Origin of the sequence: Paenarthrobacter sp. YAF11_1, assembly GCF_052113445.1 — a bacterium.
Classification (GTDB): domain Bacteria; phylum Actinomycetota; class Actinomycetes; order Actinomycetales; family Micrococcaceae; genus Arthrobacter.
Map to the genome: position 1 here is coordinate 345,292 of NZ_JBFRDF010000003.1, position 57,671 is coordinate 402,962.

A 57,671-nucleotide genomic window follows, 5' to 3' on the forward strand; every position below is an offset into this window, starting at 1 on the left:
AGGACCAAGGTAAACTCACCTTCAGCGTGGACGGTGACCTGCCCGGCGGATTCGACGCGCGGGTGGAGGGCACGGTCCTGAAAATCACCCCTGGCGGTTCACTCAATCCCGGAGCCCGAGGCACCGTCCCGCTCAAGGTCACCGACGGCCGCTCCGAGCCGGTGAAGGCAGCCGTCACAGTCTCGGTGGTCTCCTCCAACCGGCCGAAACCGGCAGCCAACGACGACGTGGTGGACAAAGCAAACGCCGGCAAGCCCGAAACCATCAACGTGTTGGGCAACGACTTCAATCCCTTCAGCGAACCCTTGACCGTGGTGTCTGCCGTGGTCGAAACAGGTTCCGCGTCAGGTGAGCCGGCCATTGGCGGCGACTCCATTACGGTGACGCCCGCCGACGGCTTCAAGGGGGTCCTGGTAGTCAGATACACCATCAAGGACAAGACCGATGATCCCAGCCGCCAAGCCGTGGGCCGCGTCCGGATCACCGTGCGGGACAAGCCCGACGCTCCTTCGGCGCCAGTGGCTACCGACGTCCGCAGCAAGACAGCCGTGCTCAAGTGGGCGCCGCCGTCGGACAATGGCGCGGCCATCACCAAGTACACCGTGAAGGCTGCCGGGTTCCAGCAGGAATGCCCCACCACCACCTGCACCCTCACCGGGCTCACCAACAACGTCAAGTACGTTTTCACCGTGGTTGCCACCAACGAGGTAGGCGAATCCCAGCCCTCCGTGCCCTCCAATGAGATCACTCCGGATGAAAAGCCGTCGCCCCCTGACGTCCCGACGGTCAAGGCCGGCGACAAGGACCTGGCGATCACGTGGACCCCTGCCAAAACCGAGGGTTCACCGGTGAAGCACTACAACCTGGAGATCTCCCCGCCGCCGGCCAACGGAATCGCGGTCAAGAACGAGGTCACTGGCCTCAACTACACCTGGCCCGGCCTGACCAACGGTGTGAAGTACAAGGTCCGCGCCCAAGCCGTCAATGACCTTGGCCCTTCAGATTGGGGGCTGTATTCAGCCGAGGACCACCCTGCCGGTATCCCCGCAACACCGGCGCCGCCGAGCACCACTGTGGTGTCAGCTGTTGGTTCGCAGAACCAGCTCCGCATCGACTGGGCAGAGCCGGACATCAATGGCGACCCCATCAAGAATTACTACGTCACCATGAGCGGCGGCAGCGGGGCTACCCAGACGCAAACCATTCCCGGGAACGTCCGGACGGCCACCTTCAAGGTGTCCACCAACGAATCGGCGTACACGTTCACCGTCCAGGCCGAGAACAAAGCAGGCAAGGGCCTGGTCAGCGCGGCTTCACCGCCGCGCAGGGCCACGGGAAAGCTGGGTACCGTCCAAAACGTCAGCGCGACGCCGGCCAATACCGGCGCCGCTGGTGGCCAGCTCACCATTAACTTCAGTGCGCTCGGCGACACCCAGCGCAACGGTTCCAAGGCCAACGAAGTCAGCTACACCTACTCCGCAGGTGGACGCTCCGGTGCCATCCAGCCCGGGCAGACGGTAGGAGGCTTCGCCAACGGCCAGGCCACAAGCGTTACGGTCACGGCGCACTCCACAGTGGCGCCCAGTTCTGATGCCAGTGCCGCCGCTACCGCGACGCCGTTCGGGTCACCGGGGACGCCGTCGGCGTCGGGGTCCAACGGTGCCGTGAACCAGAAATCGGTGACCTTCAATTGGTCGTCACCATCGGCAACCACCAATGACGTCAAGACAACGAAGATCAGTATCGACAACGGTGGCTGGGAGACCGTGGGTGCCTCCGGCAGCCGGACCATCAATACGGCCGGCTGGGAAGAGACGCACAGCATCGCCGTGCAGACCTTCAACTCGCTGGGAACCGGGGGCCCCGTGGCGTCGGCCAGCGCTAAGTCGGGACGCCAGGGGGAGTGGACCACCACTATGAACCCTGGAGCGGTTGTGCGGTCGTGCAGTTATGCCTTGGGCAGCGCGAGTTACAGGGAATCGGACAGAACCTGCGACGGCAAGGGTGGCAACCAGCCACCTTGGTTCTACTCGGCTGATCAAGGACCGCTGGTTGTGCGTTGTTACATTGACCAGTCGGATCATGTCGTTGGCATGTTCCGTTGGTGGCGGATCGAATCGGGTTCTTACCGCAACGTTGGCCGGTACATCATCGCAGGTCACACCAGCCTTCCAGACCCCGCGGGCATCGGAGCGCCCCCGTGCTGACCGTTGCAAAGGTTAAGCGCGGGGCACTTCTCCCCATCGCGCGGGCAGTGCTTAAGGCCGTAGTCTGTCAAAGCCAATGGATAGCCCGGTCTCGGGTTTCCTCGATTGGACGTGGGGTGCGTGGGATAGTCTTAGGGACTGAAAATTCCGCCGCCGTATGGGGGTACTGCGGAATGCACGGCTGCCGGCATGTGTCGGTCGGCCCGGACGCCGCTGGGGGGCGGCTGACTATCAAGGGAATTTTGGGGCTGTGAGAAATTTCTTCGGCAAGATGAGGCTGACAAGGCGTCAAAACAAAAAGTTCATAGCGGGAACTGCTGCCACCGCAGCGGGTGCGTTGCTGATCACCGGGGCTGTGCTGTACCCGGGATTCAAGACCACCGAGGTGGACTTGAACGACGGCGGCGTCTGGGTTGTGAGCAAAACCAAGAACGCCGTGGGCCGGTTAAACTACCCGTCGCGTGTTCTCGATGGTGCTGTGACTCCGGCAACCACCACCTTTGATGTCCTGCAGCATGACGGCAACGTCTTTGTCGACGACGAATCCGGTTCCACCATCAACCAGGTCTCTGCAGCGAACCTGAAGCTCGGCGGCGATAAGCAACTGCCGTCGTCGTCGCAAGTCAGCTATGGTTCCACCGTCCTTTCGGTGACCGACCCCGCCCGCGGCAAGGTGTGGGCGTTGTCGCCCTCCACGGTCAACGGTTTCGATGAAGAAGGTACCGAGCCTGTCCTCACAGGGGACCAAGGCATGGTCTCCGCAGTAGGCGCCGACAACCGCATCTACACAGCGGATCCGGGCAAGGGCGAGATCACCGTCACAACGGTGGACGCCAATGGTGAGCGGACAGACTCCCAGGTCACCAAGGTGGATGAGCTCAAAGGCGCCGGCGACCTTCAGATCGCCGTCGTGGGGGACAAGCCTGTTGTCCTTGATGCGGGTTCCGGCAACCTGTTCCTGCCCGGCGGACGCAAGCTCCAGTTGCAGGACGCCCGTGAAGCCAAGCTCCAGCAGAGCGGCGAGGACAGCAGCTTTGTTGCCATCGCCACCCGCAAGGCCCTCCTGAAGCAGCCCCTGGACGGATCCACCGCCGCAACAGTCAATGCCGACGGCGAAGGCGTCCCCGCCGCACCTGTGCAGGTCAGCAAGTGCGTCCACGCTGCCTGGTCCGGTGCCAACAAGTACGTCCGCGACTGCGAGAACGACGCGGACGACAAGAAGAACGACGTCCCCAAAGCCAGTGCCTCGCCCAGTTATGTCTTCCGCGTCAACCGCGACCTCGTAGTCCTCAACGACGTGAACTCGGGAAGCGTGTGGCTGGTCAACCAGAACATGCAGCTTGTCAACAACTGGGACGATGTTGTCCCGCCCAAGAACCAGTCCGATGACCAAGACCAGGAGTCCGCGGACAATAACACCATCAATGTCCTTCCGGACCGCACCAAGCCCAACCGTGCGCCGGAAACCAAGCCCGACGAGTTCGGTGTCCGGCCGGGCCGGACCTCCATCCTCAGCATCCTGGACAATGATTCAGACCCCGACGGCGATGTCCTCACCGCTGCGGTAGGCGCCAACGGACCCAAATCCGGGGCGCTGGAGAACATCTACGGTGGTTCAGCGTTCCAGATCAAGGTCCCCGCTGACGCCAAGCCGGGCACGGAAACCTTCGACTACAACGCCTCGGACGGACGCGGCTTGTCCGCCGGCGGACAGGTCACGCTGCGCGTCGTGGCTCCGGAGGAAAACAAGCCTCCCTTCTTCAAACGCGGCGAGCCCACCACCATGCTGGTGGAGCAGGGCAAGTCCGTCAGCCAGAACATCCTGACCGACTGGATGGATCCTGACGGCGACGACCTCGTCCTCCTGGACGCCAAGACGGACAACGACCAGGACCAGGTCAAGGTCCGTCGCGATGGCCTGCTCACGTACCAGGACTCTGGTGCAGCACCGGGCAAGAAAAACGTCACCATCACGGTGTGGGATGGCCGTGCCACCACCACAGGCCGGATCGTGGTCAACGTCCAGCCGCCCGGAGCGCTTGCCCCCGTAGTCAACGCAGACCATGTCACAGCGGTGGTTGGCCAGGACCTGGTCATCGCACCGTTGAAGAACGACGTCGACCCCAATGGCGGTGCCCTGCGGGTAGCGCACGTCGAGGCCGCAGGACCGGCGGAGCTGGGTCCAGTGACCGACGGCGGTACGTTCACCTTCCGGAGCACCACACCGGGCCCGATCTACTTGACATACATCGCCAGCAACGGCCCGCAAAGCAGCCAGGGCCTCATCCGCGTGGACGTGGAATCCGGCAAGGACGCTGGAGCGCCCGTTGCGGTCCACGACGTCGCACTGCTCCCTGTGGGTGGCAGCGTGCTGGTTGATCCCTTGGCAAACGACTCCGATCCTTCCGGCGGCGTGCTGGTCCTCCAGTCCGTCACCGTCCCGGACGGCTCGTCCGCTTCGGTCAGCGTGATCGACCACAGCGTACTGCGCGTTACCGACGTGCTCGGTGCGAAAGAGCCGTTCGTTTTCAGCTACACCATGTCCAACGGCCGCGGCTCGGCCACAGGCACCGTGGGCGTCGTCCCGGTGCCGGCCCCCGCCGTCGTCGAGGCCCCCCAGCCGAAACCCGACGAAGTTAATGTCCGCGTCAACGACGTCGTGACCATTCCGGTCCTTGACAACGACACGCACCCGCAGGGTGAAGAACTGTCTGTGGATCCCGTTTTGGCGCAGAGCATCCCTGAAGAAGACGGCAAGGCCTTCGTCTCCGAGAAGACCCTGCGCTTCATCGCCGGCCCCACACCCAAGACCGTCCGTGCCATCTACAACGCGGTGGACCCGCAGGGCCAGAAGAGCGCCGCGGCCGTCACCATCCACATCCTGCCGCTGGAAGGCGCGCAGAACTCACGTCCGCAGCCGCAGAACCTGACCGCACGCGTGGTGGCCGGCGGCAGTGTCCGGATCCCGGTGCCGCTGGACGGCATCGACCCCGACGGCGACTCGGTCCAGCTCACCGGCATCGACAGCACACCCACCATGGGAACCGCGACGGCGGGCAGCAGCTTCATCGATTTCGTCGCCGCTGGTGATGGTGCGGGAACCGACACGTTCCGCTACAAGGTGATCGACCGTCAAGGTGCGGTCAACACCGGAACGGTGACTGTCGGCGTCGCGCCCCGTGGTGAAGACAACCAGAAGCCTGCCCCGGTGGACGACGAAGTGCAGGTCCGTCCTGGACGTCAGATCGCCGTGGATGCTACCGCCAATGACACCGATCCCGACGGCGACATCATCCGCATCCTGACGGACAGCATCGAAGCCGACGCAGGCCTCGAAGCCCAGGTCAGCAAGACCAGCGGACGCGTCCTGGTCACCGCTCCGGCCGCCGAGGGTACGGTCAACGTCCGTTACTCCGTGGCTGACGACAGGGACGCCGTGGGCCAAGCCAGCATCAGGGTGAACGTCAAGAACGACATTCCCCTGCAAGCTCCCATCGCCCGCGATGACCGCGTTACGTCAGCCCAAACGCTGGGCAAGACCGCCGTGGACGTTCCAGTCCTCAAAAACGACGAGGATCCTGACGGCGTGGGGGAGAACCTCAAGGTCACCACGGGCCTGGAAACGGCCCGTCCGGGCTCTGAAGGCAACGTCGTGGTGGACCTCACCGAGCAGCCGCAACTTGTGTCCTACACCGTTGAGGATGTGGACGGCCAGAAGTCCACGGCCATCATCTGGGTTCCGGGCATCGGGCAGCAGGTTCCGACGCTCGCCAAGGATGAAGTGGTGGAGATGGTTTCAGGCCAGTCCGTCACCGTTAACCTGGCCGAATGGGTCAAGGTCCGCGAGGGTAAGTCGCCGCGGCTGACCCAGGCGGACCGCATCAAACTCATCGGTGCCGGCGGCAGCGACCCCGTAGCCGGCAATGGAACGGCCCTGAAATACACGGCCGGCGCTGAATACGTTGGTCCCGGTTCCATCAGCTTCGAAGTCACTGACGGAAGCGGACCCGACGACCCCAACGGACTGAAGTCGACACTGAGCATCCGGACCAAGGTGCTGCCGGATCCGAACAAGAACAACCCGCCGGTGCTGCTGGGCAGCGACGTGGACGTTCCCAAGGGTGACTCGGCCAGCCTGGACTTGGAAAAGCTCGCGTCCGATCCCGATTCCGATGACGTCCAGAACATGAAGTACGAGTTGGCCGGCGCAGCACCTGGTGGATTCAAGGTGAGCATCGACGGCAAGACCCTGAAGGTCTCCGCCGAGGACTCGGTGCAGATCGGACAAGGCGGCACGGTCCAAGTGAAGGCGAAGGATCCCCGTGGACTTGAAGCGGTTGCGACCTACAAACTCTCACTGACCGCCTCCAACCGACCCAAACCGGTGGCCAACGACGACCTTGAACCGGATGCCGAATCAGGGAAGCCGGTCACCGTCAATGCGTTGGCGAACGACTCCAACCCGTTCCCGGATACGCCGCTGAAGATCATCTCAGCGGTAACAGAGACGGGCGAAGGCACGGCAGAGGCAAGCGGCGGAAACGTGACCGTCACGCCGTCGTCGGGCTTCACCGGGACCATGGTTGTCGCCTACGTCGTAGGCGATAAGACGGGCGAAACCTCCCGCTACGCCACGGCCCGCATCCGCCTCACCGTCAAGGACAAGCCCGCCGCGCCCACCACGCCTCTGGCTCAAAGCGTGGGCGACCAGACAGCGTTGCTGACGTGGAACGCGCCGGCTGATCGTGGCTCACCCATCACCAAGTACACGGTGTACGGGGAGAACGGCTTCAAGCAGGACTGCCCCGCGAATACGTGTACGTTGACCGGGCTGACCAACAATGTGAAGTACCACTTTGCCGTCACCGCCACCAATGCGATCAATGAATCCGAGCGTTCTCCGGTGTCCGCCGAGGTTCGTCCGGACGTCAAGCCTGATACCCCGATTGCTCCCACACTGAAGTTTGGTGACAAGCAACTTTCGGTTGCCTGGGTTCCCCCGGCCAGCAAGGGCTCGCCCATCAAGTCCTACGATCTTGAGATCTCGCCGGCTCCGGCCGGGCAGAATCCCCAGATCCAGAACCTGACGGGGAACAGCCACGTGTGGACCGGGCTTACGAACGGCGTGGCCTACAAGGTCCGCGTCCTGGCCCGGAACGACGCCAAGGAACCGTCCGAATGGAGCCCCTACTCTGCGGCGGAAACTCCCGCTGGTGTGCCGGCGACGCCTGCCGCGCCTTCGGTGTCCGGCGCTGGGTCGGTTGGTGACCAAAGCCAACTCCAGGTCAGCTGGGCCGCGCCGAACAACAACGGCGACGCCGTGTCCGCCTACACGTTGACCACATACCGGGGCGGGGCCGTGGTGACCACGCAGTCAGTGGGGGCAACCTCGCAAAACGTCACGGTTGCCAACAGTGAAGCTGACTACACCTTTACTGTCTCGGCAACGAACAAGGCCGGCGTCAGCGGTGTCAGCCAGCAGTCAGCGGCCATCCGCGCGGCAGGAAAGCCAGGCATCGTAGCTGCGCCCACGGCAGCACTGCTGGAGACCAACGCGGCCGGTGGCAAGATCCGGGTGGCCTTCAACCCGCTGTCGCAGAAGGAACGCAACGGGGCCAACGCCAACGAGATCAGCTACCGGTATGCCCTGACGTCCGGCGCCAGCAGCGGAGCGATCCCCGCCGGCGGTGGCGTTATCGCGGCACCGAACGGCCAGGACACGGCCGTGGTGGTGTGGGCGGTATCTTCACGAAACCCCACACCTGGCGACAGGAGTGCCGCATCAAACACCGTGAACCCCTATGGGCTTGCGGCGGCGCCGACTGTTACCGGCAGCAAGAGCAGCGGCGTCGGCGACAAGACGGTGTCCTGGACGTGGAACCAGCCCAGCGGCAACGGCAGGCCGATTACCGGCTACCAGTACAGCTTCGAGGGCGGTGCGTGGACTGACACCGGGCAGCGGAGTTTCTCCACGACCGTGGGCTTCAGCGAAACAAAAACGCTGAGAGTCCGCGCCATCAGCGGTGGCCAGGCGGGGAACGTCGGAAGCGACACGTCCCGGAGCGGATCTGCGCCACCGCCGCCGGAGCCGACGTCACAGATACAGGTGGATGCCGGCAGCGTGCGGACATGCCCCGGTAAGCCCGGTCAGACGGACAGCTACACACCCGGCAGCCCTGCGAAATGTGGTGTGGGCTGGGTGGAACGCTCCTGGGGCAAGATCACCGTCAACTGCACCAAGGACATCTACGGTAACGGCACCCCGTGGTACAGGCTCCAGGGTTCGGCCAAGGATGGCTGGTACGTGAAGTCCACCACTGTGGATCTCTACGGACCGCGTCCCGGAGGCTGCTAGGCCCATGCCAACAACAACGTCAAACCACTACCGATACATAAGGAACAGGATCAACCGATGACCATGACAAACGAGCAGGCCGCGTGGTTTGCAGAAACGTTCGAGAAGCTCGTGGCCAATGTGGGCAAGGCGGTGCTCGGCAAGGAGCACGTCATCCGGCTGACCTTCACGGCGATGCTGGCCGAGGGCCACATCCTGTTTGAAGATGCACCGGGCACGGGTAAGACCTCGTTGGCCCGCGCCCTGGCTGCAACAGTCCAGGGTTCGCACAACCGTATCCAGTTCACGCCTGACCTCCTGCCGTCCGACGTGACAGGTGTGACCATCTACGACCAAAAGACCCAGAAGTTTGAATTCCACAAGGGCCCGGTGTTCAACAACATCGTCCTTGCTGATGAAATCAACCGTGCGTCGCCGAAGACCCAGTCTGCGCTGCTGGAAGTCATGGAAGAATCCCGGGTGACCGTGGATGGAACCACCTACGAGGCGGGCCGTCCGTTCATGGTGCTGGCAACCCAGAACCCGATCGAGCAGGCAGGCACCTATCGCCTGCCGGAAGCACAGCTGGACCGCTTCCTGATTAAGACGTCCATCGGCTACCCGGACCACGCCTCCACGGTGCGGTTGCTGGGCGGGGCCAACCTGAAGGACCGGTCCAAGGAGCTCACCCCGCTCATCACCACCCAGGCCGTGGCCGATATGGCAGACCTTGCGGCCACCACCCACGTGGACACGGCCGTGCTGGAGTACATTTCCCGCCTGTGCGAGGAGACCCGCAACGCCTCCGAGACCCGCCTTGGTGTTTCGGTGCGTGGTGCACTTGCCATGGTTCGTGCCGCCAAGGTGTGGGCCGCGGGCCAGGGCCGCAACTTCGTGCTTCCGGATGACATCAAGGAACTGGCACCCGTGGTGTGGACCCACCGTTTGGTGATGGATCCTGAGGCGGAATTCTCCGGTGCAACGCCTGACGTGGTCCTCACCCGCGTTCTCGCCGACGTCGCCGCCCCGCAGCAACGCGCCACCGCTTAGCCAGGCCGCAGCTAACCCGCTTCCCCCCCACCTGCACCCCAGTTCAAACAAAGGCCTCCACATGTCCTCCAGCACACCCCTGACCAGGGCTGCTGACTCGTTCAAGCGCGCAACGGCCGCTGTGAGCGGCAAGATTCGCGGCGCCCGCACATCCCGCAACGAACCAGGCAGCCGCCCTGGCCGTCCCGGGAAAGCGCGCAAACCCAGTTCCCTGCACCCGGCCGCCGTGTGGGCCGAAGCCGCGGGAACAGCCGGCGAGTTCCTCTCGCCTGCTTGGCGCAACGTCCGGGCACTGTGGCTGAAGTTCGTGTGGCCGGTCCTCGCCGTGGTGAGCCTGCTGGGCTGGGTGGTCCTGGCTGCTGCGATCGGGCTCTGGTGGGCAGGACAGGCCTGGGGCTGGCAGGAAGCGAAGTCCGCGGCGATGGTGGCTTTCCTGTTGTTTGTCCTGGCCATCGCGTTCATTGTGGGCCGCTCCGCGTACGGCGTGGTCCTGGACCTCGCCCGCACCCGCGTCGCTGTGGGTGACGACGCCGTGGGCAGCATTGCCGTGTCCAACGTCTCCACCAGGCCGTTGTTGCCCGCAGCACTGGAGCTTCCGGTGGGATCCAACACCGCGGTGTTCCACCTGCCGCGCATGAAGCCGGCGCAGGTGCATGAGGACCTGTTCACCATCCCCACGGCCCGGCGCGCAGTGATCGTGGTTGGTCCGGTTCGCTCGGTCCGCGCCGACCCCCTCCACCTTCTCCGCCGACGCGTGATGTGGACGGAACCTGTGGACCTGTTTGTCCATCCCCGCACGGTGTCCTTGGGCAGCTCGGCCGCGGGCTTCATCCGCGACCTCGAAGGCATGCCCACCACGGAGCTGTCCAGCGCCGATGTCTCTTTCCATGCCCTGCGTGATTATGTGCCCGGCGATGATCGGCGCCACATCCATTGGAAGACCACAGCGCGGACCAACAAGCTCATGGTCCGCCAATTTGAAGAAACCCGACGTGCACACCTCGCCATTGCACTCTCCATCAACACTGACGAATACGACTCCGAACCGGAGTTCGAAATGGCCATCTCAGTGGCGGCATCCATTGGCCGCCAGGCCATCAGTGAACAGCGCGATTTGGACGTCCTGACCCAAAAGGGACCGCTCCGCTGCGAAACCGGCCGCAACCTGCTGGACGATGCCACCCGGATTGTCGGGGCGCCGATGCGGAAGACCGCCGTCGACCTCGCCCGGAACCTGTCCGACGCCGTCCCGAACGCCTCCGTGGTGTTCTTCGTCGTGGGCAGTCACGTCACTGCCACCCAGCTCCGCACCTGTGCGGCGTCGGTGCCTCCCGGGGTCCGCAGCCTGGCGGTGCGTGTCCAACCCGGCGCGGCGCCGACGAGAGCCAACATCGCAGACCTGACGGTCCTCACTGTCGGCGACCTGGACGATCTGGCCATTGTTCTTCGAAAGGCGGCAGCATGAGCACCGCACCGAACCTCCGCGTGCGTCCCCGTGCCGCCAAAGGATCAAGGTCGACAGGCCGCGTCAACCGAGCGGGCGGAGGGTCGATCTTTGCCGATGGCCGCCCGCTGTGGCACTTCGCCGTGGACTGCGGTGCCTTGGTGGTGTTGCTGTTCCTGGGAGTCCTCGGATTCAGCCTGAGTTTCGGGGGAGACCCCCACTATCTGATGGCCGGCCTGGGCGGTGTGCTGCTTGGACTGGGCATCGCGGTCCTGAACGCCCATCTTCGCCTGGGCCTGCTGATTACTGCCGCCGTGACCTTCGGCGCCTACATGCTGTTTGGTTCCGCCCTGGCCGTCCCCGATTCAGCGGTCTTCGGCGTCCTCCCCAGCCTCGATTCGTTGCGGACACTGCTGCTGGGCGTGGTGTTTGCCTGGAAGGACATGCTGACGGTCGGCGTTCCAGTGGGCACGGCCAACGGCATGCTCATAGTGCCGTTCCTCAGTTCGCTGCTGACCGCCTTGGCCGCCGGCCTGCTGACCTGGCGGCTGAAGAGCCCGTACTGGCCTTTGCTGCCTGTGCTGGCATTGTTCGTGACGGGTATCGCCTTCAGCACCAGCGCCGGCTTCCTCAACGTGGAGCGCGGCGTCTCCCTGACCATTGTCTCGATCGTGTGGGCGACGTTCCGCCGCGACGTCCTTCGTCAGCGGAGCACCAAGACGGTTTCGGCCAACAGGCCGGATTCCGACGCCGGCACAGCGCGCCGCGGCCAGCTCCGCCGGTTGGGGACTGCTGCAGCCGTGATCGCCGTCGCCGTCGGCGTCACCGCCATCGCGTCGCCGATTGTCACCGCCAGCGACGACCGGAAAGTGCTGCGCAACACGATCGTCCCGCCGTTCGATCCCCGCGACTACATCACTCCTTTGGCGAGCTTCCGGAACTTCGTCAAGGACGAGAAGGACAGCACGCTGTTCACGGTTAAGGGCTTGCCCAAGGATGCTCGTGTGCGCCTGGCCGCACTGGATGCCTTCAACGGCCTGAACTACACCATGGATCCCAACAGCTCCGGCAACTTCAGCAAGGTGGGAGACGCCCGCTCGCTCAATACGCTGGCTGACACCGGGAGCCCGGTGAAAGGCACCAACTACACGTTGGACATCACTGTTGAGGACTACCAGGGCTATTTCGTTCCGGGCGGCCGGCACACCACCGGCATGAGTTTCGCGGATACGTCCGGAGCGGCATCGGGTCTTTATTTCAACGCCGGCACAGACACCGCGGTCACCACCAAGGGCCTGGCCAAGGGCGAGAACTACACAGTCCAGGTCTCCGACCCCGGCACCCTGGAGCACGGCCAGTTGACGCAGTACGACTTCGCGAAGCTGACGCTGCCCGAGGCGCAGGAAGTGCCGCCGATTATTGCCTCGCAGGCCAATGAACTGTCCGCCGATGCGCCGACAGCCATTGACCGCGTGCGGCAGATCGAAGCGCATTTCCAGAAGAGCGGTGCGTTCAGCAATGGCCTGGTGACTGAGGGACAGCTTCCGAGCCTCCCCGGCCACAGCGCCGCACGTGTTCGCAACATGCTCTCCGCCAAGCAGATGCTGGGCGACGACGAACAGTACGCCGTCTCCATGTCCCTCATGCTCCGGCACCTCGGCATCCCGTCGCGGGTGGTCATGGGCTTCTACCCGGATCCCAAGAGCCCCGAAAACGGTGCCGGCGATATCAAGATCACCGGCAAGGACGTCCACGCCTGGGTCGAGGTGGCCTTTGACCGCGTCGGTTGGGTTGCCTTCGATCCCACCCCGCCCAAGGACAACGTGCCCATCCCGCCGGACCCGGAGAACAAGTCCAAGCCCAAGCCGCAGGTGCTGCAACCGCCGCCCCCGCCGCAGGAACCCGCCGACCTGCCGCCGGACTCCACACCGGACGCCTTGGACGCTGACGAGAAGAAGAACAACCCCTGGCTGTTCTGGGGACCGCTGTTGGCAGCCATTGGTGTTGCGCTGATCCCCTTGGGGATACTAGCCTTGCCGCTGCTGCTCATCCTCCTGTTGAAGGCACGACGCCGGAAGGCACGTTTCCGCGATGGCCACCCTGCCCAGCGGGTCGGCGGTGGGTGGAATGAAGTGATCAGCCTGGCCACCGACATGGGCGCCTCGATCGACACGAAGTCAACGCGGCGTGAATCGGCCACCGTCATCTCGGAGGCGTTCCCGAACGCCGGCGGCACCACCACGATGCTGGCCCACCGCGCCGACGCCGCAGTCTTTGGCGCTGGCCAACCGAGCGAGGACGAGGTCAAGAACTATTGGGAGATTGTCGATTCGTCCTTGACCGACATCACGGGAAGCGTCGGTTTCTGGAAGCGGCAGCAGGCCCGGTTCTCGCCACGGTCCTTGCTGTCGGATGGGCGGGCTGCCCTCCGGCGCCAGAACCAGGCAACCTCCGCCCCCTCGACGCGCCGCCGCTTCACCTTGCCGTTCAAGAAGGACACCACGAATGAATAATGAGGCCGAACTTTGCCCGGCCTGCAGGCATGCGGTCCTTCCCGGGGCGACGTTCTGCACGCAGTGCGGATCCCCGCTGAGCAACCGTGGAGCCCGCAAGGAGGGGAACATCAACCACGCCCAAAGGGCGGCTTTGGAGTTCGCGACCCGGCAGGGCCTGCCCGATCCCGGTAGTATCGCGGTAGTGTCGGCCCCGGCGTCGCCGGCGCACCCGGCGCCTCCGGGAACCACCACGGCGCCGGACCGTATCACTGGGCCAGGGGGAGGGACCACCATGACCACCAAGCTCCACTTGGTGCCCGCATCTGCAGGCAAGAGGCTGGGCGCTGCCGTGCTGGACTGGCTTGGTCCCATTGCAGTCCTGGCCACCACCTTTGCCATTGGCATCGCGGGGATCACGCAAACCCGCAGGAACGGCTTCATTGTCTATGACACGGGCCTGCTGGTCCTCCTGGGCAGCATCGGCCTCGGCGTGACGGTGGTCTACATCTTCCTGCTGCTGGCGCTCGAGGCCAAGTCCGGCAACACCGTTGGCAACCAACTCATGGGAATCCGCAGCTCAGACGCTGAGGGGTACGCTCCCGGTGCCGGTGCCGTTTTTGTGCGGGGCATCATCACCGGCGGCGTCCTGCTCCTCGGCGGGATCACCTCGGTGGTTCTTTCTGCCCTTGGCCTGATCACCCTGGTGCTGTGGATCGGGCTTCCACTGATGCTCCTGGGTGTTGTGTGGGCCATCCTCGTGGTGGTCTCCAATGCCTGGGACAAGGACGGCAAGCTGCGCGGCTGGCACGACAAAGCCGCGAAGTCATTGGTGTTCGACGTCCACGCAGGCCGCAACCCTGTGGCCACGGGTGGCATCCAGGGCCCCTACAGTTTCGCGCCCATGGATCTGCCGCCCGTGCAGCCGGTGGCTTCTCCAGTGCCCACCGGCGCAACGACTGGTGCCACGGCATCCGGTGTCACTCCTTCTGTTGCCGCTTCCCCTGCTGTCACTCCTGCCGGCCTTGGACAGTCCGCACCCGCGAAGATGACCCCTGAGGTGCCCGCAGCCCAGCAGCCCTCCCATGACCCCAACCAGTGGCGTCCGCCATCGGCACCACGGCCAACGACCAATGCACAACAATTGGCTCCCGTGACGCCGCAGCCGCAGGTCATCCAGCAACCGTCCGCGCCGGCTGCCGGCTTTGCCGGCCACCCCGACGACGACGTGGAGCGCACCCAGATGCGCCCCGGCACCGCGCGGGCACAAGCGGTCCTCCGGATCCGGATCGATGACGGCCAGGACGTCCAACTCGGCGGTTCGGTCCTGCTTGGAAGGAACCCGGATGCGCAGCCCGGGGAAGCGGTGGAACAACTGTTGCCGGTTGCCGATCCCGGCCGGTCCATCTCCAAAACCCACCTGCATTTGCGGGTGGATGGCGATGGCGTCTGGGTCACTGACCGAAACTCCACCAACGGCACCGCCATCACCACGCCCGACGGTCTCCAGACGCGGCTCCATCCGGGCCAGGCAGTATTGGTCCGTCCCGGTTCCACCGTTCACTTTGGGGACCGTTCCTTCCACCTAGGACAAGCATGAATTCACAACCGGCCACCCCTGCCAATGCCGAAGCCGGTGCCCCTTCAGGCGGGTCATCCTTTGGCCTGAGCTACGGCTACGGCACGGACCGCGGCCTGCGCCGTGAATTAAATGAGGATTCGTTCATCGCTGCAGACCCCGTCTTTGCGGTAGCAGACGGCATGGGCGGACATGAGGCCGGTGAAATTGCCAGCGGCATGTGCGTCCGGGCCTTGGGCAGTGCGCCCGAACTTGCTGCTGGTGTACGAACCGCATCCGCAGCGGATTTGCAGGCCTGCCTGTTGAGGGCTGACGCAGCCATCCGCAACGCCACGGGAGCGCGCGCCGGAACCACATTGTCCGGCGCGGTGGTGGTGGAACAGATGGGGCTGCCCTATTGGCTGGTGATGAACATCGGTGATTCCAGGACCTACCGCCTCAGCCAAGGGGAGTTCACGCAGGTCAGCGTGGACCACTCCGAGGTGCAGGAACTGGTGGATTCCGGGGACATCACCGCGGAGCAGGCAACCGTTCATCCCCGCCGCCACGTAGTGACCCGTGCCCTGGGCACCGGCGATGAGACCGAGGCCGATTTCTGGTTGCTTCCCATCCAGGAAGGTGACCGGATCATGATCTGCTCCGACGGCCTCAATGGCGAACTGGGCGATGACCACATGTTCCGCATCCTCAGCACCGTCGCCCATCCGCAGGATGCCGTGGATGCCCTGATCCAGGCCGCCCTGCGAAGCGGTGGCCGGGACAACGTCACTGTCATCGTGGTGGACGCCAAGAACGTCTTGAACGATGCCGGCATCGCCACCACTGCGCCCCGGCCCGAGGTTGTCTCCGAGGTTGAAGAGGACACCCTCCCGCGGGCGTGGGTGAACGGCACGGACGTTGTCTCCGGGGCGGACCAGGAGGAAGGCGCCGATGGTAAGCAGTAACCTTTCGCTGACCCGCTACCAGCAAGGCGACTGGTTCGGCGTTGTGCGGAACGGAACCGTGGTTCTCCTCGGACCGGATACACCGCACGCGCTGATCGATACCGTCTGGGAGTTGCTCGCATCCGCTCCCGAGGCCCACGAGGTCCTTCACGAGGTGACGGACGCCTTCGGTGTTTCGCTGAGCCGCATCCCGCCGTTCGGGATCATCGACGCCAAGGATGCGCTCCGCGTCTTCCTCCGTGGAGATCTCGAATTGCTGGTCGAGTTGGAATCGGGCGCCGAACAGCTCACCGGCCGTGACGTCACCACCTGGACGGAGCGCAGGATCGCAGGCGCAACTTCCTACAGCCTCCGGATCGGGGGCGGTTCCGCCTCCGGCATGCCGTTGAACAGTCTGCCCCTGACGGAGGGCGTGGTGCTGTTGTCAGTACTCGAAGCCGCTCCCGGCGAACCCGGCCCCGCCGCGGGTCCCGTGATCCATGCAGCAGTCGTTCCGTTGGAAGAGCCGGCCAACGACGGAAACCAGCATGCCGTCCCGGACAAGGTTTCCGACGAAACCATGATCGGTTATACGGAGACGGACCTTGGCCTGACCATCGCTCCGGGCCACTTGGGGCTGGGGACGGAGTCAGCTCCCGGCGATGAACCTTCCGGTGAACCTGCGGCTTCTGGGAGTGCCGGAGAACCTGATTTCGGAGAAGAGTCCTCAGCCGAGTCCGCCGCTGACGAGCCCGCCGCCGGCCTGCCTTCGGCGGATGGAGATGCTTCACCGGCGCCTGCTTCGGCGGGAGAGACCTCTGCAGATCCAGGCGAGCAGAATGCAATCGCGACGGAGGCTCTCGAAGAGTCCGGGGAACCCGTCCACACCAGCACCACCGATCCGTTGGTCCCCACGCTGGAAAACACCACCAACTACGATCACCTGTGGGATAAGACGGTGATGCGCACTATCGAGGATGCTGCCGTCCGGGCAGAGGACGACTCCGACGACCACGATGCCCCAGTGTCAAAAACGCCGGGTGCTTCGGTGGCTCCGGCGCCCATGCCTGCAGCACCTGATGAAGAAGCGCAGGGTCCGGGATCTTCAGTTCCGGCCCAACAGACCCCTGTGCCATTAGCGCAACCTCCAGCCATGCAATCTCCAGCAGGGCAACTCCCGGCTACCCAAGGGACGGGTCTGATCGATTCCGTACCCTGGCTGCGGAGCAGCTCCGCAGCAGCAGATGCAGGCAGTGCAGCACCCGCGCATTCGAGCCCGCCCGCTGCTCCGTCCATAGGATCGGTGCCGTCCGCAGGCTCGGCCCCGTCACAGCCCAGCGTGGTCCCTGCCCCGCAGCTTCCGGGCGGCTGGCCCCCTGCACCGTCCGCAGGTGTCGTCGACGAAGATTCAGACCATGACGGCCAGACCATCATGAAGAGCAGCCTGGCTGCCGGGAACGAGGACGCGGCCAAACCGGCATCGACGGCCCCGGACGCTGCGGTTGCCAATGGGCCAAGCGTGTTGGCGCGGGTGTGTTCTCAAGGGCACGCGAATCCCCCCACGTATCCGCAGTGTTCTGTCTGCGGCACGGCACTATCCGGCGATGCCGAGCAGGTCCAACGTCCGCGTCTTGGCCGCATGCGCCTTTCCACGGGCGAGCTGATCGATCTTGACCAGTCGCTGATCATTGGACGGCAACCTTCCGTTTCCCGCGTCCAAGGCGGCACCATGCCCAGGTTGGTGCAGGTGGAGAGTCCCGGAGGGGACATCTCCCGTTCCCACGTCGAGGTCAGGCTGGAGGGTTGGCACGTCATGTTGTGCGACCTGAAGGCAACCAACGGAACAGTATTGATCAGGGAAGGCCAGGCCCCCCGCCGCCTTGCCCAAAACGAAATGGCCATTCTGCTGGACGGCGATATCGCCGAGTTGGGTGACGACATTTCATTGCGTTTTGAGGAGATTCTTTGAGTTCCAAGAGGCCCCCCGCGCCCCCTCCACCCATTCCGGGATTCCAGTACGTCAGCCTGCTGGGCTCTGGTGGATTCTCGGATGTTTACCTGTATGAGCAAGACCGGCCCCGTCGTAAAGTGGCCGTCAAAGTGCTGCTGTCAGACCTGAAGACCGAGGGCGCACGCCGGCGCTTCGAGTCTGAGGCGAACCTGATGGCGCAGTTGTCGTCGCACCCGTACATCGTGACGATCTTCGAAGCCGAGATTACGGAGAGCGGACACTCCTACCTCGCCATGGAGTACTGCTCCAGGCCAAGCCTCGATGTCCGCTACCGCCGTCAGCGCTTCAGCGTGGACGAGGTCCTGGCCGTCGGCATCCAGGTGGCGTCCGCCGTCGAGACAGCCCACCGGGCCGGCATCGTCCACCGTGACATCAAACCGGCCAACATCCTGGTCACCGACTACAACCGTCCCGCACTGACGGACTTTGGTATCTCCGGCACCATTGGTGCCGACACCGAGGACGACGCCGGCATGTCCATTCCGTGGTCGCCGCCCGAGCAGTTCCGGGGTGGCGCGGTGGACGGGGTTCCCGTGGACATTTGGGCCTTGGGCGCCACACTTTATACCCTGCTGGCCGGTCGTTCACCGTTCGTGCTGCCCGGGCAGGACAACTCGCAGCGGGAACTGATTTCCCGTATCACCAACTCGCCGTTGCCCAGGCTGGGCCGGGCCGACGTCCCGGAATCCCTGGAGTTGGTCCTGGCCACGTCCATGGCCAAGTCTCCCGACTCGCGCTACTCGTCGGCGCATGCTTTCGCGCTGGCGCTCCAGCGGATCCAGACCGAGCTGAACTTGTCGGTAACGCCCTTCGAAGTCCTCGAAGAACCCGGCCACGGCGATGAGCAGCACCCGGACGACAACTTCGAGGAAACCCGGGTTCGGAGCATCGCGGCGATCGACCCCGATGCTTCCGGTACGGCCACCACCGGTTCGGCCCCCACCTTCCCGGCCCGGACGTTTCCTTCCACCGTTCCGGGCACCACATCGTCACCGACGCAGCCCGCGCGGACGACGCAGCCTGCCCAACCGGCCCAGCCCCCGCAGGCCGCCCCGCCGGTGTTCCACGCGCCGCCCCAAGGACCGTACTTTGCCCCGTCCGGCCCGGCTCCCGTAGAACAGGACACGGGGGAGTCCACCGTCCTGCGCGGCTGGCAGTCCACCACTGCACAGGACGACTCCGGCGCTACGGTCAGGCGCTCCAATGCTCCCGCTTCGCAGGATTCGCAGGATGGTGCTCCCGCCGACCACAGCAAGCGCAATCTCTGGCTCGCCGCAACAGGTGCGGTGGTCCTGGTAGTCGCCATCGTGGTGGGCGTGGTTTTGGGCGCCCAGGCGCAGCCTAAGGTGGCACCCACCGAATCAGCGAGCAAGCCGCCTGCTGATGCTCTGAGCGACGGCAGTGTTCCTGACGTACAGGGGCTTCACCCTGAAGTGCAGACTGGCGGTACTGGTCCGCCGCTGATCTTCTTCCGGTGGGACTACGTGGAGCTCAAGCCGGGTGACACTTTCAAGTGGCGTACAAAGTCTGCAAAGTCCGAGGGTCCGTATGAGTCGACCCTGGCCAGCTGGGCGCTCCTTTCCAGCACCACCGAGAAGCCAATCTGCGTGCAGGTCATCATCGTCAGGGCTGACGGCTCGGCATCACCCGGCGGTCCGGATTCCATCGCCTGCCTGGAAGAGTAGCCGGCATATGACACTTACTTATTGCCGACTGAGGAGGCACAGATCATGGGGGATCTAGCAATAGATTTCTGTGGGGAATGGTACGAACCATCCGACGAAGACGTCTTTGACATTGGTCGCGAAGGCGACCTGGAGGTCGACGACAACCCGTACCTTCACCGACGCTTCCTGCAGATCGCCCGTTACGACGGCATGTGGTGGCTCAGCAACGTTGGCAGCATGTTGTCTGCCACCATCGCGGATGGTTCGGGCGGAATGCAGGCCTGGCTTGCGCCCGGTGCCAGGATCCCGTTGGTCTTCAGCCACACCAACGTGATCTTTACGGCCGGGCCCACGACGTATGAGTTCGCCGTCCACTTGAAGACGCCGTCGTTCCGGCATGAGGCCCGCGAAGAGGACCAGGCGGGGGACACCACTATTGGCCCTGTGGTCTTCACGGACTCGCAGAAGGCCCTGATCGTTGCCTTGGCTGAACCAATGCTGCGACGTGATGGCACTGGTTTCAGCGCCATTCCTTCTTCGGCGGAGGCCGCCAAACGGCTGGGTTGGGCCCTGACACGGTTCAACCGCAAGCTGGATAACGTGTGCGACAAACTGGACCGCGTGGGAGTGGTTGGTTTGCGCGGTGGTGCCGGGAAACTCGCCACCAACCGCCGTGCCCGCTTGGTGGAGCACGCAGTGACCTCGCATCTGGTGACCCCGGCCGATTTGCACCTCCTTGAAAAAATGACTGGAGTCGACGAAGGATGAAGTTTCGCCTGACCTTGCGGCGCGATCCTGCAGAAGCAAAGGACCTCGCCGTGACGGTGGATGGTCGTGCCACCGTTGCTGACATCGCCACGGAGCTCTGGGCCGCCGACCCCGTACGCAAGGGGACCGAACCGCCGTCGAACCTGTCCATCAGCGTGGACGAAGCGTTTGTTGGCGGTGGCCTGTCCGGACACGTCCTGCGGCCGACCGACAACTTGCTGGAGTCCGGCTTGCGGCCCGGTTCCAAGGTCTCGCTCGCGCAGGTCAGTGAACAGTTTGCCTCGAACGGCCACGCCAACGGCGGAAACAGGGGACCGGCAGCGGCGACGTTGCGCGTCATGTCAGGGCCCGACGTCGGGCGCGAATTTTCGCTGCCTTTCGGCACCAGCTACATCGGCCGGGACAGGGACGCCGACATCAGGCTTTCCGACCCCCTGACGTCCAAGCGTCACGCCCGCGTCACCGTGGGCGAGACCGTGGAGATCGTGGATACGAACTCTGCCAACGGGCTGCTCATGGACGGGTTGCCCGTCACGCGGGCGACGCTGCAATCCTCGGACACGGTCACTTTGGGCGACACCAGCGTTGGTGTGGTGGCATTGTCCCGGAACCACAGCGGTGGTCCGTCGTCGCCGTTGGTGGACTTCAACCGGTCACCGCGGGTCCTGCCGAGGTTCGAATCGCCCAAACGCGTGCCGCCGGCGGGTCCGAAGCGCCCCGAGCACCAGCCGTTCCCCTACATCATGCTGGTGGCGCCGCTGCTGATGGGCGGCGTGCTCTTTGCCGTCACCCAGAACCTGCTCTCTGTTCTCTTCATGGCCATGATGCCGCTGTTCATCGTGGGGCATTACGTGGACCACAAGATGCAGAGCAAGCGCCAGGCCAAGGAAGGCCACAAGCAGTTCAAGGCCGCCATGCTGGCATTCCGTGAGGACATCGACCGCCAACAGAACATCGAGCGCGCCGTCAGGCTCCAGGAAGCGCCCTCCGTCAGCGATACCGTGGACGCGATCTACAAACTTGGCCCGTTGCTGTGGACCAACCGTCCCGAGCACCAGCACTTCCTGGGCGTCCGTTTCGGGCTGGGCTCCGCACCGTCGCGCATCCCCTTCGACGAGCCGGGCGCCAACGAAACCGAACCGCAGTACATGCGGGAAATCCAGGAATGCCTACAGCAGGTCCGGGTCATCGAGGGCGTGCCCATTGTTTCCCAACTGCGGACCTCCGGATCGTTCGGCGTGGCGGGGGACCGCAGCGTGGTGGATGATGTTGCCCGCGGGATGGTGCTCCAACTGGTAGGTCTCCACTCGCCTGCAGAAGTGGTCCTGACCTCGCTTACCTCGGCGCGCTCCCGTGAACGTTGGGACTGGCTGCAATGGCTCCCGCACGTCGGTTCAGGCCACAGCCCGCTGTCCGGTGACCACCTCGCCGCAGGCCCTGGCGCCGGTGCTGCCCTGTTGTCCCGCTTGGAAAGCCTCGTGGAAGAGCGCGAGTCCATGGCCAAGGAACCGGGTCCGCAGCATCGCCCCGGGCTCAAGAACGAGCACGAAGAAATCCCAGCCCCTGTTGTGCCCGCCGTCCTGGTGATCGTCGAAGACGATGCCCCCGTGGACCGCGGACGCCTCACGCGCTTGGTGGAACGCGGGCCGGACTACGGCGTGCACATCATGTGGGTGGCCGCCAACGTACAGTCCCTCCCCGCAGCATGCCGCGACTTCCTTTCCGTCGACGGCGATCACGGCACCACCACAGGCCAGGTCCGCCTGGGCCGCCACACCTATCCCGTGAGCTGCGAAAGCCTCGATGCGGACCTCGCCACCCAACTGGCCCGCATGATGTCGCCGCTGGTGGACGTCGGAAACCCGCTCGACGACGACTCCGACCTCCCGCGCGCCGTTTCCTACGCCACGTTGATCGGCAAGGAATTGATGGACAACCCGCAGGCTGTGGCCGAGCGATGGCAGGAAAACAACTCGGTGCACGCCTCGTCCGTGCCCAACCGCAAGGACAGCGGCAGCCTCCGGGCTTTGGTTGGTTCCAAGGGTGTGGAACCGTTTTACCTCGACCTGAAGAACGAGGGACCCCACGCGCTGGTGGGCGGAACCACCGGTGCCGGCAAGTCCGAATTCCTCCAGTCCTGGGTGATGGGCATGGCCGCGGCATACAGCCCGGACCGTGTCAGCTTCCTGTTCGTGGACTACAAGGGCGGCGCAGCATTCGCGGACTGCCTCCACCTGCCCCACACCGTGGGCCTGGTCACGGACTTGTCCCCGCACCTGGTCCGCCGTGCGCTGACCTCCCTGCGTGCCGAACTGCACTATCGGGAACGGCTCCTGAACCGCAAGAAAGCCAAGGACCTGCTGGCGTTGCAACGCGAAGCCGATCCCGAGGCCCCACCGTACCTGATCATCATCGTGGACGAATTTGCGGCGCTGGCTACGGAAGTTCCCGAGTTCGTGGACGGCGTGGTGGACGTCGCTGCCCGTGGCCGTTCCCTGGGCCTGCACCTGATCCTTGCCACCCAGCGGCCCGCCGGTGTCATCAAAGACAACCTGCGTGCCAACACCAACCTCCGCGTCGCTTTGCGCATGGCCGATGAAGTGGATGCCGTGGACATTCTTGGTGTTCCCACTGCCGCCTATTTCGACCCCTCCATTCCGGGCCGTGGCGCCGCGAAGACCGGCCCCGGGCGGATCCAAGGCTTCCAGACCGGATATGCCGGTGGCTGGACCACCGAGAAACCCCAGCGTCCGCGAATCGACATCGTGGAGATGGCCTTCGGGTCCGGGCCCACCTGGGAACCGCCGTTGGTGGCCCAAGTAGAGGAAGAACCCGCGGGGCCGAACGACATCGCCCGGATGACGGAAAACATCATCCGTGCCGCGGACGTCCTCTCCATCGAGCCTCCCCGGAAGCCGTGGCTCAACGAACTGGCCACCACCTACGACTTCTCCAAGCTCCCGAATCCGCGGACGGATGAGCGGCTCCTGTTGGGCGTCGCGGACGATCCCGCCCACCAGGACCAGCCCACCGTGTTCTACGAACCGGACAAGGACGGCAACATGGCCGTCTACGGTACGGGTGGATCCGGAAAATCGGCTGCGCTGCGCAGTATTGCCATCGCTGCCGCAGTCACACCCCGCGGTGGCCCGGTGCATGTTTACGGCATCGACTGCGGTTCCTCCGGCCTGAAGATGCTGGACGGGCTCCCGCACGTTGGTGAAATCATCAACGGCGACGACGTCGAACGCGTTGGCCGCCTGCTCCGCTGGCTCAAGGAAGTAGCCGACGACCGCGCTGCCCGGTTCGCCGAAGTCAGGGCCTCCACGATCGTGGAGTACCGGCAGTTGGCCAACCGACCGGACGAGAAGCGCATCTTCATCCTGGTCGATGGCATGTCCTCCTTCCGGGAAGGATACGAGTACAGCAAGCTGTCCGCTCTGTGGGACATCTTCCTGACACTGGCCACCGACGGACGTCCCCTGGGCATCCACCTGGTCGTCAGCGGTGACCGCACCAACTCTGTTCCGGCGTCGCTCCTTGCTTCCATCCAGAAGCGGTTGGTCCTGCGCCTCAGCTCCGAAGACGACTACATGACCCTGGACGTCCCCAAGGATGTCCTCAACGCCGCATCTCCTCCCGGGCGTGGGTTGCTGGACGGACTCGAAGTCCAGCTGGCCGTGCTGGGTGGCAACTCAAACCTGGCACTGCAGGCGCGCGAAGTGGCCAAGCTCAGCCAGGCCATGGTCCGTCAAGGACTCGAGCAAGCACCGCAAATCCAGCGCCTCCCGGAGCTGGTGGACCTGGACATCCTGCCCACCGGCTCTCCGGACAACCCCGTTATTGGTGTCGACGACGAGACATTGGGTTCCGCGGCCATCGCCGCCAAGGGATCGCTCCTCCTCGCGGGTCCTCCGGGTGCCGGACGTTCGGTGGCGCTGGTGACCCTGGCGTACGCCTTGCGCCGCTCCAACCCGCGGACAGACCTGATCTACATCGGCTCGCGCCGTTCCGCTGTTGCGTCCCTGAACATTTGGAGCCGTTCGCTGGTAGGCCCGGACGAGGTTTCCGATGTCGTGGATGACCTGATCGACAAAGCCTCGGACAACCCGGGCAGCATGGCCATTTTCATCGAGGGCCTCACCGAGTTCACGGATACATTGGCAGAATCAGGGGTTGGCCGCCTGGTCACGGCGGCCATCAAGGCCGATCAATGGGTGGTGGGCGAGTCTGAAACGTCCACCTGGTCCCAGGCCTGGTCGTTGGCACAGCCGTTCAAGTCCGGGCGCCGTGGACTGTTGCTCAACCCGGGAGACGTGGAGGGCGACAGCCTCCTCAACACCTCCTTGGGCAGGATCAGCACCGACTTCATTCCCGGCCGTGGATACATTGTTGGACGTGGCAAGGTACGCAAACTGCAGATCGCCATGCCACCAGAGAACCGAACGTAGGATTTGCCGCAGCGCGGGGGATGTAGGAGGATTTCACAAAACACCCGAACTTCTTGAAAACTGGCGGCGCCCCAACGCCCCAGCTGAGGTTACTTTTATGCGACACTCCGTTGTCCCTGCCGTTCTTCTTACCGCTGGTCTGCTGTTGGCGCCTGCTGCCGCCGTCCACGCTGCTCCGTGCGACGGGAAGCTCTCCTGTGCCCCCACCGAGGGAGCTGACGACCCGTCGCCGACCCAGCCTGCGCTGGCTCCTGAACCGGACAAGAAGCCCACGTCCAAGCCCGAACCGACCCGTGTCCGCGAAACGCAGAAAGCTCCTGCACCTGCACCGGCCGCTCCCGAACCGCCTGTCCAGGCACCCCAGCCTGCCGTCACCCAGTTCGTCACCGTGGCACCCCGGGTGACCGGTCCGGCGTCGGGCCCGTCCGAACCCACGCCCACCCCCGAGGCGACCGTGGCCTCAGCAACGCCGTCGGCCTCTCCTTCTGCGACTCCCAGCTCAGCCAGCCCCAGTCCTTCCACGTCGTCCAACTGGAACACCCCTGTGGACAAGGGCAAGGAGACGCAGGCCGCCGCCATGGCCAGCACGTCCATCTCCGGCCCCAACATGCTGGGCCTTTTCGGCATCCTGGGCGGCGTTCTCCTGGTGGGCCTGGGCGGCCTGGCGTTTGCGCTGTGGAGCAAGAACCGGCTCTCGTCGCATTAGCTCCGCCGCAAAAATGTCGTTGGCTTGCGGCAAGATAGACGTGTGAGCACACCAGAAACTGCAAATCCGGTAGAAACCACAGGCGAACAGGCGGCTGCAGCCGTCGTGGAAGCAGAGGGGACCCCACCTTCGGAGTCTTTGCGCGATGAGTACGAGCAACTGGCCGACCTCGTCCGCAAGTACCGGTATGCCTATTACCAGGAAGACTCACCCACGGTATCCGACGCCGAGTTTGACGAACTGTACCGTCGCCTGGAGGAGATGGAAGCACTCCACCCGGAGCTTGTCTCGAATGACTCTCCCACGCAGGAAGTAGGCGGCGAGGTCTCCTCGGCGTTCGCTGCCGTGGAGCACCTGCAACGGATGTACAGCCTGGATGACGTCTTCTCCTTGGACGAGCTTGAGGCCTGGGTGCGGAAGGCAGAATCCTCCGTGGCCAAGCTCGGAGACTCCGTTCCGCCCATCGCCTGGCTGACCGAGTTGAAGATCGACGGCCTCGCCGTGAACCTCCTCTACCGCGAAGGCAAGCTCGTCCGTGCGGCCACGCGCGGCGATGGCACAACTGGTGAAGACATCACCCACAACGTCCTGACCATCAAGGAAATCCCACGCGAACTCAACGGATCCGGGTATCCCTCTGAAGTCGAAATCCGGGGTGAGGTATTTATCCCCTCCAAGGCCTTCGTCGAGTTCAACGAGACCCTCGTGGCCGCCGGCAAAGCCCCGCTAGCCAACCCCCGGAACGCGGCCGCTGGCTCGCTGCGCCAAAAGGATCCTGCAGAAACCGCCAAACGGCCCCTCAGCATGTACGTCCACGGCATCGGCGCCCGCGAAGGCTTGGAAGCCAAGAGCCAGTCCGAAACCTACAAACTCCTTGAGGCATGGGGGCTTCCCACCAGCCCATACCTCAAGGTCCTGGACTCCTTTGACGAGGTCCTTGAGTTCATCGGGCACTACGGCGAGCACCGGCACGACCTCGCACATGAGATCGACGGCATTGTGGTCAAGATCGACGACTTCGCCACCCAACGGGCCCTCGGCTACACCTCCCGCGTTCCAAGGTGGGCTGCTGCGTACAAATACCCGCCGGAAGAAGTCCACACCAAGCTCCTGGACATTGCCGTCAACGTAGGCCGTACCGGCCGGGTGACTCCGTTCGGTTTGATGGAACCCGTCAAGGTGGCCGGCTCCACGGTGGGCATGGCGACGCTGCACAACCAGGACGTGGTCAAGGCCAAGGGCGTCATGATCGGCGACATCGTGATCCTTCGAAAAGCCGGCGATGTCATCCCCGAAATTGTGGGCCCCGTGCTGGCCCTGCGTGACAAACAGGATCCACCGGTCCGGGAATTCGTGATGCCCACCGAATGCCCGTCCTGCGGCACTCCGCTGGCTCCGGCCAAGGAAAGCGACGTCGACATCCGTTGCCCCAATGCGAAGTCGTGCCCGTCGCAGCTGCGTGAGCGCGTGTTCCACCTCGCGGGCCGTGGCGCGTTCGATATTGAAGCTTTGGGGTGGGAAGCTGCGATTGCCCTCACGCAGCCGGCGGAGCCCGAGACGCCACCACTGACCAGCGAAGCGGGACTGTTCAGCCTGACTCGTGAGGACCTGGCCGACGTCCTGATCCGCAGGGAGAAGCGCTCCAAGGGCGTGGGCACGGGCGAGTATGAGCTGGTTCCGTACTTCTACACCAAGGGCACAGCCAAGTCCCCGTCCAAGCCAACGGCCACCACCGAGAAACTGTTCGTGGAGCTGGAGAAAGCCAAGAAGCAGCCGCTCTGGCGTGTTTTGGTAGCGCTCTCCATCAGGCACGTGGGCCCCACAGCTTCGCGGGCCCTGGCAACCGCCTTCGGCAGCATGGACGCCATCAGGAATGCCACGGAAGAGCAAATGGCCCACGTGGACGGTGTGGGTCCCACCATTGCGGTGGCACTCCAGGAGTGGTTCGCCGTGGACTGGCACAACGAGATCGTAGACAAGTGGGCAGCCGCCGGTGTGCGGATGGAAGACGAGCGGGACACGTCCGTGCCACGCACCCTTGAAGGCCTCACCATTGTTGTTACCGGTACCCTGCCCAACTTCAGCCGGGACGAAGCCAAGGAAGCCATCATTATCCGAGGCGGGAAAGCCTCTGGCTCCGTATCCAAAAAGACCAGCTACCTGGTGGCAGGCGAAAGCGCCGGCACCAAGCTGGACAAGGCGGAGCAGCTGGGAGTTCCCGTGCTGGACGAGGACGGGTTCCGGGAACTGCTCGCCAATGGTCCCGCGACCACCGGAGTGGACACCGAAGCCGCACCTGACACCGAAGCCGCACCTGACGCTGACGCGGCGGAAGCGGTCTCCGAATGACGGATGCGAACGGGCTCCTGGCAGTAGCCAAACGTGCCGCTGCGGCGGGTGCTGCTGTGCTCGCGCAGCGTTCCGTCAGCGGCACGGGCGGCGATGGGCTCGAAACCACCAACAAGGGCGAGGCCGGGGACTGGGTCACGGCCTTTGACGTCGCTGCCGAGAACGCTGTCCGCGAAGCCATCCTTGCAGAGCGGCCCCACGACACCATCACTGGCGAGGAGCACGGCACCACCAGGCCGGACACACCTTCCGGGTACCGCTGGTCCATTGACCCCCTGGACGGGACCACCAACTTCATCCGGAACATCGCCTACTACGCCACCTCTGTGGCCGTAGCCGATTCCGACGGCGTTTGGCTGGCCGGGGTGGTCCACGCGCCTGCCCTGGGTCGCGTCTACTCGGCTGCCCGCGGACAAGGAGCCTGGCTGGAGGTCGGTGGAGAGACCACCCGCTTGGCAGGTCCTGTCCAGGGGCGAATGGGGCTCATCCTGGCTACGGGATTCAGCTACGATCCCGCTACCCGCGCAGACCAGTCGGCCGGGCTCGCTGAGCTCATGGACGGGTTTGCTGACGTCCGGCGTCTCGGTTCCGCTGCGCTGGACCTCTGCCTGGTGGCCGACGGAACCTTTGATGCCTACGGCGAACGAGGCCTGAACGAGCACGATTTCTCCGCAGGTGCTCTGATCGCCGAAGAGGCAGGCTGCTGGGTGCGCAGACCACGGCTGGAGAGCCCGTTGAACGGTGGGCCCAGCACCGAAGACCGCTTGGCGGCCTGGATGTGCGCCGGTGCTTTGGAACTGTCTGGCAAGTTCCCTTTGTAGCCATCAACCCGTGATCAAAACCCTCGCCATCGCCAACTACCGGTCCATCCGGGACCTCGCCATGGAGTTGCATGGCCTGGACATCGTGACCGGGGCCAACGGCAGTGGGAAGTCCTCGCTGTACCGCGCGTTGCGGCTGTTGGCCGAGTGTGCCGGGGGCGACTCCGGCAACGTGGTGGGTTCACTTGCCCGCGACGGCGGTTTGGCGTCCACGCTGTGGGCCGGCCCGGAGTCCATCAGCAAGGCCATGCGCAGTGGTGACGTGCCTGTGCAGGGAACGGTCCGCCGTGAGTCGGTAAGCCTGAAGTTGGGTTACTCCGGTGACGACTTTGGATACCTGGTGGACCTGGGGATGCCAACGCCTGGCGGTGCTGGATTCGACCAGGAAACCGGCAGGCCCCGGCCCTCCGCCTTCAGTTTGGACCCCGAAATAAAACGGGAGCAGATCTTCTCCGGCCCCGTGGCGCGGCCAGGCTCACTGTTGGTGGACCGGAAGGGAAGCCTGGCAAAACTGCGCGGACCGGGCAGCGAGTGGACAGAGTTATCCAGGAGGTTGGACACCTTCCAGAGCATGCTGACAGAGGTTTCGGACCAGGACAGGGCGCCGGAAGTTCTGCGGGTTCGTGACTCGGTCCGTTCATGGCGGTTCTACGATCACTTCCGCACGGATGCCGACGCTCCCGCTCGTCAGGCGCAGCTCGGAACCCGCACACCTGTGCTTCATCACAGCGGCAAGGATCTCGCTGCTGCTCTGCAAACACTGCGCGAGGTGGGCTTCGAGCGGCAGTTGGATGCCGCCGTCGGCCATGCCTTTCCGGGAAGCCGCCTGGAGATTGCCGTCAACGACGGCCGGTTCAGCGTGGAGCTGAGTCAGCCGGGCATGCTGCGTCCCATGAAGGCTGCCGAGCTTTCGGACGGAACCCTACGGTTCCTCTTGCTGACCGCAGCGTTGCTGACACCGCGTCCACCGGAGCTTATGGTCCTCAACGAACCCGAGACCAGCCTCCATGTGGACCTGATGCCGGCACTGGCCGGACTGATTGTCCAGGCCAGTGCCAACAGCCAGATGATCGTGGTGACCCACTCCGGGGCTCTGCTGAAGGCCCTCCGCGAGAGCGGTGCCGCCCGTGAGCATGAGCTCTACAAGGACCTTGGCGAGACCAGAATCAAGGGCCTGGGCTCGCTGGAAGGGCCGTTGTGGAGCTGGCCCAAGCGCTGAAAGGGGCCAGCGCAGGACGTCATGCGATGGATCAGGCTCAGAAAGCCGATCCGATGGACGTGAGCTGCTGCGCGGAGGCGCCCGCGTAGCGGTTCTCAGGCCGGGCCAGTCCGTAGTGTCCACGCAAGGTGGAGGCCGTGTACTCCGTGCGGAACAGTCCTCGTTGCTGCAGGATCGGCACCACCTGGTCCACGAAAATCTCCAAACCTGAGGGGAGGACCGGCGGCATGATGTTGAAGCCATCCGCGGCGCCGGCAAAGAACCAGTCCTGAATGGCGTCGGCAACCTGTTCAGGTGTTCCGGAGAAGGTGCGGTGCCCGCGTCCTCCACCCAGCCGTCCGATCAGCTGGCGCACGGTGAGCTGCTCCCTGCGGGCCAGTTCCACGATCAGCGTGTAGCGGCTCTTGGCACCCTCAATGTCGTCCTCGGAGGGCAGATCGGCAGGCAGTTGACGGTCCAGCGGGAGGTCTTCGGGCTTCAGGCGCAACGTCTTGGCCAGCTGTTCGCGGGCGTATTCGGGCTTGATGAGCTCGTCCAGTTCACGCTCAAGCTTCAAGGCTTCGGCTTCAGTGGATCCGATGACCGGGACGATCCCCGGCAGGATTTTGATGCCTTCCGGGTCGCGGCCCACAGCTGCGGTACGTGACTTCAGGTCCGCGTAGAAGGCTTGGGCATCGGCCAGGGTCTGGTGGGCGGTGAAGACGGCTTCGGCATACTGCGCCGCCAGCTTCTTGCCGTCTTCGGAAGAGCCGGCCTGCACGATCAGCGGGTGGCCCTGTGGTGACCTGGGAACATTGAGTGGGCCACGAACGCGGAAGTGCTTGCCCTCGTGGTCGATGGCCCGGATCTTGTTGTCATCGCCCCAGACGCCCTCGGCCTTGTCCGCGAGGATGGCGTCGTCTTCCCAGCTGTCCCAGAGCTTCCGGGCCACCTCGATGAACTCCGCGGCCCGCTCGTACCGGACGGCATGGGCAGGCTGGTCATCCACGCCGAAGTTTCGCGCGGCGTCTGGTCCCGCCGTCGTGACGACGTTCCAGCCTGCACGTCCACCACTGACCCAGTCCACCGACGCGAAACGGCGCGCCAGGTTGAAGGGATCGTTGTACGTGGTGGAGGCGGTCGCGATCAGGCCGATCCTTTGCGTTGCCGCAGCGATGGCCGTGAGCAGCACGGTTGGTTCCAGCTTGCCCGCAGGACGGCGGCCCACCTCGCCAAAGAGGACAGGGGAATCAGCGAAGAAGATGGAATCGAGCTTCCCGCGCTCGGCCGTGCGGGCCAGATGCTGGTAGTGCTCCACGTTGGTGGAGGACAAGGGATCGCTTTCGGGCAGGCGCCACGACGCTTCGTGGTGGCCTGTGCTCATAAGGAAGGCATTCAGGTGGAGGTGGCGCTGGGTTTCAGACATGGGGTTCTCCTTGGTTCGAAATACGTGGGGTCAGGCAGCAGCGTGGACGCCGAGGGCTTCGAGCAGTTCGCCCCTCAGCGTGGAATGGTCGACGTCGGTCCCGGCCTTGCGTTCCAGGGCAACGCGACCGCCTTGGAGGACAATGACGCGGTCGGCCAGGGTGATGGCTTCGTCGACGTCGTGGGTGACGAGCAGGACGGCCGGGCGGTGCGCGGTCACAAGATCTTTCAGCAGGGCGTGCATTTTCAGGCGGGTTAGTGCGTCGAGTGCGCCGAAGGGCTCGTCGGCCAGGAGCAGCTTGGGCTCACGCACCAGCGACCTCGCCAGGGCGACCCGTTGCTGCTCACCGCCGGACAGCTCGTGCGGCCAGGCCTTTTCCCGGCCGGCCAGGCCCACTTCGGCCAGTGCGCGGCGGCCGCGGGCATCGGCGTCGTGATCCCTGAGGCCCAAGGTGACGTTACCCAGGACCGTGTCCCACGGCAGCAGGCGGGAATCCTGGAACACCACGGACACCTGCTCCGGGACATTCACCACACCGCTGCCGCGGACGTCACGATCCAGTCCGGCGAGGGCCCGCAGCAGGGTGCTCTTGCCGCAGCCGCTCGGGCCGAGGAGGGCGACGAACTCGCCGGGGGCGATATCGAGGTCGACCCCGTTGAGGACGCCTTTCGGTCCGAAACTGCGGATGAGGTGACGGACGGAGACCTCGTTGAAGGGATGCGCCGAAGTCAGCCCGCCAGTGTGCGTTGCCATGACAGTGCCTTTCGTTCCAGGAGCCGGACGGCTGCGTCGGACAGCAAGCCCAGGACGCCATAGACGGCCAGGCCAAGGACGATGATGTTGGTTTGGCCGTAGGTGCGGGCGAGCTCCATCATGTAGCCGATGCCGCTGGTTGAATTGATCTGCTCCACCACCACCAGCGACACCCAGGCTCCCGTGACGGCGAAGCGGAGGCCAAGAAAGAACCCCGGCAATGCTCCCGGCAGTACCACGCGGCGGATGAATCCCGCCCGGCTGAGCCCAACGGTTTGCGCCAGTTCGACGTACCGAAGGTCTATGCCGCGCAACCCGGCATGGGTCTGGAGGTAGATGGGGACAAACACGCCCAGCGTGATGGTGAGGACCTTCATGGTTTCGTCGATGCCGAACCAAAGGATCAGGAGCGGGATCAAAGCAAGGCCCGGGATGGCGCGCTTGATCTGCACCGGACCATCGATCAATGACTCGCCCACTCGGCTCAGCCCGGACAGGACCGCAAGCACAGCGCCCACCACGATGCCGAAGAACAGTCCCAAGCCTGCGCGTTGGGCGGAAATGGCGAGGTTCTCCTGCAGCCGCCCGTCTGCGATCAGTTCGCCCGCCGTGGACACCACGGTCCATGGCTCGGACAGGATACGCGGGTCCAGAAGGCCTGTAGCCGAGGCGATGACCCACAACAGCACCAGTGCGGCGGGGCCCACCAAACCGGCAAAGCGGCGGCGTGGGCCAGGGCCGAGCCGGCGGCTCGTGGGACGGACATCGGGCCTTCCCTGGAAGGCCGGGTCAAGATGGGGTTCGACGACGACACTCAGATGAGTTCCGGCGTCGACCTTCGGCGGAGGAGCAGTGGCGGTGGCCCGCCGGGCGGTAGTGGTGGTCATGGCTATGCCCCCTTCCCGGCGGCGTACGACGTCCCGGCGATGGCCTCAAAGCGAAGGTCATACAGCTTGGCAGCGTCCAGCTTCGGCTTCTTTTGCTCCCTTGAGAGGAGGTCGATGGTTTGCTGGTGTCGGGCAATCGCATCGGTCCAGGACGTCGGAAGGTCGCGCTCGCCGGCAGCATCGATCAGATACTGGCCGTCCTCGGCGGAGAGCCCTTGGTTCTTCACGTAGTAGCCCTCCAGCCATTCTTCGGGGTGGTCCTGGATCCAGCGCTGGGCTTGTCCCCAGAGATCGACGTATTCGGCAAGGGCAGCGGCCTTGGCTGGGTCATCCAGCACCGAAGCCGGTGCATAGAGGTGACCGGGGTCGTCGCGCAGGCCGTGCCGCAAGGTGGTTCCGCCGTCGCCGCCATACTTGGCGAGATAGCGCTTGATCTGGACGCCGCCCAATGGTGCCGCGTCAACCTGTTTGCTGGACAGAGCGGTGGAGTAGGTATCGCCGGTGCTGGGCAGTTCCACCAGCTTCACGTCGCCGTGTTGGAGCCCTGCCTTTTCAAGGATGCGCAGGACCAGGGCGCCTTGCGCCTGTCCCGGGCTGTACGCGATCTTCTTGCCGCGGAGACCCTGAAGGTCGGTGATGCCGGTGTCCGGGGCGATGCCCAGTTCATACAGCGGGTGGTTCACGGCATACTGGCGGTAGACGCTGGCGATGATGCGGACGTCCAGCCCGGTCCACGTGGCGTGGATCGGAGGGATATCAGCCACGGAGCCTACGTCAAGGGCATTGGCACGGAACGCTTCAGTGGTGGCCGGACCGCCGGAAACGTTGGCAAATTTCACCGGGAAGCTGAGCTTCTTGTCCAGGCCGGAGAGCTCCAGGGCGGCCTGCACCGTGGGATCGCCGACTACCAGGGTGGTGCCGTCGGGGACAGTGGTTGCCAGCGGCGCAGTGACTTGGGCGGCCTGTGTGGCCTCGCCGCCGGCTGTTGCTGCTCCGCCGCAGGCGGTGAGCAGGCTCAGCGCTGGGATGGCGAGGAGGGCGGCGAGGACGTGGCGGCGGCCGGGTGGAGTCGTGGGGTGTTTTTGGGCGCGAAGGGGCGCGGAGGACATGTCAAGCCTTTCAGGTGCGGAAGTGTTTCGCTGGCTGCCCGGAGCCAAAGGCATCGAACGGGGGCAGCGGTGGAGATCGCTTAGTTCTGAAGGCGGGGTGGACAGCAGGAGTGAGCCTGCGTGACGCGTGTGCGGTCATCGGTGGCGGGCATCGGTTCCTCCTGTTCTGCATCACAAAGTTTCACGGTGATGAGGGCGTCAGTTGTTCGCCGTGGTGCAACTCAAACACGCCTGCGATACCCCGCGCCAGCGTTTCGACATGTCCCCGCAACAGCACGAAACCGGGGTTCACGGCACGCAACGCGGCTCCATCCGACGCCACGGGAGGCAACACAAACCGAGCCCGCCGGCTCCGCAGGCGAACAGCGCGAGGCAACCATCCGGCGTCGTGCGTTCCGTACGTGACTGATAGTTCGATCACGGAAACGCCCCTTTGGCGCAGTAGGTGATGGGAACCCGACTACCATTGGTAGGTGCTTTCGCCGATTACCGTCCGTCCCGCCCTGCCCGAAGACTACGACGCCGTTGCCCGCATTACGCAGGAGTCCTACGTCACCGCGGGGTACTACGGCGACGCCGATCACCCGTACCTCCAGAAGCTCCAGGACGTGGCCGGACGCGCGGAGCACGCAGAGATCCTGGTGGCAGAACGCAACGGGGAAGTCATCGGTTCCGTGACAGCTGCTCCTGCCGGCGGCGGCTTCTCAGACATCGGCCTGGACGATGAACTGGAACTGCGGACCCTCGTGGTGGATCCGGCTGTCCAGCGCTCCGGTGCCGGCCGCGCCCTGGTGCAGGCCGTCGTCGACCAGGCCAAGGCCATGGACGGTATCAAGGCCGTTTCGCTGACTACCGGCGCGACGTGGGAAAGTGCCAACGCCCTCTACGCTCGCACCGGCTTCGACCGCGCACCGCATCGTGACTGGGTTGTCCCCGGTACCGACATAAAGTTGTTCGTTTACCGGCTGGACCTTCCGCAGTCATAAGGTTTCCTTCGTAAACGCCGGTCACCGGACCGTGCGAAAGCGACAGGAAGGCGCGGCATGCGCAAGACATTCGGCACGGGCTCGGTCTGGGAACAGACCCTTGGATACTCCCGCGCAGTCCAGGTGGACAACACCCTCTTCATTTCGGCTACGGCTGCCTCCGGGCCAGAGGGCATCGTTGGCGAAGATTTCTACTCGCAGACCAAATACATCCTCGAGAAGCTCGGTGCCGTTCTGGAAGAAGCCGGGTTCTCCTACGAAGACGTGGTCCAGTCCAAGCTGTACCTGACGGACATCAGCAAGTGGGAAGACGCCGGCCGCGCGCACGGAGAGGTGTTCGGCGAAATCAGACCGACACTGGCCCTGGTCCACGTCCTGCCATTCCTCGACCCGGAGATGCTGGTAGAGATCGAGCTCGTGGCGCAGAAGTCCGCCTAGCGCACCCAACTAAGTAGCATTTGTGCGCGTTATGAGCCGTCAAAACGAGCACAAATGCCACCTACTTGGGTCAGGCCGGGACGCCGTAGCGGTGTTCCGGCCGGCCCGTAGTTCCGTAGCGCAGCTGGATTTCGACGGCGCCATCGTCCGCGAGCGAGGACAGGTACCGTTGCGCTGTTGCCCGGGAAACGCCAACCCGTTCCGCCACCTCGGCAGCTGAATACTGCTCACCGGGAAGCAAGGATTCCAGGACGGCCGCCTCGGTTGCCGAGCGGGGTTTCGCGGCCGGGGTGACGTCACCGGGGATCAGAGAGCGCTTGGCGCGTTCAATGGTGGTCTGGTCAACCGCTGTTTGCTGACTGAGGATGCGGCGATACCGTGCGTAGGACCGGAGTTGCTGGGACAGGGACTCCGCGGTGAAGGGCTTGAGCATGTACCCCAGCGCGCCACGGCGAAGGGCAACCTTGATGGATTGCGCGTCCGAGGCCGCGGTGAGCATGACGGCGTCGACGTCCAACTGGCCCAGCAGGTCCAGGCCGGAGCCATCGGGCAAATACACGTCCAGCAGCACCAGGTCCGGGCGGAGGCTATGGATCGCCTGCAGGGCTTGGGACACAGAGCCCGCCGGCGCCAAGGCCATGAACCCGGCCACGGAATCCACATAGGCGGCATGGAGCCTAGCCACGTGGAAATCGTCGTCCACGATCAATACCCTCAAATCCTCAGCCACTGCTGTCCTTCCTCACCGTCGAGTCGGCCCCCGTGCCCGCATGCTCCGCGGAATCCATGACGCCGGGGATGGTTGCCATGAACACCGCCCCCGGACCGCCGTGGCTGCCGGACTCCAAAACCCGGACGTCGCCGCCCCGCCTTCGCGCCAGCTGCCGCACCAACGCCAGCCCCAAACCTTGTCCAGCCCCCGAGCGTACCGGTTGTTCCGACGTCGTGAATCCTTCTGCGAAGACCTCTTCGGGTTCAAGGCTCCCCAAACCGTCGCCCGAGTCTCCCACCACGATGTGCAAGGTCCCGCCGGTTGTGGTGGCCTCGTCCAGAAGTTCGACCTCCACCCAGCGGTCCGCTGCGGAGCCGACGACGGCGGCGCTCACCGCGTTGTCGATCAGGTTGCCGAGCACTGTGGTCACGTCCTGGGGATCGGCCACGTGCCCACGGACCAGGGTTTCGGGGCCGACGCGCAGGGCCACACCGCGCTCCGAAGCCTCCACGCCCTTGGCGCCAACAAACGCCTGCAAGTACGCGTCCTGGAGGAGTTCAGCTTGCTCCACCGGGAACTTCAGCGGGCCCGTTGCGGAGATCCGGGCCAGGTATTCCTTGGCCGATTCGTACTGGCCGATGCTCATGAAACCGGCGATCGTGTGGAGTTGGTTGGCGAACTCGTGGCGCTGGGCTCGGAGGGCCGTGGACATGGTTCCCACGGCGTCGAGTTGGCGGGTGAGCTGCTGCAATTCCGTGCGGTCGCGGAGCATGACCACCCAGCCAAGGTCTTCCTTGCGATGCCAGGCTTTGCGCGCGCTTGCCACCAGAACTCTTCCGCCGGCGACAACTTCCACAGCCTCCGCGTCACGTGCTGCGGGCTGTGTGAGCTGCTTGAGTTGTCCGGGAACAGCGGCGGACGCCCAGTCCTGTCCTGTGGCGTCGGGCACGTCCAAGAGCCTGGCTGCCGCGGCGTTGAACACGGAGATGCGCCCGTCCGCCGCGATACCGATCACGCCGTCGTCGACGCCTTGGAGTACTGCGACTTGGTCGTGGACGAGGGTGCTGATTTCCTCGGGCTCAAGGCCGAGGGTGAGCCGCTGCAGCCTGCGGCGGAGCAAGAACGAGGCCAGGACGCCGGCAAGCAAAGCTCCACCAGCGGTGAGGGCTATGGGTACGATGTCGCGGGCCAGGCTATTGCTGAGAGACTCCACGGAATAGCCCACGCTGACTTCGCCCACGATTGCCCCGGAGGTGTCCGGGGAGTACACGGGCACCTTTGCGCCGGCCGATGGTCCCAAAGTGCCGGTGTTGCGGGTGGTGATTTCCTCACCGCCCAATGCCACAGAAGGGTCCGTGCTGACGCGTTCACCCAGCCGTGCGGTCTCCGGGTGGGCCAGCCTGAGCCCGGTTTCGTCCGTGATGACCACGAACAAAGCGCCGGTGCGTGCCCGCACCGCCTCGGCCGCCGCTTGCAGGGGGCCGACGGCGAGGACTTCCGGGGGAGGTGTTCCCTCTTCTTTGCTGATGACTTGGACGCCGGACCTGATGCTGGGATCCGCGGCGACCGTCCTGGCAAGGGTGAGCGCCTGGTTCTCGGCTTCGGTGCCGATCCGCTCGTACACCAGCCAGGCGTGGACCGTTCCGCTGAGCAGGACCACCAGCAGGACAACCCCCAGTTGGAGGAGAAGGGTCTGGGTGGAAAACCGCATGATCCATTGAATCATTGAGCACAATGCGCAAAACGTTCGCAACGAGCAGTATTCCCAACAATTCCCGGAAACTCCTCGCCGTGACCGGCGCCACCATATCGTCTGTAGTGCGCATCACACCGACGTGGCGCCATTCACAGTAGTAAGGAGCCGGCCGTGCTGGTTTTGCTTGGATTCGCAATGATTGCGGTATTCATGGTCCTGATCATGACCAAAAAATTGACGCCGGTCCTGGCGCTGATCATCGTCCCTACCGTCTTCGGCCTTTTTGCCGGTGCGGGCCTCGGCATCGGCGACATGGTGATGGACTCGATGAAGTCCATGACTTCCACGGCCGCGCTCCTCATGTTCGCCATCATCTACTTCGGCCTGATGATCGACGTCGGACTGTTCGACCCCCTGGTGAAGTTCATCCTGCGCAAGCTGGGTAACGACCCCGCCAAGGTTGTCCTCGGCACCGCCATCCTGGCAGCGGCCGTCTCCTTGGACGGCGACGGCTCCACCACCTTCATCCTCACCACTGCAGCCATGCTCCCGGTGTACCTGCGACTCAAGATGAGCCCCGTAGTCCTCACCTGCGTCGCGGGCCTGGCCAACGGCACCATGAACATCCTCCCGTGGGGCGGGCCCACCGCCCGCGCTGCGACCGCCCTGAACCTCGATGTCAATGACGTCTTCGTCCCCATGGTCCCGTCCCTCATCGTTGGCCTCATCGTTGTCCTGGTCTTCGCCTGGCTGCTCGGTCTGCAGGAACGCAACCGCCTCCGCACCACTGCCCCCGAAATTTGGGGCGACGTCGCCGATCCTTCTGAAGCGTTCGACGGCGGCACCGGCCGCGGCGGTTCTGTCGCCGCAGGTTCCGGCCCGGGTTCAGGCTTCGGCGCCGGCCGCTTCGGCTTTGGCCGCAACGGTTCAACCGCAGGCAAGCCGGGAACCGGCGGAGGTTCCGGCGTCGCGGTTCTTGAAGACCCTGCCACGCTGGTGGACGATCACGACACCGCCATGGCGGACACCGCGCTGGACCCCAACCGCTCCACCCTTCGTCCCAAGCTGTTCTGGTTCAACCTGGGCCTGACCGTCGCCGTCATGGTGGTCCTGGTGGCCAACATCGTTCCGCTGCCGTTCGTGTTTATGGTGGGCTCCGCAATCGCCCTGCTGGTCAACTTCCCTAAGGTCAAGGACCAAGGCGCCCAGCTGATCGCCCACGCACCGTCCATCGTCGCCGTCGTCAGCATGGTCATGGCCGCCGCAGTCCTGACAGGCGTCCTCAACGGCACCGGCATGGTCAAGGCGATGTCCGAGTGGCTGGTCCAGATCATCCCCGCGGACATGGGTCCGTTCATGGCGATCATCACCGGGCTGCTCAGTATCCCCATGACCTTCTTCATGAGCAACGACGCCTTCTACTTCGGTGTCCTTCCGGTCCTCTCCGAAACCGCAGCGCACTATGGCGTAGATGCAGTGGATATGGCCCGCGCCTCCATCACCGGGCAGCCGTTCCACCTGCAGAGCCCGCTGGTTCCCGCGATCCTCTTGTTGGTCTCTTTGGCCAAGGTAGACCTGGGCGACCACCACAAGAAGGTCCTCTGGCGCACGGCAGTTGTCTCGGTGGTCATGCTGGCAGTCGGAGTCCTGACCGGAGCAATCGGCATCGGCTGACCCATCCAAACCCCAACGAGACAGCTGAGCGCAAATGGTCCGCCCGGCTGTCTCGTTGGGGTTTATGCTCCGGACAGCTGCGAAGGCCGGGAGGCATCCGGAAGCGTGCGTCTAGGCGAGGAACGAGCGAGCACGCGGAGGATGGCTCGCGGGTGTAGCGTCTGACCGGCGCACCCAAGCCAAGTAGACTGGTTCGGAAAACCATTTGAACTTTGCAGGGGAGATCCATGGCTGCGATCAACCGTGACGACGTCGCGCATCTTGCGCGTCTGGCTCACATTGAAATGAGTGCCGAAGAACTGGACAGGATGGCTGTTGAGCTTGCTGTCATTGTGGATTCGGTCAAGAGCGTGAGCGAAGCTGCGGGGGATGATGTCCCGGCGACGTCGCACCCGATTCCGTTGACCAATGTTTTCCGCGAGGACGTTGTGGGCCACACGTTCACGGCTGAGCAGGCATTGTCCGGCGCTCCGGATGCTTACGAGAACCGTTTCAAGGTCCCGGCAATCCTGGATGAGGGCTAATCACATGACTGAACAGAAGAACGAACTCATCCGCCACTCTGCTGCCGATCTCGCTGCCAAGCTGGCTTCGCGCGAGGTTACCGCCGTCGAAGTGACGCAGGCGCATCTTGACCGCATTGCGGACGTCGATGGTCAGGTTAACGCCTTCCTGCACGTTAATAGCGAAGAGGCTTTGGCTGTTGCAGCCGAGGTCGACGCTGCCCGCGCGACCGGTGGTTCCGCTGCCGAAGAACTGCACGCCCTCGCCGGTGTGCCGATCGCGGTCAAGGACCTCATCGTCACGATCGGCCAGCCGACGACGGCTGGTTCGAAGATCCTCGAGGGCTGGCACAGCCCGTACGACGCCACCGTGGTGAAGAAGCTGCGCGCGGCCAAGATGCCCATCCTGGGCAAGACCAACCTGGACGAATTCGCCATGGGTTCCTCCACGGAGCACTCGGCGTACGGCCCTACCCGCAACCCGTGGGACTTGGACCGCATTCCCGGCGGTTCGGGCGGTGGCTCCGCTGCCGCCGTCGCCGCTTTCGAAGCGCCGCTGGCGCTCGGTACCGATACCGGCGGCTCGATCCGCCAGCCGGGTGCCGTCACCGGAACTGTTGGCGTGAAGCCGACCTACGGTGCTGTTTCCCGCTACGGTGCCATTGCCATGGCGTCGTCGCTGGACCAGATCGGCCCGGTTTCCCGCACGGTCTTGGACTCGGCGCTGCTGCAGGAAGTCATCGGCGGCCACGACCCCTTCGACTCCACGTCGCTGACCGATCCGTTCAACGATCTTGTTGCTGCTGCCCGGGTTGGCAATGTTGCGGGCATGAAGATCGGCATCGTCAAGGAACTTCACGGCGAGGGCTACCAGGCCGGCGTCGAGAACCGTTTCAACGAGTCGCTTCAGCTGCTGAAGGATGCCGGCGCTGAAATCGTTGAGGTTTCCTGTCCCAACCTGAAGTACGCCCTGGGCGCCTACTACCTGATCATGCCGTCCGAGGTGTCCAGCAACCTGGCCAAGTTCGACGGCGTGCGCTTCGGCATGCGAGTCTTGCCCAAGGACGGTCCCATGACCATCGAGCGCGTTATGGGTGCTACCCGTGCCGCAGGCTTCGGCGAAGAAGTGAAGCGCCGCATCATCCTGGGCACCTACGCACTGAGCGCCGGTTACTACGACGCTTACTACGGCTCCGCCCAGAAGGTCCGCACGCTGATCCAGCGTGACTTCGACGCAGCTTTTGCGAAGGCCGATGTCCTGATCTCCCCGACGGCGCCCACCACGGCGTTCAAGCTGGGGGAGAAGCTGGACGATCCTCTGGCGATGTACCTGAACGACGTCGCCACCATCCCCGCCAACCTCGCTGGCATCCCCGGGTTGTCCCTGCCGGGCGGCCTGGCGGACGAAGACGGCCTGCCCGTTGGCATCCAGTTGCTGGCTCCTGCCCGCCAGGATGCCCGCCTGTACCGCGTTGGTGCGGTCCTCGAATCCATGCTCGAAGAGAAGTGGGGCGGTCCGATGCTTGCGCAGGCGCCTGAGCTCAGTTCAGCTTCAACCACCGCCGGAGGTTCCAACTAATGTCCGTCGACGCAACCCTGAGCTTCGAAGAGGCCATGGAGAAGTACGATCCCGTCCTGGGGTTCGAGGTCCACGTGGAACTCAACACCAAGACCAAGATGTTCTCCTCCGCACCGAACGTCTTCGGTGACGAGCCGAACACCAACGTCAACGAGGTTGATCTGGGCATGCCCGGCGTCCTGCCGGTAGTGAACAAGACGGCCGTGGAGTCCTCCATCAAGATCGGCCTTGCCTTGAACTGCAAGATCGCCGAGTCCTGCCGCTTCGCCCGGAAGAACTACTTCTACCCGGACACCCCCAAGAACTTCCAGACCTCGCAGTACGACGAGCCGATCGCCTACGACGGGTACCTCGACGTCGAGCTGGAGGACGGCACGGTCTTCCGCGTTGAGATCGAACGCGCCCACATGGAGGAAGACGCCGGCAAGCTGACCCACATGGGTGGCGCTGCGGGCCGCATCCAGGGTGCCGACTACTCGCTGGTGGATTACAACCGTTCGGGTGTACCGCTGGTGGAAATCGTCACCAAGCCTATCGAGGGTGCCGGCAGCCGTGCGCCAGAACTGGCCAAGGCGTACGTCGCAGCTGTTCGCGAGATCGTGAAGAACCTTGGTGTTTCCGATGCCAAGATGGAACGCGGCAACGTGCGTTGCGACGCCAACGTTTCCCTGCGCCCGCACGGCCGGGAACGATTTGGTATCCGTTCGGAAACCAAGAACGTGAACTCGCTGCGCGCCGTCGAACATGCCGTCCGCTACGAGATCCAGCGCCACGCTGCCGTCCTGGATTCCGGCGAGCCGGTCATCCAGGAGACGCGCCACTGGCATGAGGACACGCGTTCGACGACGTCCGGCCGGCCCAAGTCCGACGCCGACGATTACCGCTACTTCCCGGAGCCGGACCTGGTTCCCGTCGTCGCCTCCCGTGAGTGGGTGGAGGAGCTCCGCGCTACCCTTCCCGAGCCGCCGGCCGAGCGTCGCAAGCGCCTCAAGGAAGCTTGGGGCTACTCGGATCTGGAATTCCGGGATGTGGTCAACGCCGGAGTCATGCATTCCATCGAGGAGACCATTGCGGCCGGTGCTTCTGCCGATGTCGCCCGTAAGTGGTGGATGGGTGAGATCGTGGGCCGTGCCAAGGTGGCCGACGTCGATCCTTCCGAACTCGGTGTCACGCCGCAGGTCATCGTGGAGCTGAACAAGCTCGTAGAAGACGGCAAGATCAACAACAAGATGGCCACCCAGGTCCTGGACGGCGTCCTCGCCGGCGAAGGAACCCCGGCGGAGATCGTCGAGAAGCGCGGCCTTGCGGTTGTGTCCGACGACGGCCCCCTCTTGGAAGCCATCGACGCAGCACTGGCAGCACAGCCGGATGTCGCCGAGAAGATCCGAGGCGGCAAGGTCCAGGCCATCGGCGCGATTGTTGGCGGCGTCATGAAGGCTACCCGCGGCCAGGCTGACGCTGGACGTGTCCGTGAACTCATCCTTGAGAAGCTCGGCGTCGAGGGCTAACAACCGTTCTTCCCATCAAAGTAGGCCGCAGTTTTACTGCGGCCTACTTTGCTTTTTGGGCGCACAATGGATGCATGGCCACACTCTCACCGGGCCTCCGAAAGGCCCTCCTTGCCGGCGGGATCGCCGTCGCCCTGACCGGCGGCGGGGCCGCCGCTGTATGGGCAGGCACCCAACCCAGCCCCTCGCCGTCGAGCGTTTCTCCGTCACCCGGCCCCTCTGTGTCAGCGAAAGCCAAATCCGCCGAGGGCCGAGGCCAAGCAATTCACGGCGAGCACGTGGTGAAGCAGCAGGACGGGACGTACCGCACTGTGGTCACACAGACCGGAACCCTTGAATCGGTTGGCGAAAACCAGATGACCGTGAAGAGCGATGACGGTTTTACGCAACGCTATTCGATCAACGCGGATACGCGAATCACCAAGGTGCCCGCCGACCTTTCAGAGCTTCGAAACGGCAAGGGCAAGCCATCGCTGCCGTCGGCCACGGTTGCCGACCTCAAGTCCGGCGATACGCTGCGCATCAGCGGCACCCGGGAGGGCGATACAGTGATGGCTGCCAGGGTGGTGGCCGGCCAACTGCCGGCCGGCCTCAAGGGTGGTCACGGGCACAGAGGCCACGGCCCCAAATAGTTACAGGGCTACAGTTCTGAAGCCCAAGTTGCCGCTGGCTGAGTCCGGAGTGTTCGAGCTCCGGGCAGCCAGGCGATAGCGGTTGCAGTAGGAGTCGTGGCAGAGGTACGAGCCACCGCGCATCACCCGGCCCCGGCCGATAGTGGGCCCCTGCGGGTCCTCGACTGTTCCCTGCGCGAGGCAGGTCTTGTAGTACTTGGGCAGGAACCAGTCGCTGCACCATTCCCACACATTCCCGCTGGTTTGGTAGAGCCCGTAGCCGTTGGGGCTGAAGGACTTGGCGGGCGCGGTGGTGAGGTAGCCGTCGTCTTCGGTGTTGCGGGACGGGAAATCGCCTTGCCAGATATTGCAGTTGTGCGCGGCGGTGCCTGATGTGTTGTTGTGGAGCTCGTTGCCCCACGGGTAGCGTAGCCTTGGCACCCCGCCGCGGGCCGCGTATTCCCACTCGGCTTCCGTCGGTAGGCGTCGGCTGGCCCATTCGCAGTACGCGAGGGCATCGTTGTGCGACACGTGGGTCACCGGGTGGTCCGGGGTGTTTTCCCAGTTCGAGAGGGGCCCGGCCGGGTGCGCCCAGTCAGCGCCACGGACATTAAGCCACCACGGGACGTTGTTGACCCGGTTGAGAATCTCATGTGGCTCGGCTTTCACGGCGAGGTGGAACACGGCTGATGTACCAAAGATTTCCGATTCGGTGCGGTGGCCGGTGGCGTTGACGAACTCCGCGAATTCCTGGTTGGTCACTGTTGTGGCGCTGATCCGGAAGGGGGACACTGCGACCTCGTGCAGCGGTGATTCGCCATCGCCTTCATAGCCCTCGTTGAAGGGATCGCCCATGGTGAACGTCCCGCCGGGGATTTGGACGTCGCTGGCCTGGTTGTTCTGGGTGGTCGGGGTGGTCGGGGTGGTCCCGGCTGGGCCGCTGGTCGGGTGTCCCCCCACCGCGCGCAGGGGGAGCGTCAGCCCCGGCGTCGAATGTTCCCTGGCGCCGGCGCCCGGGCTGCAGCAATCTGCCATGTCCACCTTCTGTCTGAAAACCAACTGCTTGTACTTTAGCGGGGTCCGGTGGCCTGCCACACGCTCGTTCCTTGCACCCACCTCAACCACGCACCACCTTCCGCCCCGCGCACCACTTCTTCGCCGGTGGCGCACCACTTTCCGCTAAATGCACCAGTCCGTAGTGGTGCGGATGGCGGGAACGGGTGCGGGGCCACAGTGACGAACCCGTGGCCCACTCTGCACCAGAAGCCAGCCCCACCCTAAGACGCACCACCACTTCCCGCCCGCACCCCGTCGTCGCACCACCTTCCGCCCCGCGCACCACTTCTTCGCCGTCGTCGCACCACTTTCCGCCAAATGCACCAGTCCGTAGTGGTGCGGATGGCGGGAACGGGTGCGGGGCCACAGTGACGAACCCGCGGCGCACTCTGCACCAGAAGCCAGCCCCACCCTACGACGCACCACCACTTCCCGCCCGCACCCCGTCGTCGCACCACCTTCCGCCCCGCGCACCACTTCTTCGCCGGTGGCGCACCACTTTCCGCTAAATGCACCAGTCCGTAAAGGTGCGGATGGCGTGAGCGGGTGCGGGGCCGCAGTGACGAACCCGTGGCCCACCCCCTCGCCCCACAAGCCAACCCCCACCCCACCCGAACCAACCCCCACCCCAACCCGAAGTGACGAAAAGTGATTTCTGAACTCAGTTTCGATCATGATCTTGCAAAAAGAGATGCGGGTCACTTATGGTTTGTTAAACGGTTAACGAGCGTGGCTTGGATCACATTGATGGTTCCGGCTCGGCACTTGAGGAGACAGCATGAACTCGACGACGGAACAGGCTCCGGCACAGCCCGAAGCCCGCCGGGTCGCGGCGCCGGCACGGGGGAGCGCCCCTGGGGCCAGCTCAAAGAATCGGAAACGGAGCAAGCCCCCGCAGCAGAGTTTCCGGTCCCGCCTGCGACGCGACAAGCAGATGCTGCTCATGATGGTCCCGGGTGTGGCCTTCCTGCTGCTCTTCTTCTACATCCCCATCCTGGGCAACGTCATCGCGTTCCAGGACTACCAGCCGTACTTGGGCATCGGAGACAGCTTGTGGGTCGGCTGGCAGAACTTCGTGGATCTGTTCGGGAATCCGGACTTCATCCACGCGTTCTGGAACACCCTGTACCTGGCCGCGTGGCAGTTGGTCTTCCTCTTCCCAGTGCCGCTGGTCCTGGCGCTGATCGTGGATTCCCTCATCAGTACGCGGGTCCGTCGCATTTTCCAGAGCATCGCCTACCTGCCCCACTTCCTTTCCTGGGTGCTTGTCATCGCGTTCTTCCAGCAGATGTTGGGCGGCGCTGGTTTCGTCAACAACCTGCTGAGGGACTGGGGCATGGATCCCATTCCCTTCATGACCAACCCGGAAACCTTCCCCGTGATGGTGGTCGTCCAGATGATCTGGAAAGACGCCGGCTGGGCAATGATCATCTTCCTGGCAGCACTCGCCAGCATCGACGCTTCGCTCTACGAAGCTGCGGCAGCTGATGGTGCCGGTCGCTGGCGCCGGATGTGGCACATCACCCTTCCCGGGTTGAGGCCCGTGATCGTGCTCCTGCTGATCCTGCGCATCGGCGACATCCTCTCAGTCGGCTTTGAACAGTTCATCCTCCAGCGTGACGCTGTAGGCGCCGGGGCCGCAGAAGTGCTGGACACCTTCACCTACTACACCGGCGTAGTAGGAGGTGGCTGGAGCTCGGGTGCTGCAGCCGGCCTCGCCAAGGGCGTGGTCAGCGCGCTGCTGATCTACGGCGCCAACAAACTTGCCCACCGCTTCGGCGAAGACGGAATCTTCGCAAAACAAGTGCGCTGACAACCACGCTGACCCGCGCGCCTGCCGCACAAGGAGAACCCCATGGCAACAACACTTTTTACCAGGAAATCCCGGGAGCTTACTTACAACCCCAAGCGCCCGGTGTGGAAGGAGAAGCCTTCCGCCCTTTACCAAACGATCAAAGCGATAGTACTGATCGTCTTCAGCTTGTCCATCCTCACGCCCATCCTGCTGGTGGTGTCCACGTCCCTCGCTGACACCGAACAACTGGTGAAGGCAGGCGGCTTTGTTCTTTGGCCCGAGCGTCCCACGCTGGAGGCCTACGCCACCATCTTCAAGGGCCCCATGGTGCTTCAGTCACTGGGTGTCAGCATGCTGGTCACCGCGGTCGGCACCATCCTGGCCCTGTTCGTGACCATCACCATGGCGTACGCCACCAGCCGCACGGTGCTCTTTGGCCGTCCCGTGATTCTGGCTGTCCTGTTTACGCTTCTGTTTGCGCCTGGCCTGATCCCGTCGTTCCTGATGATCCGTCAACTGGGCCTGCTCGATTCCTTGTGGTCCCTGATTCTTCCGGGCATCTTTGGAGCCTTCAACTTTGTGGTGATGCGATCGTTCTTCATGAACATCCCGGGCGAACTGATCGAAAGTGCCAGGATCGACGGCGCCAACGACTGGCAAATCCTGTGGCGCATCGTGATGCCACTGTCCAAAGCCGTGATCGCCGTCGTCGGGCTGTTCTACGCCGTCGGGTTCTGGAACTCGTTCTTCAACGCCCTGCTCTATATCAACGATCACAGCAAGTGGCCCATCCAATTGCTGCTCCGCAACTTCGTGGTCCAGGGCAGTGGTGCGGCGGACCAACTGGGAATCACCACCACCCCTCCGCCGCAGTCCATCCAGATGGCCGTAGTTGTCGTGGCGTTGGTCCCGATCCTGATGGTCTACCCGTTCCTCCAAAAGCACTTTGCCAAGGGCGTCATCACCGGCGCCGTCAAGGGCTAACTCCCTCCCGAAGTCCAGAAAATACCCCAAAGCACTCAAACCTCACAGAAAAAGCAAGTAACCAGAAAGGGTTATGCCATGACGAGCACTACCTCTCAGGCTGGATTCAGCCGCCGCGGTTTCCTTGGCCTCGCAGGCCTGGCCGTGACCGCTGCAGGCCTGTCCGCCTGCGGTGGTGGCGGAACCGCGAGCAACGGAGGCGCCGCTGCCTCCGCGACGGTCAAGTTGCCCACGTACAAGGAATTCACCGGCGTCACCCCGGACATCGCGGGCAACGCCAAGGGCCTCCAAGCCGGCTACTTCAAGCTGCCCACTGCTGTGCAGTCCGTGAAGACGCAGCCGCTCAAGGGCAAGGTGACCGGCCTGACCGAAACCTTCGACACCATGAGCCCGGGCTTGAAGGACAACCCCTTCTGGCAGCGGCTCAACGCCAAGCTCGGCGGGGACCTGGAGCTCCAGATCGCCGAAGACATCGGAGACGGCTACCCGGCCAAATTCGCCACCGTCCTGGCCAGCAACGATCTCCCGGACATGATGTGGGTTCCACCGAACCAGGGCATTCCCAACGTCGGCCCCATGCTGGAGGCCAAATTCCAGGACCTGACGCCGTACCTCTCCGGTGACGCCGTGCTGGAGTACCCCAACCTGGCCGCACTGAAGCCCGATTCCTGGAAGACCGCCGTCGTGAACGGCAAGATCTGGGGAGCCCCCATCCCCAGTACCCCGTTCGGCCAGGTGTACCTGGGCAACCACGACATGTGGAACAAAGTTGGTGGATTTGAAGCTTCCAGCGCCGACGAATTCCTGGAGAAGGCCAAGGAACTGACCCGTCCCGGCGACCAGCAATATGCGCTGGAGCCGGCCTACATCAACGCCCTCCACATGGTCACGGAATGGTTTGGCGCCCCCAACAGCTGGGCCGTCAACAAGGACCGCACCCTGACCCACTTGTATGAAACCGACGAATACCTGGCCGGTGTTGAGTTCACGGCCAAGATGTTCGCGGCGGGTGTGTTCTACCCGGACTCCAAGGCCACGGACATCCGCTCCCGTGTGGCGAACGGCAGTGTTGCCGCGCAGGTTGTGGTGGGCCCGCACGATATCCGCAGCTACCGTGCCCTGAACAAGACTGCCCAGTTCGATGTCCTCATTCCCTTCAGTGCCGACGGCAAGGTCAAGCCTGTGTATGACATGGGCTACGGCACGGTGGGTTTCACGCCGTTCAAGAAGGCCGAAGAGGGCAAGATCCGCGAACTGCTGGCGCTCATCAACTACCTGTCGGCGCCGTTTGGCACGGTGGAGTACATGCAGAAGAACTTTGGCGAGCTCGGCGAGGACTACACGATCGATGGCTCCGGCAACCCGGCGCGCACCGAAACAGGAACCACCAACGCACCAGGCCTCGTCTCGGCGTTGAACATCATGTCCAGCCCGGAGAACGTCATCTTCAACCCGGGTTACGACGACGACACCCGGTACGTCAGCCAGCAGGAGGAAAAGCTCCTCGAATTCGCGTGGCGCAACCCCACTAACGGTTCGTACTCGGACACCAACGCCAAGGTGGGAGCGAAGATCACCAAGCAGCTTCGCGACAAGGTGGTGGACATCATCACCGGCCGCGCCAAGATCGACGAACTCAAGGATGCCGTCAAGCGCTGGAAGAGCGAAGGCGGCGACAAGATGCGCGATGAGTACCAGGCCGCGTTGGACCCCAACGTGCCGGTGTTCAGAAGCTAGCCTCAAACCAACAAGAACCAACGCGCCACGACAGAGAAGATCAGCAGGGGGAACCATGGCAAAAGCAAGCACCACCGGAGTCCGGCCCACCATCCGCATGGTGGCCGAACTGGCGGGAGTGTCCACGGCTACGGTCTCCTACGTGCTGTCCGGTCGCCGCGGTGATGGCGGACCGGGCGTTTCGGATCCGACGGCGGAAAAGGTCAAGGCGGCTGCGGAGCGGCTGGGGTACCGTCCCAACCAGGCCGCGCGGGCCATCCGGACAGGGCGCACCAATACCGTGATCCTGTCGCTGACCATGCTGTCCGATCCTTGGTCCTTGTCCGTGATCGAGGCCGTGCAAAAGGCGGCCGGTCCTTTGGGAATCACGCCGATGATCCTTGGGGACGCGGACTGGGTCAAAGTGCTCGGCACGCACAACGCCGATGCCGTGTTCGTTGACGCCGTCCGTCCTGAACAGCGGGGTGCCCTGCGCAAACTGGCAGAGCATGGAACCACCCTGGTGGTTTTTGACGAAGAGGTCCCAGCGGACGGCTTCGATGTCATTCGATCCATCGCGGGGCCAGGCTGCCGCATGGCCGTGGAGCACCTGCTCCACGGCCATCGCAGGATTGCTTGCTTGACTCCGGCCACGGCGGCCGGCACACCCGGCGGCACCCGGTACCGGGCATATGCCGAGGCATTGGAGCATGCGGGCATTCCGGAACGCGAGGACTACGTGGGATTGTTCGATGGCACCAGCGCAGGGGCATACGCTGCGGCAACCCGGGTGCTCAGCATGACGGACCGGCCAACCGCCATCTATGCCACGACGGATTTCGCCGCCGTCAGCGCCATCAACGCTGCCCAGCGTTTGGGCCTTTCCGTAGGCACCGATGTGGACATCATCGGCGTGGGCAACACCGTGGAAGGCGAACGGATGTCGCCCTCGCTCAGCACCGTAGGTCCAGTGGATTTCTTCGACAAGCTGGCCCGGCTGCTCCTGCGGCGGGCAACCGGCCCTGCTGAGACCACCGCAGCGGAGGAACCCGACGTCCTGGACTTCCCGTGGCACTTGTTCGTGCGTGAATCGGCGCCGCACCGCAGCGCCGCAACCAGGCTTTACTAAGAAACAGAAGAAGGAAATTGCACACCATGGAAAAGGATTTGAAGGTTGGCATCGTAGGTTTCGGCCTGCGTTCTGGGCTGTGGAAACACGCCCACAAGCCAGGTCAGGGCTCTGAGGTCACCATTGTCTGCGACCTCAGCGAACGAGGCCGGGCAGATGCTGCAGAACGGATCCCCACGGCCCGAGTCACCGGGGATCTGGAAGAACTCCTGAGCAGTGGGATTGACGCCGTCCTGGTCCTGACCCCCGATAACCAGCACGCCGCCGTCGCGGTCCGAACGCTCAAGGCGGGCATCCCCACGTTCTGCGAGAAGCCGCTGGACATCACCATTGAGGCTGCGGACCGGATCCTGGCAACGGCCTACGAAACGGGCACGCGCTTGTATGTGGGCCACAACATGCGGCACATGCCGGTTGTAGTACAGATGCGCCAACTCATCGAGGACGGCAGGATCGGCGAGGTCAAGGCTGTTTGGTGCCGTCACTTCGTGGGTCACGGTGGTGACTATTACTTCAAGGATTGGCATGCCCAGCGCGCCAACGTCACTTCGCTTCTGCTCCAAAAAGGCGCCCACGATATCGACGTGATCCACTGGCTCGCCGGGGGGTACACCAAGCGTGTTGCCGCCGTCGGCGATCTCGCGGTCTACGGCGACGTCGCGAACCGCAGCAACAACGCCGGAAAGCGCATGGGTGACTGGTTCTCCATGGACAACTGGCCGCCCACGGAGCAGAAGGACCTGGCGGAAGTGATCGACGTCGAAGACATCTCCATGATGAACATGGTGCTGGACAACGGTGTGCTTGCCTCCTATCAGCAGTGCCACTTCACACCCGACTACTGGCGCAACTACACCGTCATCGGCACCAAGGGCCGCATCGAAAACCTCGGCGACGGACCTGGCGAGACCATCCATGTGTGGACCAGCCGGTCATCCGGCTACGCGGCACCGGACGAGGTCATTACCATCCAGGACGGCGAAGGCGGCCACGGTGGCGCGGATCCCCGCTTGATCGAGGAGTTCCTGCGCTTTGCGTCCCAAGGCGGCCAAACGCAGACGAGTCCCATTGCCGCCCGTCAGGCAGTCGTGGCCGGCATCCTTGCGGCGGAATCACTCCGCGGTGACGGCTCTGCGCTTGAGGTTCCGGAGCTCCCTGCCGAACTGGTGGAGTACTTCGACGCCGGCCAGCCCGCCCTGGTCCGCGACTGACCGCGCGCGGTCAGCGGGGGCCGGACAGGTCCACAAGCTCGGTCATGACGGTTTGAAGTGACTCGCAAACCGTCATGACCGATTTCCGTTTGAGCGTCTCCGGCCGGGCCAGGATGTCGATCTTGCGCACCGAATTCACGCCGGACAGTGGACGCAGCACCACTCCGGCATCCAACACACGTCGCGCTGTGAACCGCGGCAGCAGCCCGATCGCCCCACCCGCGGAAACCAGCGCCGCAACGGTCGAATAGTCGTTGATCCGGTGCAGCACCTCTGCCGGTCTGCCGCTCACGGCGACGACGGCGGCCAACACGTCCGCGGGGGAGTAGCCATCGCGGCTGGTCACCCATGATTCACCCACGACGTCGGATGGCTCCAGTTCCTGCCGGCCCGCCAGGGGGTGATCCGCGGGAAGGGCGATGTCGAGGGGCTCGTCTGCGAGTGGAATTACCGCCACCTTGTCCTCCGGCCACTGCGGGCTGTTGTCCATCCGGTGTGCCAAAACGAGGTCGTACCGTGCGGCCAACCCGGGGAAATCCTCCTGGGCCACATCCTCGTCGGACAGTCGCAGGCGAGGCGACTTCCCGCCGTCGGACGCTGTTCCGGACGCCAGCAGCGCCGCCAACGGCGCGAACAGCGCCTGCCCCGCGCTGTGGAACGCGCTCACGCTTACCGGTGCGTCCGGAGCATCGTGATAGGCACCGATTGCTGCCCGCGCATCTGCCATGGCGTTCACGACGGCGGCACCCGCCTCGGCGAGGACGCGGCCGGCGTCAGTCAGCACCAAGGCCCTGCCTTCTTTGCGCGTCAACGGCACATCCACCGATTTCTGCAGCAGTGCGAGCTGCTGGGAAACAGCCGACGGAGTGACCATGAGCGTCTCGGCCACCGCTTTCACGCTGCCGAGGTCGCCAAGCTCGCGAAGCATCTGCAACTGGTGTATTTCCATTAGCAAATCCTAAATCGTTGATTGAGAAGAATCTAGTTGTGCTAAATCGTTGACGGGGCTCTAATGGACTCAGCAGCAGCGAAGCAGCCCCGGCAGTGAGGAAACCCATGAAGGCTCTCTACAAATCCGGACCCCACGCAGGGTTCGAACTCGTCGAACGTCCTGAGCCCGAAGCGGGCCCCAGCGACGTCAAGATCCGTGTGATGACCACCGGTATCTGCGGCACCGACCTGCACATCCAGAGCTGGGACGCCTGGGCCCAGAGCATCATCGAAACGCCGCTGATCGCCGGCCACGAGTTCTATGGCGAAGTAGTGGAAATTGGCGAAGACGTCCGCGACGTCAAGGTAGGGGACCGGGTCTCCGGCGAAGGCCATGTGGTCTGCGGAATCTGCCGCAACTGCCGCGCCGGCCGCCGCCAGATGTGCATCCACACCGTCTCCGTCGGCGTGCAGCGCGATGGTGCCTTTGCTGAATACGTCGTCATCCCGGAAACCAACGTCTGGGTCCACCACGATGAATCCGTCACCCCCGAACTCGGTGCCATCTTCGATCCCTTCGGCAACGCCGTCCACACCGCGCTGAGCTTCCCTTTGGTCGGCGAAGACGTGCTGATCACCGGTGCCGGTCCCATCGGACTCATGGCCATCGCCGTCGCCCGCCATGCCGGCGCCCGCAAGATCGCCATCACGGACGTCTCTGCTCCGCGACTGGAACTTGCCCGCCAGATGGGCGTTGACCTGGCCGTCGACGTCTCCAAGATGCGCGTCCGCGACGCCCAGCAGGAACTGGGTATGCGCGAAGGGTTCGATATCGGCCTGGAAATGTCGGGACACCCCACCGCACTGCCTGAGATGATCGACAACATGAACCACGGCGGCCGCATCGCCATGCTCGGCCTCCCCAGCCAATCCATTGACATCGACTGGGGCAAGGTCGTCACGCACATGCTCACGCTCAAGGGCATTTACGGCCGCGAGATGTTTGAGACCTGGTACGCCATGAGCGCCATGCTGTCCTCCAACCCCGTGCTGCACCGCAACATCTCCGCGGTAGTCACCGACAAGCTCTCTGCCAAGGACTGGGAGAAGGGCTTCGAGATCGCCCGCAACGGCACCGGCGGCAAAGTGGTCCTCGACTGGACTGAACTGTAGCTGGACCTGAACTGCACCCGGCCCCCACAACTTTAGGAGCACCCCTTATGTACTCAGCCATCAAAGACCAGCTGCAAGGCGAACTGGACGAGATCCGCAGCGCCGGCCTCTTCAAGACCGAACGCCACATCGACTCGCCGCAGGCCAGCCACATCGCCGCAGGCCAGCTCGGCCAGCCCGCCAACAAAGTCCTGAACTTCTGCGCCAACAACTACCTGGGCCTGGCTGACCACCCGGACATCATTGCCGCCGCGAAGTACGCCATGGACGAGCGCGGGTTCGGTATGGCGTCCGTGCGCTTCATCTGCGGAACCCAGGACCTGCACCTGGAACTCGAGGCACGCGTTTCCACGTTCCTGGGGACCGAGGACACCATTCTGTTCTCCAGCTGCTTCGACGCCAACGGCGGCGTGTTCGAATCACTCTTTGGCCCCGAAGACGCCATCATCTCGGACTCCCTGAACCACGCGTCCATCATTGACGGCATCCGCCTGAGCAAAGCCAAGCGCTTCCGCTACGCCAACCAGGACATGGCGGACCTCGAAGCAAAGCTGGTGGAGGCCGAGGGGTCCCGCCGGAAGATCATCGTCACGGACGGCGTGTTCTCCATGGACGGGTTCCTTGCGCCGCTTGAGGCCATTTGCGACCTCGCTGAGAAGCACGACGCCCTGGTCATGGTGGACGACTCCCACGCCGTCGGCTTCATGGGACCCACCGGCGCCGGCACTCCGGAGCACGCCGGTGTCTCCGAGCGTGTGGACATCTACACCGGCACGTTCGGTAAAGCCCTCGGCGGTGCGTCGGGCGGTTACGTTTCCGGCCGCGGCGAGATTGTGGCGATGCTCCGCCAGAAGGCTCGCCCGTACCTGTTCTCCAACTCCCTCGCCCCGGCCATCGTTGCGGCCACCATCAAGGCGATCGAACTGGTCCAGGAATCCGGCGAACTCCGTACCCGACTGTTCGAGAACGCAGCACTGTTCCGCCGCCGCATGAGCGAGGAAGGCTTCGAACTCCTCGACGGCGAGCACGCCATCATCCCCGTCATGTTCGGTGATGCCGTGGTTGCGGCCAAGGTCGCCGACGAAATGCTCAACAACGGCGTTTTCGTCACGGCCTTCAGCTTCCCGGTAGTGCCGAAGGGCGTGGCCCGGATCCGCGTACAGCTCTCCGCTGCGCACAGCGCGGACGACGTCGAAGCGTGCGTTCAGGCTTTCGTCAAGAGTCGCGCCGCGGTCGCCTAAGACCAACCCTCTCTCACATCCCTCGGGTTTGGGGCCGACGGTCTCTCACATCCCTTGGGTTTGGGGCCGATGCTCTCTCACTTTCTTCAAGAAAGTGGGAGAGCATCGGCCTATAGGTGCCGAAGATATCGTTCGGGGGCATCCAGGAATGATCGCCAGTTGGTGGTCAGGTCCAGGTCGGCCCATTGCCTGGGGCGTAAGCCCCATTGCCCGACTTCAAGTATTTGAGCACCCGGAAGTGCGGCTAGCAGAGGCGAGTGCGTAGACATGATGACTTGGGACTTGCCTCCAACCAGCAACTCCTTGAGAACTGACAGCAAGCTGAGGCAGCCATTGAAGGACAACGCTGATTCCGGCTCATCCAATACCCATAATCCGGGCCCGCGGAACCGGTCAACAGCGAGCTCAAGGAACGATTCGCCATGGGACATGTCGTGGAAGGGCAGGTCGCCGAACGTGCTGGGGTTCTTCTCCAGATAGGTGAAAAAACCATGCATGGTCTCAGCACGGAGAAAGTATCCCCGTCTGCTGCTGCCGGCGTTGCGGATGAGTTGCAGGTGGTTGCCCAGTTCGGATTCCGTGGACCTTGTGGTGTGGCGGGCTCCCGTTGAGCCGCCCTCCGGCGACAAACCGTAGGCCAAGGCGATGGCCTCCACCACTGTTGACTTACCAGAACCGTTTTCGCCCACGAGGATGGTTGCGGGAGTCAGGTCCAGACCTTGTTCCAGAAGCTGCGTTACCGGGGGCAGGCTGGCAGGCCACTGTTGGCGGTCCAGTGCGTTGGCGGGATCTTCTGTCACCCGCCGAATGGGATGGTTGCGGTGCATGCCGTCATTGTTGCAGCCCTGGCCGACGTTGAGGCCGCCGGGACCGGCGCAGATCACGAACGCGGGATGTGAGAGATGGTTTCGTTGGAGGGCGCGGGATGTGAGAGAGCATCGGTTCTGTCAGGATGGAGCCATGGCTTCGAATTATGACGTGGTAATCGTAGGCGGCGGCATTGGTGGCCTGTCCTTGGCGGCGGCTCTCGCGGGCAAGTGCACGGTTGCCCTTGTTGAGGCCGAGCAGTCCTTGGCCTTCCACACGTCGTCGCGTTCCGCCCGGCAACTTATCCCCAGTTACGGTCCGGCAGTGGTGCAGGATCTGACCATTCGAACCCTGAAGATGTTGGCAGCCCGGGATTCCCAGGCGGCCGAACCCATCCTCACGCCACGCGGTTTCATGCTGGTGGGTGACGCAGAAACAGTACACGCCGAGGCCAGCGGCAACATGCATGCCATCACCCACGACGAAGCGATGCGACTTTGCCCGGTGCTCGACCCCGACTCATTCACCGCGGCAGGACTGGATAACGGCTCCTTTGGCTGCAACGCTCCGCTCCTGCTTGAGGAACACCGCCGCACAGCGGAAGCTGCGGGCGTGGACATCATCACCGGAGCCAAGGTCCACTCCGCCCAGCGATTGGGGAGCGGCTGGCAGGTGGGCGCGGGAACCGAAGGGTTCCAGTCCGGCGTCGTGGTCAACGCCGCTGGTGCTTGGGCAGATGAGCTGGCCGTCATCAGCGGGGTGGAGAAGCTGGGACTGCAGCCGTACCGTCGGACCGCTGCGATCGTGAACGTTGAGAACCCTTTGACGCCGGAAACACCCATGGTGTGCGCCGCTGACGACACATTCTATTTCCGCGCCGAGGGCAACCAGGTGCTGATTTCGCCGTCGGAATCCGTGCCGAGCGGAGCCGAGGACGCCAAGCCCTACGCAGGTGATGTGGAGGCCTTGATCAGCAAACTCAACACCGTGACGTCCTTGGGAATCCACTCAGTGGACCGGGCGTGGACCGGCCTACGGACAGAAGCTGCAGACGGGATTCCAGTGGTGGGATTCGACGCTGAAGCACCCGGCTTCTTCTGGCTCGCCGGGCAAGGTGGCTATGGCTTCCAGACATCGTCCGCCATTGCGGAGCTGGCCGCAGCACTGATCCTCGGCGACGTACAGGACGACAGTCCGGAATCCCGGACAGCGGAGCAGTTGGCGGCCGTGCGTTGGTCCATCCGGCGCTGAACAATAGGGTCATGAGCGGAATCAGGAACGGGAACAGCGTCAGCACGGTCATCACCAACATCGGCGAACTGATGACCCAGGACCTGGAGCATCGGGTGCTGAAGGATGCCGCCATCGTGATCGAAGGCGAACGGATTTCATGGATCGGCGCTGCCAAAGATGCTCCTGCTGCTGACCAAATGGTCGACGCCGAAGGCCGTGCAGTCCTGCCGGGCTGGGTGGACTCGCATTCCCATCTTGTTTTCGCCGGGGATCGCACCGCTGAGTTCGAGGCCCGCATGGCCGGTGAAAGCTACAGCGCTGGAGGTATCGCTGTCACCACAGGCGCCACCCGCAGCGTCAGCGACGACCAACTGACCCACCTGGTCCGTGACCGCGTGGCTGAGGCAGTCTCACAGGGGACCACATACTTGGAGAGCAAGACCGGCTACGGCCTGGACGTGGAGAACGAGGCCCGCAGCGCCCGCATCGCCGCAGCGGAAGTGGACGAGGTCAC

General features: G+C 64.1%; 41 protein-coding genes (2 of these 41 only partly in view). 31 read left to right on the top strand and 10 right to left on the bottom strand.

Annotated elements, in window-relative coordinates:
• The 15 genes from AB4Y77_RS07045 to AB4Y77_RS07115 all read left to right on the top strand — a co-directional run.
• Positions 1-2,207, top strand: partial view of an Ig-like domain-containing protein gene (locus tag AB4Y77_RS07045; protein WP_442013401.1) — the final stretch only. The gene continues 3,910 nt to the left of window position 1, outside the view; only the last 2,207 of its 6,117 coding nucleotides appear in the window; the start codon falls outside the window, past its left edge; the stop codon is at positions 2,205-2,207.
• A gap of 157 nt (positions 2,208-2,364) precedes the next feature.
• Complete coding sequence (locus AB4Y77_RS07050; RefSeq protein ID WP_442013402.1) at positions 2,365-8,562, top strand: Ig-like domain-containing protein; 6,198 nt, start codon at positions 2,365-2,367, stop codon at positions 8,560-8,562.
• Positions 8,563-8,619: 57 nt separating this feature from the next.
• The gene (locus tag AB4Y77_RS07055; RefSeq protein WP_354517695.1) at positions 8,620-9,591 is read left to right on the top strand and encodes an AAA family ATPase; all 972 of its coding nucleotides are present in this window, start codon (positions 8,620-8,622) and stop codon (positions 9,589-9,591) included.
• 61 nt (positions 9,592-9,652) lie between these two features.
• Positions 9,653-11,056 (top strand): DUF58 domain-containing protein, encoded by a 1,404-nt coding sequence (locus AB4Y77_RS07060; protein ID WP_442013403.1) that lies wholly within the window; start codon positions 9,653-9,655, stop codon positions 11,054-11,056.
• Entirely contained in the window at positions 11,053-13,548 is a 2,496-nt protein-coding gene (locus AB4Y77_RS07065) for a transglutaminase family protein (protein WP_442013404.1), read from the top strand. Before AB4Y77_RS07060 ends, AB4Y77_RS07065 begins: the two co-directional genes overlap by 4 nt.
• The gene (locus AB4Y77_RS07070; RefSeq protein ID WP_442013405.1) at positions 13,541-15,127 is read left to right on the top strand and encodes an RDD family protein; all 1,587 of its coding nucleotides are present in this window, start codon (positions 13,541-13,543) and stop codon (positions 15,125-15,127) included. The genes AB4Y77_RS07065 and AB4Y77_RS07070 overlap by 8 nt, the downstream gene beginning before the upstream one ends.
• A complete protein-coding gene (locus AB4Y77_RS07075) occupies positions 15,124-16,050 on the top strand; it encodes a PP2C family protein-serine/threonine phosphatase (protein WP_442013406.1) in 927 nt (308 codons plus the stop codon). The genes AB4Y77_RS07070 and AB4Y77_RS07075 overlap by 4 nt, the downstream gene beginning before the upstream one ends.
• Positions 16,037-17,998, top strand: a complete 1,962-nt coding sequence (locus tag AB4Y77_RS07080; protein WP_442013407.1) for a hypothetical protein — start codon at positions 16,037-16,039, stop codon at positions 17,996-17,998. Before AB4Y77_RS07075 ends, AB4Y77_RS07080 begins: the two co-directional genes overlap by 14 nt.
• Positions 17,995-19,725, top strand: coding sequence for a serine/threonine-protein kinase (locus tag AB4Y77_RS07085; RefSeq protein WP_442013408.1), 1,731 nt, complete (start codon positions 17,995-17,997; stop codon positions 19,723-19,725). Before AB4Y77_RS07080 ends, AB4Y77_RS07085 begins: the two co-directional genes overlap by 4 nt.
• Positions 19,726-19,770: 45 nt before the next feature.
• Entirely contained in the window at positions 19,771-20,475 is a 705-nt protein-coding gene (locus AB4Y77_RS07090) for a hypothetical protein (RefSeq protein ID WP_311214320.1), read from the top strand.
• Entirely contained in the window at positions 20,472-24,926 is a 4,455-nt protein-coding gene (locus tag AB4Y77_RS07095; protein ID WP_311214321.1) for an FtsK/SpoIIIE domain-containing protein, read from the top strand. Before AB4Y77_RS07090 ends, AB4Y77_RS07095 begins: the two co-directional genes overlap by 4 nt.
• Positions 24,927-25,023: 97 nt before the next feature.
• Positions 25,024-25,632 carry a hypothetical protein gene (locus tag AB4Y77_RS07100; protein ID WP_442013409.1) on the top strand — a complete coding sequence of 203 codons (609 nt, stop codon included), beginning with the start codon at positions 25,024-25,026 and terminating at the stop codon, positions 25,630-25,632.
• 42 nt (positions 25,633-25,674) lie between these two features.
• Complete coding sequence (gene ligA / locus AB4Y77_RS07105; RefSeq protein ID WP_442013410.1) at positions 25,675-27,981, top strand: NAD-dependent DNA ligase LigA; 2,307 nt, start codon at positions 25,675-25,677, stop codon at positions 27,979-27,981.
• Positions 27,978-28,802, top strand: a complete 825-nt coding sequence (locus AB4Y77_RS07110) for an inositol monophosphatase family protein (protein WP_311214324.1) — start codon at positions 27,978-27,980, stop codon at positions 28,800-28,802. Before ligA ends, AB4Y77_RS07110 begins: the two co-directional genes overlap by 4 nt.
• A gap of 10 nt (positions 28,803-28,812) precedes the next feature.
• Positions 28,813-30,021 carry an AAA family ATPase gene (locus AB4Y77_RS07115; protein WP_442013411.1) on the top strand — a complete coding sequence of 403 codons (1,209 nt, stop codon included), beginning with the start codon at positions 28,813-28,815 and terminating at the stop codon, positions 30,019-30,021.
• A gap of 37 nt (positions 30,022-30,058) precedes the next feature.
• Here AB4Y77_RS07115 and AB4Y77_RS07120 read toward each other — a convergent pair whose 3' ends face one another.
• The 5 genes from AB4Y77_RS07120 to AB4Y77_RS07140 all read right to left on the bottom strand — a co-directional run bounded on the left by AB4Y77_RS07120 (position 30,059) and on the right by AB4Y77_RS07140 (position 34,596).
• Positions 30,059-31,426, bottom strand: a complete 1,368-nt coding sequence (locus AB4Y77_RS07120; RefSeq protein WP_442013412.1) for an LLM class flavin-dependent oxidoreductase — start codon at positions 31,424-31,426, stop codon at positions 30,059-30,061.
• Between the two features lie 30 nt (positions 31,427-31,456).
• Entirely contained in the window at positions 31,457-32,179 is a 723-nt protein-coding gene (locus AB4Y77_RS07125) for an ABC transporter ATP-binding protein (RefSeq protein ID WP_311214327.1), read from the bottom strand.
• Complete coding sequence (locus AB4Y77_RS07130) at positions 32,155-33,066, bottom strand: ABC transporter permease (RefSeq protein WP_442013413.1); 912 nt, start codon at positions 33,064-33,066, stop codon at positions 32,155-32,157. The genes AB4Y77_RS07125 and AB4Y77_RS07130 overlap by 25 nt, the downstream gene beginning before the upstream one ends.
• 2 nt (positions 33,067-33,068) lie before the next feature.
• The gene (locus AB4Y77_RS07135; RefSeq protein ID WP_442013414.1) at positions 33,069-34,175 is read right to left on the bottom strand and encodes an ABC transporter substrate-binding protein; all 1,107 of its coding nucleotides are present in this window, start codon (positions 34,173-34,175) and stop codon (positions 33,069-33,071) included.
• Positions 34,176-34,356: 181 nt separating this feature from the next.
• The gene (locus AB4Y77_RS07140) at positions 34,357-34,596 is read right to left on the bottom strand and encodes a hypothetical protein (protein WP_442013415.1); all 240 of its coding nucleotides are present in this window, start codon (positions 34,594-34,596) and stop codon (positions 34,357-34,359) included.
• A 52-nt stretch (positions 34,597-34,648) separates the two neighbouring features.
• Between AB4Y77_RS07140 and AB4Y77_RS07145 the strand changes: the two genes are divergently transcribed.
• Positions 34,649-35,161, top strand: a complete 513-nt coding sequence (locus AB4Y77_RS07145) for a GNAT family N-acetyltransferase (RefSeq protein ID WP_442013416.1) — start codon at positions 34,649-34,651, stop codon at positions 35,159-35,161.
• A 57-nt stretch (positions 35,162-35,218) separates the two neighbouring features.
• Positions 35,219-35,599 carry a RidA family protein gene (locus AB4Y77_RS07150; RefSeq protein WP_311214331.1) on the top strand — a complete coding sequence of 127 codons (381 nt, stop codon included), beginning with the start codon at positions 35,219-35,221 and terminating at the stop codon, positions 35,597-35,599.
• Positions 35,600-35,669: 70 nt separating this feature from the next.
• On the opposite strand, the gene AB4Y77_RS07155 is transcribed toward AB4Y77_RS07150, so the two are convergent.
• Both AB4Y77_RS07155 and AB4Y77_RS07160 read right to left on the bottom strand, forming a co-directional pair.
• The gene (locus AB4Y77_RS07155) at positions 35,670-36,329 is read right to left on the bottom strand and encodes a response regulator (protein WP_311214332.1); all 660 of its coding nucleotides are present in this window, start codon (positions 36,327-36,329) and stop codon (positions 35,670-35,672) included.
• Positions 36,322-38,022, bottom strand: a complete 1,701-nt coding sequence (locus AB4Y77_RS07160) for an ATP-binding protein (RefSeq protein WP_442013417.1) — start codon at positions 38,020-38,022, stop codon at positions 36,322-36,324. Before AB4Y77_RS07160 ends, AB4Y77_RS07155 begins: the two co-directional genes overlap by 8 nt.
• A gap of 156 nt (positions 38,023-38,178) precedes the next feature.
• Here AB4Y77_RS07160 and AB4Y77_RS07165 point away from each other — a divergent pair, with 156 nt between their 5' ends.
• The 5 genes from AB4Y77_RS07165 to AB4Y77_RS07185 all read left to right on the top strand — a co-directional run bounded on the left by AB4Y77_RS07165 (position 38,179) and on the right by AB4Y77_RS07185 (position 43,903).
• Positions 38,179-39,681 (top strand): CitMHS family transporter, encoded by a 1,503-nt coding sequence (locus tag AB4Y77_RS07165; RefSeq protein ID WP_442013418.1) that lies wholly within the window; start codon positions 38,179-38,181, stop codon positions 39,679-39,681.
• 227 nt (positions 39,682-39,908) lie between these two features.
• Entirely contained in the window at positions 39,909-40,205 is a 297-nt protein-coding gene (gene gatC, locus AB4Y77_RS07170; protein WP_089594284.1) for an Asp-tRNA(Asn)/Glu-tRNA(Gln) amidotransferase subunit GatC, read from the top strand.
• A gap of 4 nt (positions 40,206-40,209) precedes the next feature.
• Positions 40,210-41,763, top strand: a complete 1,554-nt coding sequence (gatA, locus tag AB4Y77_RS07175; protein WP_442013419.1) for an Asp-tRNA(Asn)/Glu-tRNA(Gln) amidotransferase subunit GatA — start codon at positions 40,210-40,212, stop codon at positions 41,761-41,763.
• Positions 41,763-43,271, top strand: coding sequence for an Asp-tRNA(Asn)/Glu-tRNA(Gln) amidotransferase subunit GatB (gatB, locus tag AB4Y77_RS07180; protein WP_311214336.1), 1,509 nt, complete (start codon positions 41,763-41,765; stop codon positions 43,269-43,271). The genes gatA and gatB overlap by 1 nt, the downstream gene beginning before the upstream one ends.
• 74 nt (positions 43,272-43,345) lie before the next feature.
• Positions 43,346-43,903 carry a hypothetical protein gene (locus tag AB4Y77_RS07185; RefSeq protein ID WP_311214337.1) on the top strand — a complete coding sequence of 186 codons (558 nt, stop codon included), beginning with the start codon at positions 43,346-43,348 and terminating at the stop codon, positions 43,901-43,903.
• Here AB4Y77_RS07185 and AB4Y77_RS07190 read toward each other — a convergent pair whose 3' ends face one another.
• Positions 43,904-44,917 carry a formylglycine-generating enzyme family protein gene (locus AB4Y77_RS07190; protein WP_442013453.1) on the bottom strand — a complete coding sequence of 338 codons (1,014 nt, stop codon included), beginning with the start codon at positions 44,915-44,917 and terminating at the stop codon, positions 43,904-43,906. It abuts the gene before it with no gap.
• Positions 44,918-45,716: 799 nt separating this feature from the next.
• Here AB4Y77_RS07190 and AB4Y77_RS07195 point away from each other — a divergent pair.
• The 5 genes from AB4Y77_RS07195 (at position 45,717) to AB4Y77_RS07215 (ending at position 51,773) form a co-directional block, all read left to right on the top strand.
• Positions 45,717-46,751 (top strand): ABC transporter permease, encoded by a 1,035-nt coding sequence (locus tag AB4Y77_RS07195; RefSeq protein WP_442013420.1) that lies wholly within the window; start codon positions 45,717-45,719, stop codon positions 46,749-46,751.
• A 42-nt stretch (positions 46,752-46,793) separates the two neighbouring features.
• Positions 46,794-47,717, top strand: a complete 924-nt coding sequence (locus tag AB4Y77_RS07200; protein ID WP_442013421.1) for a carbohydrate ABC transporter permease — start codon at positions 46,794-46,796, stop codon at positions 47,715-47,717.
• A gap of 78 nt (positions 47,718-47,795) precedes the next feature.
• On the top strand, positions 47,796-49,454 hold the full coding sequence (locus AB4Y77_RS07205; protein ID WP_442013422.1) for a sugar ABC transporter substrate-binding protein: 1,659 nt from the start codon (positions 47,796-47,798) through the stop codon (positions 49,452-49,454).
• A gap of 55 nt (positions 49,455-49,509) precedes the next feature.
• A complete protein-coding gene (locus AB4Y77_RS07210; RefSeq protein ID WP_442013423.1) occupies positions 49,510-50,562 on the top strand; it encodes a LacI family DNA-binding transcriptional regulator in 1,053 nt (350 codons plus the stop codon).
• Between the two features lie 17 nt (positions 50,563-50,579).
• On the top strand, positions 50,580-51,773 hold the full coding sequence (locus tag AB4Y77_RS07215) for a Gfo/Idh/MocA family protein (protein ID WP_442013424.1): 1,194 nt from the start codon (positions 50,580-50,582) through the stop codon (positions 51,771-51,773).
• Between the two features lie 10 nt (positions 51,774-51,783).
• Here the strand turns inward: AB4Y77_RS07215 and AB4Y77_RS07220 are convergent, their stop codons facing one another.
• Positions 51,784-52,722 (bottom strand): LysR family transcriptional regulator, encoded by a 939-nt coding sequence (locus tag AB4Y77_RS07220; RefSeq protein WP_311214344.1) that lies wholly within the window; start codon positions 52,720-52,722, stop codon positions 51,784-51,786.
• Between the two features lie 107 nt (positions 52,723-52,829).
• Here AB4Y77_RS07220 and tdh point away from each other — a divergent pair, with 107 nt between their 5' ends.
• Both tdh and AB4Y77_RS07230 read left to right on the top strand, forming a co-directional pair.
• Positions 52,830-53,876: an L-threonine 3-dehydrogenase gene (gene tdh / locus AB4Y77_RS07225; protein WP_311214345.1), complete on the top strand. Its 1,047-nt coding sequence runs from the start codon at positions 52,830-52,832 to the stop codon at positions 53,874-53,876.
• A gap of 47 nt (positions 53,877-53,923) precedes the next feature.
• Positions 53,924-55,117 carry a glycine C-acetyltransferase gene (locus tag AB4Y77_RS07230; RefSeq protein ID WP_442013425.1) on the top strand — a complete coding sequence of 398 codons (1,194 nt, stop codon included), beginning with the start codon at positions 53,924-53,926 and terminating at the stop codon, positions 55,115-55,117.
• A gap of 110 nt (positions 55,118-55,227) precedes the next feature.
• Here the strand turns inward: AB4Y77_RS07230 and AB4Y77_RS07235 are convergent, their stop codons facing one another.
• Positions 55,228-55,944, bottom strand: a complete 717-nt coding sequence (locus AB4Y77_RS07235; protein WP_442013426.1) for an AAA family ATPase — start codon at positions 55,942-55,944, stop codon at positions 55,228-55,230.
• A gap of 133 nt (positions 55,945-56,077) precedes the next feature.
• Between AB4Y77_RS07235 and AB4Y77_RS07240 the strand changes: the two genes are divergently transcribed.
• Together AB4Y77_RS07240 and hutI are read left to right on the top strand one after the other, a co-directional pair.
• Complete coding sequence (locus AB4Y77_RS07240; protein ID WP_442013427.1) at positions 56,078-57,175, top strand: NAD(P)/FAD-dependent oxidoreductase; 1,098 nt, start codon at positions 56,078-56,080, stop codon at positions 57,173-57,175.
• 11 nt (positions 57,176-57,186) lie between these two features.
• Positions 57,187-57,671, top strand: the 5' portion of a protein-coding gene (gene hutI, locus AB4Y77_RS07245; RefSeq protein WP_442013428.1) for an imidazolonepropionase. It continues 754 nt past the right edge of the window; only the first 485 of its 1,239 coding nucleotides appear in the window; the start codon lies at positions 57,187-57,189; its stop codon lies beyond the right edge, outside the window.

Excerpts from the sequence above, each read along its gene's own strand:
- AB4Y77_RS07190 (WP_442013453.1), bottom strand. The coding sequence starts at position 44,917 with ATGGCAGATTGCTGCAGCCCGGGCGCCGGCGCCAGGGAACATTCGACG.
- AB4Y77_RS07210 (WP_442013423.1), top strand. The coding sequence starts at position 49,510 with ATGGCAAAAGCAAGCACCACCGGAGTCCGGCCCACCATCCGCATGGTG.
- AB4Y77_RS07200 (WP_442013421.1), top strand. The coding sequence starts at position 46,794 with ATGGCAACAACACTTTTTACCAGGAAATCCCGGGAGCTTACTTACAAC.
- AB4Y77_RS07195 (WP_442013420.1), top strand. The coding sequence starts at position 45,717 with ATGAACTCGACGACGGAACAGGCTCCGGCACAGCCCGAAGCCCGCCGG.
- AB4Y77_RS07080 (WP_442013407.1), top strand. The coding sequence starts at position 16,037 with ATGGTAAGCAGTAACCTTTCGCTGACCCGCTACCAGCAAGGCGACTGG.
- AB4Y77_RS07240 (WP_442013427.1), top strand. The coding sequence starts at position 56,078 with ATGGCTTCGAATTATGACGTGGTAATCGTAGGCGGCGGCATTGGTGGC.
- gatA (WP_442013419.1), top strand. The coding sequence starts at position 40,210 with ATGACTGAACAGAAGAACGAACTCATCCGCCACTCTGCTGCCGATCTC.
- gatB (WP_311214336.1), top strand. The coding sequence starts at position 41,763 with ATGTCCGTCGACGCAACCCTGAGCTTCGAAGAGGCCATGGAGAAGTAC.
- AB4Y77_RS07095 (WP_311214321.1), top strand. The coding sequence starts at position 20,472 with ATGAAGTTTCGCCTGACCTTGCGGCGCGATCCTGCAGAAGCAAAGGAC.
- AB4Y77_RS07160 (WP_442013417.1), bottom strand. The coding sequence starts at position 38,022 with ATGCGGTTTTCCACCCAGACCCTTCTCCTCCAACTGGGGGTTGTCCTG.
- AB4Y77_RS07185 (WP_311214337.1), top strand. The coding sequence starts at position 43,346 with ATGGCCACACTCTCACCGGGCCTCCGAAAGGCCCTCCTTGCCGGCGGG.
- AB4Y77_RS07075 (WP_442013406.1), top strand. The coding sequence starts at position 15,124 with ATGAATTCACAACCGGCCACCCCTGCCAATGCCGAAGCCGGTGCCCCT.
- AB4Y77_RS07110 (WP_311214324.1), top strand. The coding sequence starts at position 27,978 with ATGACGGATGCGAACGGGCTCCTGGCAGTAGCCAAACGTGCCGCTGCG.
- AB4Y77_RS07205 (WP_442013422.1), top strand. The coding sequence starts at position 47,796 with ATGACGAGCACTACCTCTCAGGCTGGATTCAGCCGCCGCGGTTTCCTT.
- AB4Y77_RS07050 (WP_442013402.1), top strand. The coding sequence starts at position 2,365 with ATGGGGGTACTGCGGAATGCACGGCTGCCGGCATGTGTCGGTCGGCCC.
- AB4Y77_RS07070 (WP_442013405.1), top strand. The coding sequence starts at position 13,541 with ATGAATAATGAGGCCGAACTTTGCCCGGCCTGCAGGCATGCGGTCCTT.
- AB4Y77_RS07235 (WP_442013426.1), bottom strand. The coding sequence starts at position 55,944 with ATGCACCGCAACCATCCCATTCGGCGGGTGACAGAAGATCCCGCCAAC.
- AB4Y77_RS07150 (WP_311214331.1), top strand. The coding sequence starts at position 35,219 with ATGCGCAAGACATTCGGCACGGGCTCGGTCTGGGAACAGACCCTTGGA.
- AB4Y77_RS07100 (WP_442013409.1), top strand. The coding sequence starts at position 25,024 with ATGCGACACTCCGTTGTCCCTGCCGTTCTTCTTACCGCTGGTCTGCTG.
- gatC (WP_089594284.1), top strand. The coding sequence starts at position 39,909 with ATGGCTGCGATCAACCGTGACGACGTCGCGCATCTTGCGCGTCTGGCT.
- AB4Y77_RS07135 (WP_442013414.1), bottom strand. The coding sequence starts at position 34,175 with ATGTCCTCCGCGCCCCTTCGCGCCCAAAAACACCCCACGACTCCACCC.
- AB4Y77_RS07220 (WP_311214344.1), bottom strand. The coding sequence starts at position 52,722 with ATGGAAATACACCAGTTGCAGATGCTTCGCGAGCTTGGCGACCTCGGC.
- tdh (WP_311214345.1), top strand. The coding sequence starts at position 52,830 with ATGAAGGCTCTCTACAAATCCGGACCCCACGCAGGGTTCGAACTCGTC.
- AB4Y77_RS07230 (WP_442013425.1), top strand. The coding sequence starts at position 53,924 with ATGTACTCAGCCATCAAAGACCAGCTGCAAGGCGAACTGGACGAGATC.
- AB4Y77_RS07060 (WP_442013403.1), top strand. The coding sequence starts at position 9,653 with ATGTCCTCCAGCACACCCCTGACCAGGGCTGCTGACTCGTTCAAGCGC.
- AB4Y77_RS07125 (WP_311214327.1), bottom strand. The coding sequence starts at position 32,179 with ATGGCAACGCACACTGGCGGGCTGACTTCGGCGCATCCCTTCAACGAG.
- AB4Y77_RS07055 (WP_354517695.1), top strand. The coding sequence starts at position 8,620 with ATGACCATGACAAACGAGCAGGCCGCGTGGTTTGCAGAAACGTTCGAG.
- AB4Y77_RS07065 (WP_442013404.1), top strand. The coding sequence starts at position 11,053 with ATGAGCACCGCACCGAACCTCCGCGTGCGTCCCCGTGCCGCCAAAGGA.
- AB4Y77_RS07090 (WP_311214320.1), top strand. The coding sequence starts at position 19,771 with ATGGGGGATCTAGCAATAGATTTCTGTGGGGAATGGTACGAACCATCC.
- AB4Y77_RS07120 (WP_442013412.1), bottom strand. The coding sequence starts at position 31,426 with ATGTCTGAAACCCAGCGCCACCTCCACCTGAATGCCTTCCTTATGAGC.
- AB4Y77_RS07130 (WP_442013413.1), bottom strand. The coding sequence starts at position 33,066 with ATGACCACCACTACCGCCCGGCGGGCCACCGCCACTGCTCCTCCGCCG.